The organism is Methylobacterium symbioticum (assembly GCF_902141845.1).
GTDB classification, from domain to species: Bacteria; Pseudomonadota; Alphaproteobacteria; order Rhizobiales; family Beijerinckiaceae; genus Methylobacterium; species Methylobacterium symbioticum.
The window spans coordinates 56,296-112,401 of record NZ_CABFPH010000004.1; the positions used below are offsets into that span (position 1 = coordinate 56,296).

General features: G+C 65.0%; 53 protein-coding genes and 2 pseudogenes (2 of these 55 cut by a window edge). 37 read left to right on the top strand and 18 right to left on the bottom strand.

All coding sequences use genetic code 11. The annotated features are described in order from the left end of the window. Together MET9862_RS02725 and MET9862_RS02730 are read left to right on the top strand one after the other, a co-directional pair. On the top strand, positions 1–2,280 hold the 3' portion of the coding sequence (locus MET9862_RS02725; RefSeq protein ID WP_142581578.1) for an NHLP bacteriocin export ABC transporter permease/ATPase subunit. Its footprint begins 564 nt before the window's first position; 2,280 of the gene's 2,844 nt are visible here — the last part of the coding sequence; its start codon lies off the left edge, out of view; the stop codon is at positions 2,278–2,280. Positions 2,281–2,660: 380 nt separating this feature from the next. Beyond that, positions 2,661–2,900: a hypothetical protein gene (locus MET9862_RS02730; RefSeq protein WP_142581579.1), complete on the top strand. Its 240-nt coding sequence runs from the start codon at positions 2,661–2,663 to the stop codon at positions 2,898–2,900. Between the two features lie 218 nt (positions 2,901–3,118). Here MET9862_RS02730 and MET9862_RS02735 read toward each other — a convergent pair whose 3' ends face one another. Next, the gene (locus MET9862_RS02735) at positions 3,119–4,009 is read right to left on the bottom strand and encodes a LysR family transcriptional regulator (RefSeq protein WP_142581580.1); all 891 of its coding nucleotides are present in this window, start codon (positions 4,007–4,009) and stop codon (positions 3,119–3,121) included. Between the two features lie 103 nt (positions 4,010–4,112). Here MET9862_RS02735 and MET9862_RS02740 point away from each other — a divergent pair, with 103 nt between their 5' ends. Next, positions 4,113–4,808 (top strand): type 1 glutamine amidotransferase domain-containing protein, encoded by a 696-nt coding sequence (locus MET9862_RS02740; RefSeq protein WP_438616590.1) that lies wholly within the window; start codon positions 4,113–4,115, stop codon positions 4,806–4,808. Between the two features lie 68 nt (positions 4,809–4,876). After that, positions 4,877–5,080 carry a hypothetical protein gene (locus MET9862_RS29135; protein ID WP_185156728.1) on the top strand — a complete coding sequence of 68 codons (204 nt, stop codon included), beginning with the start codon at positions 4,877–4,879 and terminating at the stop codon, positions 5,078–5,080. A 117-nt stretch (positions 5,081–5,197) separates the two neighbouring features. On the opposite strand, the gene MET9862_RS02750 is transcribed toward MET9862_RS29135, so the two are convergent. Continuing rightward, on the bottom strand, positions 5,198–5,560 hold the full coding sequence (locus MET9862_RS02750) for an ArsR/SmtB family transcription factor (protein ID WP_185156729.1): 363 nt from the start codon (positions 5,558–5,560) through the stop codon (positions 5,198–5,200). 182 nt (positions 5,561–5,742) lie between these two features. Here MET9862_RS02750 and MET9862_RS02755 point away from each other — a divergent pair, with 182 nt between their 5' ends. Beyond that, positions 5,743–6,891, top strand: a complete 1,149-nt coding sequence (locus MET9862_RS02755; protein WP_244612530.1) for an MFS transporter — start codon at positions 5,743–5,745, stop codon at positions 6,889–6,891. Between the two features lie 83 nt (positions 6,892–6,974). Here the strand turns inward: MET9862_RS02755 and MET9862_RS02760 are convergent, their stop codons facing one another. From MET9862_RS02760 to MET9862_RS02795, 8 genes are all read right to left on the bottom strand, one after another. Next, complete coding sequence (locus MET9862_RS02760; RefSeq protein WP_142581582.1) at positions 6,975–7,571, bottom strand: hypothetical protein; 597 nt, start codon at positions 7,569–7,571, stop codon at positions 6,975–6,977. A 159-nt stretch (positions 7,572–7,730) separates the two neighbouring features. Continuing rightward, positions 7,731–8,942, bottom strand: coding sequence for an amidohydrolase family protein (locus MET9862_RS02765; RefSeq protein WP_142581583.1), 1,212 nt, complete (start codon positions 8,940–8,942; stop codon positions 7,731–7,733). Positions 8,943–9,030: 88 nt separating this feature from the next. Then, complete coding sequence (locus MET9862_RS02770) at positions 9,031–9,567, bottom strand: MarR family winged helix-turn-helix transcriptional regulator (protein ID WP_142581584.1); 537 nt, start codon at positions 9,565–9,567, stop codon at positions 9,031–9,033. 1 nt (position 9,568) lies between these two features. Continuing rightward, positions 9,569–10,255: a cysteine hydrolase family protein gene (locus tag MET9862_RS02775; RefSeq protein ID WP_142581642.1), complete on the bottom strand. Its 687-nt coding sequence runs from the start codon at positions 10,253–10,255 to the stop codon at positions 9,569–9,571. 204 nt (positions 10,256–10,459) lie between these two features. Beyond that, positions 10,460–11,368: a SphA family protein gene (locus tag MET9862_RS02780; protein ID WP_185156730.1), complete on the bottom strand. Its 909-nt coding sequence runs from the start codon at positions 11,366–11,368 to the stop codon at positions 10,460–10,462. Between the two features lie 868 nt (positions 11,369–12,236). Beyond that, positions 12,237–13,670, bottom strand: a complete 1,434-nt coding sequence (locus tag MET9862_RS02785) for an NAD-dependent succinate-semialdehyde dehydrogenase (protein ID WP_142581586.1) — start codon at positions 13,668–13,670, stop codon at positions 12,237–12,239. A gap of 86 nt (positions 13,671–13,756) precedes the next feature. Beyond that, complete coding sequence (locus tag MET9862_RS02790; RefSeq protein WP_142581587.1) at positions 13,757–14,341, bottom strand: amino acid synthesis family protein; 585 nt, start codon at positions 14,339–14,341, stop codon at positions 13,757–13,759. After that, the gene (locus MET9862_RS02795; protein ID WP_142581588.1) at positions 14,338–14,922 is read right to left on the bottom strand and encodes an amino acid synthesis family protein; all 585 of its coding nucleotides are present in this window, start codon (positions 14,920–14,922) and stop codon (positions 14,338–14,340) included. The genes MET9862_RS02790 and MET9862_RS02795 overlap by 4 nt, the downstream gene beginning before the upstream one ends. A 341-nt stretch (positions 14,923–15,263) precedes the next feature. On the opposite strand from MET9862_RS02795, the gene MET9862_RS02800 reads away from it, so the two are divergent. The 7 genes from MET9862_RS02800 (at position 15,264) to MET9862_RS02830 (ending at position 22,327) form a co-directional block, all read left to right on the top strand. Further along, positions 15,264–16,454, top strand: a complete 1,191-nt coding sequence (locus tag MET9862_RS02800) for a substrate-binding protein (RefSeq protein ID WP_142581589.1) — start codon at positions 15,264–15,266, stop codon at positions 16,452–16,454. A 22-nt stretch (positions 16,455–16,476) separates the two neighbouring features. Continuing rightward, positions 16,477–17,247 (top strand): ABC transporter ATP-binding protein, encoded by a 771-nt coding sequence (locus tag MET9862_RS02805; protein ID WP_142581590.1) that lies wholly within the window; start codon positions 16,477–16,479, stop codon positions 17,245–17,247. After that, the gene (locus MET9862_RS02810) at positions 17,244–17,954 is read left to right on the top strand and encodes an ABC transporter ATP-binding protein (protein WP_244612531.1); all 711 of its coding nucleotides are present in this window, start codon (positions 17,244–17,246) and stop codon (positions 17,952–17,954) included. Before MET9862_RS02805 ends, MET9862_RS02810 begins: the two co-directional genes overlap by 4 nt. Positions 17,955–17,961: 7 nt before the next feature. After that, positions 17,962–18,816 (top strand): branched-chain amino acid ABC transporter permease, encoded by an 855-nt coding sequence (locus tag MET9862_RS02815; RefSeq protein WP_142581591.1) that lies wholly within the window; start codon positions 17,962–17,964, stop codon positions 18,814–18,816. Continuing rightward, the gene (locus tag MET9862_RS02820; RefSeq protein WP_142581592.1) at positions 18,816–19,859 is read left to right on the top strand and encodes a branched-chain amino acid ABC transporter permease; all 1,044 of its coding nucleotides are present in this window, start codon (positions 18,816–18,818) and stop codon (positions 19,857–19,859) included. The genes MET9862_RS02815 and MET9862_RS02820 overlap by 1 nt, the downstream gene beginning before the upstream one ends. 87 nt (positions 19,860–19,946) lie before the next feature. Beyond that, on the top strand, positions 19,947–21,167 hold the full coding sequence (locus tag MET9862_RS02825) for an acyl-CoA dehydrogenase (RefSeq protein WP_142581593.1): 1,221 nt from the start codon (positions 19,947–19,949) through the stop codon (positions 21,165–21,167). Then, the gene (locus tag MET9862_RS02830; protein ID WP_142581644.1) at positions 21,167–22,327 is read left to right on the top strand and encodes a CaiB/BaiF CoA transferase family protein; all 1,161 of its coding nucleotides are present in this window, start codon (positions 21,167–21,169) and stop codon (positions 22,325–22,327) included. The genes MET9862_RS02825 and MET9862_RS02830 overlap by 1 nt, the downstream gene beginning before the upstream one ends. Positions 22,328–22,620: 293 nt before the next feature. Here MET9862_RS02830 and MET9862_RS02835 read toward each other — a convergent pair whose 3' ends face one another. Then, positions 22,621–23,355, bottom strand: coding sequence for a maleate cis-trans isomerase family protein (locus MET9862_RS02835; RefSeq protein WP_142581645.1), 735 nt, complete (start codon positions 23,353–23,355; stop codon positions 22,621–22,623). A gap of 179 nt (positions 23,356–23,534) precedes the next feature. Between MET9862_RS02835 and MET9862_RS02840 the strand changes: the two genes are divergently transcribed. The 7 genes from MET9862_RS02840 (at position 23,535) to MET9862_RS02870 (ending at position 32,161) form a co-directional block, all read left to right on the top strand. Further along, positions 23,535–24,299, top strand: coding sequence for a GntR family transcriptional regulator (locus tag MET9862_RS02840; RefSeq protein ID WP_142581594.1), 765 nt, complete (start codon positions 23,535–23,537; stop codon positions 24,297–24,299). 787 nt (positions 24,300–25,086) lie between these two features. Further along, the gene (locus tag MET9862_RS02845; RefSeq protein WP_142581595.1) at positions 25,087–26,721 is read left to right on the top strand and encodes an ABC transporter substrate-binding protein; all 1,635 of its coding nucleotides are present in this window, start codon (positions 25,087–25,089) and stop codon (positions 26,719–26,721) included. Next, positions 26,718–27,701, top strand: coding sequence for an ABC transporter permease (locus MET9862_RS02850; protein ID WP_142581646.1), 984 nt, complete (start codon positions 26,718–26,720; stop codon positions 27,699–27,701). Before MET9862_RS02845 ends, MET9862_RS02850 begins: the two co-directional genes overlap by 4 nt. Further along, complete coding sequence (locus tag MET9862_RS02855) at positions 27,698–28,633, top strand: ABC transporter permease (protein ID WP_142581596.1); 936 nt, start codon at positions 27,698–27,700, stop codon at positions 28,631–28,633. The genes MET9862_RS02850 and MET9862_RS02855 overlap by 4 nt, the downstream gene beginning before the upstream one ends. After that, positions 28,630–29,613, top strand: a complete 984-nt coding sequence (locus MET9862_RS02860) for an ABC transporter ATP-binding protein (RefSeq protein WP_142581597.1) — start codon at positions 28,630–28,632, stop codon at positions 29,611–29,613. The genes MET9862_RS02855 and MET9862_RS02860 overlap by 4 nt, the downstream gene beginning before the upstream one ends. Then, complete coding sequence (locus MET9862_RS02865) at positions 29,610–30,665, top strand: ABC transporter ATP-binding protein (protein WP_142581598.1); 1,056 nt, start codon at positions 29,610–29,612, stop codon at positions 30,663–30,665. Before MET9862_RS02860 ends, MET9862_RS02865 begins: the two co-directional genes overlap by 4 nt. Further along, on the top strand, positions 30,662–32,161 hold the full coding sequence (locus MET9862_RS02870; RefSeq protein ID WP_142581599.1) for an amidohydrolase family protein: 1,500 nt from the start codon (positions 30,662–30,664) through the stop codon (positions 32,159–32,161). Before MET9862_RS02865 ends, MET9862_RS02870 begins: the two co-directional genes overlap by 4 nt. A 994-nt stretch (positions 32,162–33,155) precedes the next feature. Here MET9862_RS02870 and MET9862_RS02875 read toward each other — a convergent pair. Next, entirely contained in the window at positions 33,156–33,404 is a 249-nt protein-coding gene (locus MET9862_RS02875; protein WP_244612533.1) for a DUF6894 family protein, read from the bottom strand. A 312-nt stretch (positions 33,405–33,716) separates the two neighbouring features. On the opposite strand from MET9862_RS02875, the pseudogene MET9862_RS02880 reads away from it, so the two are divergent. From MET9862_RS02880 to MET9862_RS02895, 4 genes and pseudogenes are all read left to right on the top strand, one after another. Then, positions 33,717–34,281: pseudogene (locus MET9862_RS02880) on the top strand (recombinase family protein). A 769-nt stretch (positions 34,282–35,050) separates the two neighbouring features. Continuing rightward, on the top strand, positions 35,051–35,257 hold the full coding sequence (locus MET9862_RS02890) for a hypothetical protein (protein ID WP_185156732.1): 207 nt from the start codon (positions 35,051–35,053) through the stop codon (positions 35,255–35,257). A 39-nt stretch (positions 35,258–35,296) separates the two neighbouring features. After that, positions 35,297–35,512 (top strand): annotated as a pseudogene (locus MET9862_RS29925) (hypothetical protein); the annotation flags it as partial. A gap of 650 nt (positions 35,513–36,162) precedes the next feature. Then, positions 36,163–37,707, top strand: coding sequence for a serine protease (locus tag MET9862_RS02895; protein ID WP_142581602.1), 1,545 nt, complete (start codon positions 36,163–36,165; stop codon positions 37,705–37,707). Positions 37,708–37,836: 129 nt separating this feature from the next. Here the strand turns inward: MET9862_RS02895 and MET9862_RS02900 are convergent, their stop codons facing one another. Continuing rightward, positions 37,837–38,175, bottom strand: a complete 339-nt coding sequence (locus tag MET9862_RS02900; RefSeq protein ID WP_142581603.1) for a hypothetical protein — start codon at positions 38,173–38,175, stop codon at positions 37,837–37,839. A 268-nt stretch (positions 38,176–38,443) separates the two neighbouring features. Beyond that, positions 38,444–38,701, bottom strand: a complete 258-nt coding sequence (locus MET9862_RS02905; protein ID WP_142581604.1) for a hypothetical protein — start codon at positions 38,699–38,701, stop codon at positions 38,444–38,446. 147 nt (positions 38,702–38,848) lie between these two features. On the opposite strand from MET9862_RS02905, the gene MET9862_RS02910 reads away from it, so the two are divergent. The 6 genes from MET9862_RS02910 (at position 38,849) to MET9862_RS02935 (ending at position 41,273) form a co-directional block, all read left to right on the top strand. After that, positions 38,849–39,046, top strand: a complete 198-nt coding sequence (locus tag MET9862_RS02910; protein WP_142581605.1) for a helix-turn-helix transcriptional regulator — start codon at positions 38,849–38,851, stop codon at positions 39,044–39,046. Between the two features lie 55 nt (positions 39,047–39,101). Continuing rightward, a complete protein-coding gene (locus MET9862_RS02915; protein ID WP_142581606.1) occupies positions 39,102–39,443 on the top strand; it encodes a hypothetical protein in 342 nt (113 codons plus the stop codon). Between the two features lie 70 nt (positions 39,444–39,513). Continuing rightward, complete coding sequence (locus tag MET9862_RS02920; protein WP_142581607.1) at positions 39,514–39,714, top strand: hypothetical protein; 201 nt, start codon at positions 39,514–39,516, stop codon at positions 39,712–39,714. A 385-nt stretch (positions 39,715–40,099) separates the two neighbouring features. Beyond that, positions 40,100–40,291, top strand: coding sequence for a hypothetical protein (locus MET9862_RS02925; protein ID WP_142581608.1), 192 nt, complete (start codon positions 40,100–40,102; stop codon positions 40,289–40,291). After that, positions 40,288–40,743, top strand: coding sequence for a hypothetical protein (locus MET9862_RS02930; RefSeq protein WP_142581609.1), 456 nt, complete (start codon positions 40,288–40,290; stop codon positions 40,741–40,743). Before MET9862_RS02925 ends, MET9862_RS02930 begins: the two co-directional genes overlap by 4 nt. Next, positions 40,743–41,273 carry a hypothetical protein gene (locus tag MET9862_RS02935; protein ID WP_142581610.1) on the top strand — a complete coding sequence of 177 codons (531 nt, stop codon included), beginning with the start codon at positions 40,743–40,745 and terminating at the stop codon, positions 41,271–41,273. The genes MET9862_RS02930 and MET9862_RS02935 overlap by 1 nt, the downstream gene beginning before the upstream one ends. Before the next feature lie 472 nt (positions 41,274–41,745). Here the strand turns inward: MET9862_RS02935 and MET9862_RS02940 are convergent, their stop codons facing one another. Then, positions 41,746–42,423 carry a recombinase family protein gene (locus MET9862_RS02940; protein WP_142581611.1) on the bottom strand — a complete coding sequence of 226 codons (678 nt, stop codon included), beginning with the start codon at positions 42,421–42,423 and terminating at the stop codon, positions 41,746–41,748. A 375-nt stretch (positions 42,424–42,798) separates the two neighbouring features. Here MET9862_RS02940 and MET9862_RS02945 point away from each other — a divergent pair, with 375 nt between their 5' ends. The 8 genes from MET9862_RS02945 to MET9862_RS02980 all read left to right on the top strand — a co-directional run bounded on the left by MET9862_RS02945 (position 42,799) and on the right by MET9862_RS02980 (position 52,835). Next, positions 42,799–46,593 (top strand): phage tail tape measure protein, encoded by a 3,795-nt coding sequence (locus MET9862_RS02945; protein WP_142581612.1) that lies wholly within the window; start codon positions 42,799–42,801, stop codon positions 46,591–46,593. A gap of 79 nt (positions 46,594–46,672) precedes the next feature. Further along, the gene (locus MET9862_RS02950) at positions 46,673–47,845 is read left to right on the top strand and encodes a phage late control D family protein (RefSeq protein ID WP_142581613.1); all 1,173 of its coding nucleotides are present in this window, start codon (positions 46,673–46,675) and stop codon (positions 47,843–47,845) included. Between the two features lie 302 nt (positions 47,846–48,147). Further along, entirely contained in the window at positions 48,148–49,467 is a 1,320-nt protein-coding gene (locus MET9862_RS02955) for a hypothetical protein (protein ID WP_142581614.1), read from the top strand. After that, the gene (locus MET9862_RS02960; RefSeq protein WP_142581615.1) at positions 49,454–49,687 is read left to right on the top strand and encodes a hypothetical protein; all 234 of its coding nucleotides are present in this window, start codon (positions 49,454–49,456) and stop codon (positions 49,685–49,687) included. Before MET9862_RS02955 ends, MET9862_RS02960 begins: the two co-directional genes overlap by 14 nt. 589 nt (positions 49,688–50,276) lie before the next feature. After that, complete coding sequence (locus tag MET9862_RS02965) at positions 50,277–50,732, top strand: hypothetical protein (RefSeq protein WP_142581616.1); 456 nt, start codon at positions 50,277–50,279, stop codon at positions 50,730–50,732. A gap of 38 nt (positions 50,733–50,770) precedes the next feature. Continuing rightward, a complete protein-coding gene (locus tag MET9862_RS02970) occupies positions 50,771–51,241 on the top strand; it encodes a hypothetical protein (RefSeq protein ID WP_142581617.1) in 471 nt (156 codons plus the stop codon). A gap of 548 nt (positions 51,242–51,789) precedes the next feature. Then, entirely contained in the window at positions 51,790–52,020 is a 231-nt protein-coding gene (locus tag MET9862_RS02975; RefSeq protein WP_142581618.1) for a hypothetical protein, read from the top strand. A gap of 566 nt (positions 52,021–52,586) precedes the next feature. Then, on the top strand, positions 52,587–52,835 hold the full coding sequence (locus MET9862_RS02980) for a hypothetical protein (protein WP_142581619.1): 249 nt from the start codon (positions 52,587–52,589) through the stop codon (positions 52,833–52,835). Between the two features lie 87 nt (positions 52,836–52,922). On the opposite strand, the gene MET9862_RS02985 is transcribed toward MET9862_RS02980, so the two are convergent. The 3 genes from MET9862_RS02985 to MET9862_RS02995 form a co-directional block, all read right to left on the bottom strand. Beyond that, a complete protein-coding gene (locus MET9862_RS02985) occupies positions 52,923–53,363 on the bottom strand; it encodes a hypothetical protein (protein WP_142581620.1) in 441 nt (146 codons plus the stop codon). Position 53,364: 1 nt separating this feature from the next. Continuing rightward, positions 53,365–53,775 carry a hypothetical protein gene (locus tag MET9862_RS02990; RefSeq protein WP_210248083.1) on the bottom strand — a complete coding sequence of 137 codons (411 nt, stop codon included), beginning with the start codon at positions 53,773–53,775 and terminating at the stop codon, positions 53,365–53,367. A gap of 525 nt (positions 53,776–54,300) precedes the next feature. Continuing rightward, positions 54,301–56,106, bottom strand: the 3' portion of a protein-coding gene (locus tag MET9862_RS02995) for a DEAD/DEAH box helicase (RefSeq protein WP_142581622.1). It continues 348 nt past the right edge of the window; the window shows 1,806 of its 2,154 coding nt (coding positions 349–2,154); its start codon lies off the right edge, out of view; the stop codon is at positions 54,301–54,303.

The window sequence follows — 56,106 nt, forward strand, 5'->3', positions numbered from 1 at the left end:
CTTGCCCGGTCGAGCGCGACGCTCGCCAGCGCGGGCCGACTGGCGGACGCCGTCCGCGCTCATCAGGCGCGGCTCGCCCAGGCGCTGACGGCGTTCGACTCTGCGGACGACGCGGCCGAGGCTGCGGCGCTCGGCGGCAAGGCAGACCGCGACCGTTCGATCCTGGCCGGTGCCGTCGCACCGCTGATCGCCCCCTCCGGTGCGGGCATCCTGGAGGAGACCTCCCTCGCCGCAGCCTTCCGGGCCGTCGCCGAGGCGAGCGCGGTGACGTGGCCCGGTGGCCCGCTGCCGGACAACGCGGATGAGGCGGAGCCGTTCGAGCGCCGTCTCGCCGGCCTCGCGGCCTGGGCCGGGGTGCATGTGCGCCGGATCCGGCTCAGGCCGGGCTGGTGGCGGACGGGGGGGCAACCGGTGCTCGGCTTCCGCCGTGACGGCACGCCCGTCGCGCTGATCGCCGGCACGGGCTGGCGCGGCGGCTACCGCATGCGGACGGCCGGACACCTCCGCAGCGTCGGGGCGCGGGAGGCCGCCGATCTGGCCGATCGCGGCTACGTGCTGCAGCGCCGCCTGCCCGACCACCCCATCGACGGCCGCGGCCTGCTCCGCTTCGCCCTCCCGCTCGCCCTCCCGGCTCTCCTCGCCGTGCTGGGGATCGGGCTCGCCGGAGGCCTGCTCGGCCTCGCGATGCCGGTGGCCACGGGCATCCTGTTCGAGACGGTGATCCCCGCGGCCTCGCGGTCGGACCTCCTGCACCTCGTCGCCGGCATCGCCGCACTCGGGCTCGGCGGGCTCGTGTTCGAGCTCGCGCGGGGCTTCCTGCTCCTGCGGGTCGCCACGCTGCTCAACACGGATCTCGAGGGTGCGGTGTGGGATCGGCTGCTCCGGTTGCCCGCCGGATTCTTCCGCGGTCACGCGACAGGCGATCTCGCCCTCCGGGCGGCGGCCATCAATCAGATGCGCGACGCGGTCGGGGGCACGGTGATCGGCACCCTGTTGTCGGCGGTGTTCTCGCTCTCCAGCCTGGCTCTGATCCTGTACTACGAGTGGCGCCTCGCGCTGGTGGCCGTGGCACTGGCACTCTGCGAGATCGCCGTGATGCTGGGCGTGAACCTGCGCCTGCTGGATTGGCGGCGGCGCATGCTGGACACCGAGGGGCGGCTCCAGGCCCTGTCGCTTCAGCTCATCCAGGGGATCGCCAAGCTCAAGGTCGCGGGGGCGGAGGCGCGCGGCTTCGGCCGCTGGGCACCGCTCTTCATCGAGCGGCGTGACCTGGACCTGCGGCAGCACCTGCTCTCGGCCCGTTTCTCGGCCTTCGGCACCGCCTTCGGGATTGCCGGGACCGGCCTGATGATCGGCATCGTGGGTCTGGGCGGCCTCGATATCGGAACCGGCCGCTTCATCGCCTTCAACGCGGCCTACGGCCAGTTCATGGCGGCGACGCTCGCTCTCGGCGGTGCCCTGCCGGCCCTTCTCTCGCTGCGTCCGCTCTACGAGCGCGCCAAACCGGTCCTGGCGGCCACGCCGGAAAATCTCGGGCCCCGCGGGGCGGCTCACGATCTCAGAGGCGCCGTCGAGTTGGCCGACGTCGTCTTCCGCTATCAGGCTGACGGGCCGGCGGTGCTCGACGGCGTGTCGATCCACGCACGGCCCGGCGAATTCATCGGCATCGTCGGCACGTCCGGCTCGGGCAAATCGACCCTGATGCGCATCCTGCTGGGCTTCGAGCAGCCGAGATCCGGCTCGGTGTTCTTCGACGACCAGGATCAGACCGGCCTCGACCTGCGGTCGGTGCGCCGGCAGATGGGCGTCGTGCTCCAGTCGAGCCGCACGACGGGCGGCACCGTGATGGAGAACGTCCTCAACGGCGCGGCGCTGACCGAGGCCGATGCCTGGGAGGCCCTGCGCCTGGCTGCGCTCGACGGCGATGTCCGGGCCATGCCCATGGGCCTCTACACCTATGTCGGCGAGGATGGCGGCCTGCTCTCGGGCGGCCAGCGCCAGCGCCTCCTGATCGCGCGGGCAGTGGTGCGACGCCCGCGCATCCTGCTGCTGGACGAAGCCACCAGCGCCCTCGACAACGGCACGCAGCAGGCCGTCTCGCAGGGGCTGAGACAGCTCGACGCCACCCGCATCGTCGTGGCGCACCGGCTCTCGACCGTGCAGCACGCAGACCGCATCTACGTCCTCGATGCCGGTCGCGTCGCCGAGCAGGGGAGCTATCGGGAGTTGCTGGAGCGCGGCGGCCTGTTCGCCACCCTGGCCTACCGGCAGATCGCCTGAAGCGCGCCCAGGCCGATCCGGCCCGAACGCATCCCGCAAGCGGAAGGGATCGCTCACGGATCGCCTCCGCACAGCCTTAGAGCCGTTCCCGGTCACGTTGCGACCGGGAACGGCTCTAATCCCTTGTTGTGACGCGCTCTCTTGCGCCGAACCGGCATCCACTTCGGCGGAGAGCGCTCTAGTGCGAGCAGCGCTTGCGGAAGGATGGGAACCGGCTCCGGATCCGTGGCATTCGATCCGGAGAATTGTGTTTGAATTAAACATCGGGCGACTGACTGAGATCCCGGACCCGACGGACGAAGCCCAGGAAAGATCTGGGTAGTATCTTCGTCCTAGACAGGGTCGGCGACGCTTCGAGAGCGTCCGAACGGGAGCCTTTCATGAGCACTGTCGACAAGGAACTCGACGACACCGTCCTCGACGCCGTGCAGGGCGGGAGCGGTGATGGCGGTCACTGGGACCACAGCGGCAAGGTCTCGATGTGGCTCACGCCGGTTCCGGGAAATGCCATCACGCCGCCCACCTGGAACAAGAGTTCGGTCCGGAAGAATGAGGCGGGCGTCTACGTGAAGTGGGATCGTGCATCCGGGCACGAAATCGTGGCGCCCAAGCTTCGCTGAACGCCCGCATTCCGAAGAGCGCGTGCTCGATCCGCGAGCACGCATCGTCCGAACGCGGCGCGTCCGGACATGTCGGCCGCTGGTGTCAGGGTCATTGCGACACCATCGCCAACCGGCACGGGCGGGATCATGCACCCGGTTGGGTCTCGCACGGTCATAGGCGACGGTATCCCTGTCGGATCGTGCTCACCCCCCCCAAAGGGGCGTCCGCAGGTCGATCACGCCGGGATCGCAGCCCGCAGCAGACCATCCCGCACATGCACCACGCGCGGATGGCGAAGGGCGGCCTTGTTCCACGCCAGGAACAGGCCGTTGTCCGGCCCCGGTCTCACGGTCGGCAACTCGGCCAGGCGCGCGGCCGCCAGCGCGTCGGCGCAGAGATAATCCGGCAGGACGGTCCAGCCTGCGCCGGCTTCCGCCATGCCGATCAGGATCCGCAGATCCGGCGCCGTCACCACGGCCCGCATATCGGCCACCGCGCCGAAGACATGGGTGAAGAACGACTGGATGAGACCGAGATCTTCGTCATAGGCGAGGCAGGGGACGTCGCAGAGGAAGGCGGCGGAGACAGTGCGGGCCTTGGCCCGTTCGGCGAGCGCCGGGGCGGCCACCAGCAGCAGCCGCTCCCGGCCGAGATCCGCAAAGCCGATGCCTGTCCCCTCCGGCTTCGAGGCCGTGACGGCGAGGTCGGCATGGCCCTCGGCGAGCGCCGCATAGATGCGCGCGCGATTGCCGGTCTGGATGCGCAGGCGCAGACCCTCCGCGAGCAGCGGCGCCAGCGCCGGACCGATGCGGGCGGACAGATATTCGGCCGGCCCGACCAGATGGACCGTGCCGGCGAGTTGGCTCGAGCGGGCTCGGGCCGAGGCCATCGCGGCCTCGATGCCGTCGAGGTTCGCGGCCACCTGCCGGGCGAGATCGTCGGCCGCCGGTGTCGGAGAGACGCCGCGCGCCTGGCGCCGGAACAACGGCTTGCCCAGGGTGGCTTCCAACGCGGCGAGATGGGCGGAGGCGGCGGGCTGGGTGATGCCGAGCCTCTCGGCGGCGCGGGTCAGCGATCCGGCACGATAGGCTTCGAGGAAGGTACGCAGATGGATGAGATGGTTCATCGCCGCATCGAGCCATCAGAAATCCTATGCCTCCTACCGCGAGGAATGATTTCTGTCGCCTGACGTGACGCGGCAAGCTCCGGTGCGAGCAAGAAGCGATGCGGTGGCCCAATCCAACATTCTGATGATCACCACCTCGGCCGCGACGCTACGCGGCCCGGACAAGCCGACCGGTCTCTGGTTCGAGGAACTGGCGTCGCCCTATTACGCCTTCGTGGAGGCGGGCGCGTCGGTGACGCTGGCGTCGATCGCCGGCGGCCCGGTGCCGATCGATCCGCGCTCGGTCAAGCCGAAGGGCGAGAACGAGGCGAGCGTCGATCGCTTCCTGGACGATGCAGCGGCATCCTGCGCGCTGGCCGCGACGCCCGCCGTGGCCGGCATCGACGTCACGGCCTACGACGCGGTGTTTCTGCCGGGCGGCCATGGCACGATGGTCGACCTGCCGGAGAGCGCGGAACTGGCCGCGCTGCTCGGCACCGCATGGGCTGAGGGCAAGGTGGTCGCCGCCGTCTGCCACGGGCCCGCCGGGCTGGTGAACGTCAAGGACCAAGCCGGCGCCCCGCTGGTGAAGGGCCGCCGCGTGACTGGCTTCTCCGACAGCGAGGAGCGCGCGGTGGGTTTGGACGCGTCCGTGCCGTTCCTGCTCGAAACTCGGCTACGCGAACTCGGTGGACTCTACGACAGCGCCGCCGACTTCCACCCCTTCGCCGTCGCCGATGGCCGGCTCGTCACCGGCCAGAATCCCGCCTCCTCGGCGCTGACCGCCAAGCTGGTGCTCGAAGCGCTCGCCGGGCGTTGAGCGGCCGCGAGCGCGTCGACCGCCAGACGCACCCGGAGCGGCAGGTGTGGCGTCTGAGGCCGGAGCGCATGGCTGTCGAAGACATGAGCGGGCAGATGATCGAGAATCGTCGCGGGCCGCCCTGCCGCGGGGACAGCGAGGTGGTCCGCGCCGTGGACGCCGACCGGATCGAGCCGGTGATCGACCGGCGCTCCCCGCTCGACAGGCTGCCGGTGGCGCTCGACCCCCTCGACCGCGGTCCCTTCGGCAACATCGAGATCGAGGTCCGCTGACGGGCGACCAGCTTTGGAAACGGATCCGTGGACATGCGCGAGCACGTCGGCGGCATGGCCCATGCGACCGATGCGGAACGGCCGTGGCAACTGTCGCCCGGTCTCGCCCGGATCGGGTCATGACGACAGGTCCGGCCGCCACGCCCTCACCAGATCGAGCAGGCCGGGGAAGCGGGCATCGAGGTCTTCGGTGCGCACGCGGCTGCGCCGCTCCAGGCCGTATTGCCGCTGCCGGATCAGGCCCGCCTCGCGCAGCGCCTTGAAGTGGTGCGTCAGCGAGGATTTCGGGCGCTCGAAGCCGAACCAGCCGCAGGGGTGGTCGTAAGCCTCAGACTCCAGAAGCAGCTTGCGGATGATGGTCAGCCGCAGCGGATCGGCCAGCGCCGCCAGGACGATCTCCAGGCGCAGCTCTCCCGCATCCGGCTCGGCCAGCGGCAGTGGCAGGTCGGCAGGCACGGACGCGATGCTGGGTGCGAGCATGGCAGCCGTCATAGCATGCCTGTACGATTTTTGTCGAACATAGCTGTACGAGTCTCATCGAACCTTCTAAGTACGAATCAACTCGTACAGCCATGCGGAGGTTGCCCGTGTCGTCTCCCGGTTCGGCCTTTGCCGCCCGTCCTCTCTCCTGTTCGGTCACCGATCCGCCGTGGCGGATGTGGATGGCTGCCTGGATCGTCACCGCAGTCTTCGTTCTCTCCAATTCCGCGACGCCGCTCTATGTGCGCTGGCAGGACGCGATCGGGTTCTCGTCGGCCACGCTGACCGCCATCTTCGCCTCCTATATTCTGGGCCTGCTGCTGACCCTGTTGGTCGCGGGGCAACTCTCCGATCGCTACGGGCGGCGGCCTGTCCTCATCCCGGGCCTCGCGGCGGCGATCGTCGCCTGTCTGCTCTTCGCCGGCGCGCATTCCGTGCCCATGCTGATCGCTGCGCGTTTCCTGTCGGGCGTCGCCGTCGGCGTCGTGGTGTCGGCGGGCATGGCAGCGGTCGTCGATCTCGGCGGCCCGGATCGCAAGCGGCAAGCCGCTCTGGTCGCGTCCATCGCGATGGTCCTCGGGGCCGGCCTGGGACCGCTGATCGCCGGCAGCCTCGCCCTGGCGATGGAACGGCCGGTGGTTCCGACCTTCGCGGTCGAACTCGTCGTGCTGCTGACCGCGCTCGTCGCGGTCCTCATCCTGCCGCTGAAGCATCGCGGCGCGCGTACCGATGCCGGCTGGCACCCTCATCTGCCGGCCGTCCCGCGCGCCAATCACCGGCATCTGCATCTCGGCATCGCCGTCTTCGGGCCTGGTATCACGGCGACCTCCTTCGTGTTGGCACTCGGCCCGTCGCTGCTGTCGCGCCTGCTCGGCGTCACCAGCCCGCTGATCGCCGGAGGGATGGCCTGCGCCATGTTCCTGACGGCGACCGGCGTCCAGTTCGCCGCCCGCCAACTCTCCGTGCGCACCATCTTCCTCTGCGGGGCGACGGCGACGATCCTCTCCATGGGCGGGATCACCCTGGCCGTGGCATCATCCAATGCCGCCGTCCTGATCGTTGCGGCCCTTCTCGCCGGCTCCGGCCAGGGCCTCGGCCAACTCGGCGGCCTGACGCTGATCGGCCTTCATGTGCCCGGCAACCATCGCGCCGAAGCCAACGCGGTCCTCAATATCGGCGGCTACGTCCCCGCCGGGCTGATGCCGGTCGGGACCGGCATCGCCATCGACCAAGCCGGCCTCTCCCTCGGCGCGACGCTGTTTGCGGCCGCGCTCGCCTGTATCGCCGGCCTCGGCGGCCTGACCGTCATCCGCAATCTCGGGACCGATTGAGGGGCAGATGCGCCGAAGCGCAGGCGCATCCCGCGGCTCGTCAAGCGGCAGGCCGTGCGGGAGGCCGCTGTCGGCGGCAATCGCTACATCGCCGACGCGCTCGCGCGCGTCGAGGGCTGACCGGGACGGTCTTCGGCCTCCGCGCGCGCCGCCTCCACCTGCCGTTTGACGAGCCGCAGGATGCGCCTGCGGATCAGGCCGCTCGCTGGGCGGATGGCGATCCAATAGGCCAGCAGCTTGAGCCGCGTGGCACGGTCGGGGGCATGGATGCGGGTCCGGGTTGTCAGCCGCGTCCGTCCGTCGGGGAGCGCCTCCGTCTCGAAGCTCATCGCGAGCTTGGCGATGCCCGGCGTGTCGAACCGGACAAAGGCCGCGCCGTCATCGACCGGCACCAAGCCGAAATCGAGCCGCCAGAACCGGCCGACCAGGCCGTACACGGTCTCGCTCGCCGAGCGTTCGAGCAGCGTGAAAGTCTGCAGCCCGAAGCGCGCCGGCCCCACGCGTCGATCCGTCAGCCGTCCGGGAAGTTCGCGCAGGGCGATCAGGCCCGCGATGAACCGGTCGTCCCGCGGCTCCAGCCTCGCCAGGACGGCGTGGATGGCGGCGGCCGTGCCCGCGACCACGGTCACGTGCCGCTCGGCGAACTGGTGCCGCGGCAGGTACTTGGACAGCAGCGACACGTTCGCTTCCTCCCGCGGATGCCCCATGGCGCGGATTGCCCCTCGGCATTCCACAGATGGGCTTACGATTCCATGCCGGCGAGCACGTCCTTCAGGTCTGTGGAAAGAGCCCGAACGCTTCAGACTCGATCCGTCCCACCCCATTCCGGGACCAAACACCTAAACTGTCTGGGCCAGCATTGCGGTCGATGGCGTCCTTTCGGCTGGGGGGGTGTTGCGGCTTCGCGTGGTTCGCGTCACGCCGTCGATCAACACCATGCTGATGCCCGGGATGTTCCCGAGCGCCACGCTGTCCCGGAAGGTCGTGCCGGCGCCGCCCGCGGCGCGATCCATGACGATCAGGTCGGCGGCACGGCCGGGCTCGATCAGGCCGCGGTCGGACAGCTTGCGCACGCGGGCGACGTTGCCGGTCGCGAAGCAGACGATCGTCTCCACGGGGATGTCGCTCAGCGAGGCCAGCATGGTGATCATCCGCAGGATGCCGAGCGGCTGCGCGCCCGAGCCCGCCGGGCCGTCCGTGCCGAGGAGGATGCGGTCGAGCGCGCCGCGCCGGGCGGCCCGTTCGAGCACGTGGAGACCGGCGCGCAGATTGCCGTTGTGGACGATCTCGAGGGCCTGATCGCTCTCGTCGACGATGCGGTCGAGCTCCGCGAAGGGCAGCGCGGTCGGGCCGCCATTGATGTGGGCCGCGATGTCGGCATCCACCGCGATCACCGTATCGGCCCCGATCCGGCTGGAGCCGGGAATGGACGGGCCGCCCGTATGCGTCATGGAGGTCATCCCCTGGGCGCGGGCCCAGGCGATCATCTGCCGCCCGCGCGGGCCGTCGTTGATGCCGCCGAGGCCGATCTCGCCGATGATCGAGACCCCCGCCGCGGCCAATTCGCGGAAATCCTCTTCCGTGAAGCCCGGCTCGAGGACCGGCGCGCCCGCGATGACCTTCACGCCGCCCGGCCGGAAGTTGGCGTAGCTGCGCTGCGCGGCGATCGCCAGGGCCTTGATGCCCACGCGGTCGCGCGGCCGGCCCGGATAATGCGCCTCTCCGGCCGAGATCATGGTGGTCACGCCGCCATGCATGCTCGCCTCGATCCAGCCGAGCTGATTCTGGCGCGGCGTCCAGTCCCCCGCGGTCGTGTGGACGTGGTTGTCGATGAGGCCCGGCGCGACGACCATGCCGCAGGCATCGGTCACCGTGTGGACGCCGCCCAGATCGACAGTGTCGGCCGTGCCGACCGCCTTGATGAGGCCGTCCTCGATCAGGATCGTATCGGCGTCGAGAACCGGCCGCGCGATGTCGCCGCTGAGAAGCAGGCCGATATTGCGGATCGCGATCCGGCCCTGTTGCCGGATCTCCGCGCTGGGCGCAGCCATGGCTCGTCCTTCAGGTCGTCGAGAGGGGGGGCGGGGACGCATGCGCGAGATCCGCCGGGGAGGATATCGGTCGGGCGCGGGCGCGCCGCTAAAGAGGAGTCTCGTCGCTCGCGATGCGCTCGAGCAGCGCGAGGAAGACCTTCTGCTCGCTCGGCTTGAGCGGGCTGAGCAGCCGTCGGCCGACCTCCAGGCTGCGCTCCAGGCGCTCGGCGGTGTAGCGCAGCCCCGCATCGGTCAGCCGGATGATCGCGAGCCGCTGATCCGACTTGGAGGCGCTGCGCGAGATCAGGCCGTCCTTGACGAGCTTGCGCACCACGAGGCTGGTGGTCGACGGGTCCATCGCGGTCAGCCGGCCGAGATGGTTCTGGGAGATCTCGCCGTGCTTCAGGATGGTGGCGAGCGCGGCGAACTGCGTCGGGGACAACGTCTCCCCCGCCATCACCTGCTGGAAGCAGGATGTCGCACGCTGATGGACGCGGCGCACCACATGGGCGGGATGGCGCTCCAGGTCGTAGCCGACCTTCGCGAAGACCGCCAAGGCCTCCTCGCGCTGGCTGGGCTCCGCCGGCTCCGGGGCGCGCGGAGCGTTCACGGACGGCCCGTCCGCCTTGGAATCGGCGGGCATGTCAGGCCGCCAGATCGGTGCGGTTGCCGATCTCGGCCCCGCTCACCAGGGCCTGCGCGACGGTGGCGGCGTCGCTCACCACGCCGAAGTGGGTCGCGATGTCGTAGAGGGAGCTCGCCTGCTCGCGCGGCCCGGTCGCCGCGCAGGCATCCTCGGGCACGACGATCTCGTAGCCGAGAAAGAACGCGTCATGGACGGTCGAGCGGACGCAGATATTGGTCACGACCCCCATCACGATCAATTGGTCGACGAGCATGTCCTTCATCGTCACGTCGAGGTCGGTGCCGAAGAAGGCCGAGTAGCGGTGCTTGACGACGTGGATCTCGTCGTCGCGCGCCTCCAGATCCGCGATGATCTCGACGCCCCAGGTGCCCTCGACGCAGTGCGGCGTGCGCTTCAGCCACTCGCGGTCGCGGCGCAGGTTGCGGCGATGGGAATCGTGCACCCAGACCACCGGCGCGCCGACGGAGCGGGCCGCCGCGATGATCGCGCGCTGAGGCCCGAGGAGGCGCTCGTAGCCCGGCAGGACCATCGCGCCGCCCGGCTTGCAGAAGTCGTTGCACATATCGACCACGACCACCGCCGTCCGGGCCGCGTCGAGGCGGACGGTCTCCCGCAGACGGTTGGCGGAGAACACGTCGTCCTGGGAGGGCCCGGCCCGGTCCGGCAGCGGCTCGGCATCTCGCATCTCGACCAAGGCGGCCTCCCTTACGCGGCTTGAGATCGTTCGTACACATACAAACTCGATCGGCCGGAAGTCAAGGATCGCTGTCCCAATCCTCGCAGCGGCCCTGCCTCCCGCGAGCCGGCGACGCGCCCTTAGCGGGCTCGGCCTCCGCCCGCGGCCCCGCGGGATCCGGCACGGCCCCCGCGGGGCCGCGCCGGATGGCCGTTAGGGAACCTTGCGGTCCGGCAGGGTGACCGGCGGAGCCTGGGGCGCCGCCGAGAAGGGGTTGCCGAGCGGCACGGAGACCCGCAGCCAGGCGATGTTGGCGGCCGCCCCGTTCCGCGTCCGGATATTGTGGTCGTACCAGGCCGAGAGCGCGAAGCTTCCGAAATCGTAGGCGATGTAGGGACCGAGGGCGAACTGCTCGATCTTCTTGCCGCGTCCGTTATAGAGCGAGGCCGGCACCACGGCGCCGTTGAGGCGGTCGGGCCCGAACTGGTTGACGTAGTATCCCTGCATCCCGACCGTCCAGGGGCCGAACGACTTCGTCGCGGTGAAGTCGACCCCGTAGACGTCGCCGGACTGGTAGTTCGTCGCGTCGTTCTTGGTGTTCAGGTTGAGTTCCAGCCGCGCCGTGAGGTTCCAGCCGTCGCGCAGATAGCTGGCGGCGATGGTGGGAGCCCAGGAATAGAACCCGTTACCGCTCGAGGTTCCGTTGAGGCGGAAGGTCCCGGTCGGCAGGTAGACGGACAGGCCGGTGCTGACGAAAAAGCTGTCCGTCAGAGCCCAGGACAGGTTGAGCGGGCTGAGGAAGGTGTTGAACGCGCCGACCGCGCCGGTCTTGCGCCCGAAGATGTTGTTCGAGCTGGTGCTGACGCCCTGCGAGACCAGGAAGCTGTAATCGGCTCCGAGCAGCTTCACGCCGGGGACGACGAGGAAGGTGGGAATGGTCTCGAAGACGTTGACCCGCAGCGGGTTATCCTGCCCGGCATTGTTGGTCAGCCGGGATTGCCAGTAGTAGTTCGTCAGCGAGACGTAGATGCCCGCCGGGGCAGCCGCGCCGACCGGGATGCCGCTGGTCGCGCCGGGGAGAACCGGGGTGGCGAACTCAGCCGCCGAAGCCGCGGTCGACAACAGACCGGCCGCAATCGTAAGCGACCGAACAACAGATTTCCAACGCGCCCCCATTCTGCCCTCCTCTATGTCCATGGAACATCGTGTCCGCACGTGCGCATACGCACCTGCAGCCTGATCCCGGCTGGGATTTCGTCTTTGAATACTGATTTCGGCTTGAGGCTTGATCAGTTCAAAGCGGATACCGAGCGAGCCGATCGGAAGTGATCGGGGCTCTGCGCCGCGGGGCTCGCACCGAGGATCGGATCCCGTCGCGATCGGTTCCCAGCGTGCCGGGCGCCTCTCGGCTCGGCCACGCTCGCACTGATCGCCGAGCCTCCCCGTAGATTAAGAGCGTATCCGTTGCGGAGTCAATCGCGAATTGACTATTCATTGTGCGTCGCGTGCCCAAATTGAAGGTTTGGCATAGATTTCGTGATATGGAAACCGATTTCGGTGCGCCCGAAAAAAGCTCAAACGGGAAGAGGGGCGGCGCCGCCCCGCAAGCTTGCGTACCGGGCCCGGACGAATACGTCCGGCTTACTGATCTTGTGCGGCGTCCGAGCGGCGACGACAGCCGCCATCCCGAAGGGACCGAGCGGATGCCGACGAGGCTCGACCGGCCCGGACCGGTGTCGTGACGCGCCCGCCCCCGCGCCGGGGCAGGGTTCGAGGACGGGCGCCCTAGGGCCGGCCTCGGTCGCGCTGGATCGCGGCCGGCCCTAAGCTGTTGTCTTTGGTGCTCTTGCTTTCGCCGAACCGGTCTTCATTCCGGCAGAAAGCGTTCTGAGAGCGCCCTCCGCCGACGTGAAGACCGGTTCGGCGAAGGAGAGCGCGGCAAAACAAGGACTGAGAGCCGTTCCCGGTTGCGACGCGATCGGGAACGGCTCTACGTCGCCGTGGTGACGAACCGGGTGGTGAGGTAGCCTTCGAGGGCTTCCGGCCCGCCCTCGCTGCCATGGCCCGAATCGCCCACGCCACCGAAGGGCGTCTCGGGCAGACCCAGTCCGTGGTGGTTGATGCCGAGCATCCCGCAGGCGAGGTCGGCGCCCAGGCGGGCCGCGCTCCGCGCGGAGCGGGTATAGGCATAGGCCGCGAGGCCATAGGGCAGCCGGTTGGCCTCGCTCAAAGCCTCGTCCAGATCGGAGAAGGGCGCGACCGTCGCGACCGGGCCGAACGGCTCCTCGTTGAGGATGCGGGCGTGCGTCGGCACCTCGGTGAGGACGGTCGGCGCCAGGAAGCTGCCCCGGCCCGGCGGACGGGTCCCGCCCGTCACGATCCGGCCCCCGGCGGCCTCGGCATCGGCGATCAGCTCTTCCACCGCGAGACGGCGGCGCTCATGGATCAGCGGCCCCATCTGCGTGGCCTCGTCGAGCCCGTCGCCGAGCGTGATCGCGGCGGCCCGGGCGGCGAAGCGCTCGACGAACGCGGTATAGACCGGGCGTTCCACGAGGATGCGCGTCGGCGCCACGCAGACCTGGCCGGCATTGCGGAACTTGTTGGCGGCGAGGATCTCGACCGCCCGCTCCAGATCCGCATCGGCGCAGACGATCGCCGGCGCGTGCCCGCCGAGCTCCATCGTCGCCCGCTTCATGTGGGTGCCGGCCAGCGTGGCGAGCAGCTTGCCGACCGAGGTCGAGCCGGTGAACGAGATCTTCGCGATCTCGGGCGCAGCGATCAGATGGGCCGAGATCGGGGGCGGATCGCCGTAGAGCAGGCCGAGCGCGTCGCCCGGCACGCCCGCGTCGAGCAGCGCCCGCACGAGTTCGGCACAGCTCGCCGGCGTCTCCTCGGGCCCCTTGAGGATCACCGTGCAGCCGACGCACAGGGCGGCCGCGACCTTGCGCACCGCCTGGTTGATCGGGAAGTTCCAGGGCGTGAAGGCGGCGACCGGCCCGACCGGGTGGCGGGTGACGACCTGCACCACGCCGTCCGTGCGGGCCGGGATCACGCGGCCATAGGCGCGCCGCCCCTCCTCGGCGAACCAGTCGAGGATATCCGCCGCCGCCAGGGTCTCGATCCGAGCCTCGCGCAGGGGCTTGCCCTGCTCCAGGGTCATCAGGCGGGCGATCGGGCCGACGCGGTCGCGCAGGAGCTCGGCCGCCCGGCGCAGGCGGCGCCCGCGCTCCAGGGCCGGGACGGCCCGCCAGGCCGGGAAGCCCCGCGCCGCGGCCTCCAGCGCCCGGTCGATATCGTCCAGCGTGGCCTTGGCCACCTCGCCGATCACCACCCCGGTCGCCGGGTTGACGACCGGGATCCCCTCGCGGCTCTCCGCCGGGATCCAGGTGCCGCCGATCTGCAAGCCCGTATTCGGATAGGCCATGGCCGTCATCGTCCTGCCCGCACCCCTCGGGTGGGTGGGCGTGTTGCGGGAGAGGGACGGCCTGCCGCAGGTCGTCCCGATCCTGTTCAGGTCAGGCCGTCGGCGCCCGTGACCTGATCGGTCCGCAGGCCGCCCACGCGCGGATGCGGCCGGCCGCCATCGGTGACGGCGACGGCGACCACGATCTCGTCCTCGCGCGGGGCGTCGGGCACGAGGACCTCCATGCCGTCGAAATGGCTGCGGACCTTGGCCGCCTCCGTGTGGCCGAGCGGGATGTCGAAGGCCGCGCCGGGCCGGCCCCGCTTCTTCGAGGACGGGATCAGGGCCGCCCCCTTGCCGAGCACCTGGCGGAACGGGGTGCCGAGCGTCGAATGCAGCAGGGCGGCCGCGTGTTCCAGCTCGCCCTCGGCGCCGACGAGGGCGGCCTTGCCGAAGCTCTGCACCGCCGAGGCAGGCAGGCCGAGGGCAGCGACCGCCCGTTCCGGCAGGAGGCGGCCGAGCTCCGTCCCGAGCGCCATCAGATCGGAGAGATCCTCGACGTAGCGTCCCGCATGCGGGTTGCGGATCACCGCCAGCGCGGCGCAGCGCCGGGAGGGCGTCTCGACCGGGCGGCCGCCCTCCAGCAGCGTCTCCTCGACGATGGTGACGAGGCGGCGAAGGGGCCCGCTCATCGCAGGCCGTCCTTGCCCTCGACGGCGGAGGCCGCCAGCCCCCCGGCCCGGTTGTGGATGCGGGCCCCCGTCGTCATGGCGAGGACCACCACCAGCTCGTTCGCCCGGGGCGCATCGTTGATGCCGACCTCCATGGCGTCGAAATGGCTGCGGACGTAGGAGGCATCCTTGTGCGCGATCGGGATGTCGATGCGCGTCCCCGGGGCACCGACCTTCTTGGCGGAGGGGACGATCGCCTTGGCGCCGCCGAGCGCCTCCCGCATGGCGTAGCCTCCGGGGGCGTGCCAGAGGGCCGCGTGCTCGACCTCGCCGGCCGCGCCGACGATGGCGCCCTTGCCATAGGCCTCGATGCGTTCGGGCGCCCCGCCGAGGGCCTCGATCAGCCGCTCCGCCATCGCGAGGCCGAGCGGCTCCAAGTCCGTCATGAAGGGTGCGATCTCGTCCACGTAGCGGCCCGCGAACGGGTTCTCGATGACCGCCAGGATCGCGCCGCGGCGATGGGGCGTGGCGGCGGGAGGCCCGTTCTCGTGGAACACCTCGTCCACGATGGTCACGAACTTGCGAACGCTCGGCGCTGCCATGTCACTGCCTTCCGTCGGCGATTCATTCGTGTACCAACAAAATCCCTTGTCAGAAATCTGTCAAGCCGGCCGCCGCGGATGAGCCTTAGGTCCTCCGTGGTAAGGCGGCTTTCGGCCGGTTGACAGATTGTTTGACCACTCATAATCTCGTTCGAGCATCAACGAGTTTGGTGCGCCGGATCCGGGCTGCGGGGCACATCGCGGACCGGTTGCGGGAGCGACGATCGAACCGACGTCGCCGGGCTGGGCGGGATGGGTCGCCGAGAGCGTCGCGCCTCAGGCGCGGTCGCGGCCGAACCGCCCGAGCCCCGCGCGTCTGTCAGGCACCAGGGGGACGGACAATGAGCATTCTCTCTTCCGCGCGTCGGCCGTTATCCCGGCGCGGCTTCCTGGCCGGGGGTGCCGGCGCAGTCGCTCTCGGTCTCGGCCGGCCTCATCTGGCGCGTGCGGCCGAGCCGATCCGGGTCGGCATCCTGCAGCCCCTCTCCGGCGGACTCGAGGTCCTCGGCACGCAGGGCGCGCAAGGGGCCGAGCTCGCGCTCCTGGAGGCCAACGAGGCGGGCGGCGTGCTGGGCGGCCGTCCCTTCGAGATCGTCCGGGCCGACGACCGGACCGATCCGAAGACGGCGGTGGAGCGGACGCTCGAGCTGATCCGCCGGAACGAGGTGGCCGCCATCGTCGGGCCGGTGACCAGCGCCAACCGCGACGCGATCCTGCCCACGGTGCGGCGCTTCCAGTCCCTTCTCCTCTACGCGACCGATTACGAGGGCGGCGTCTGCGACCCGCGCGTGTTCTGCTACAGCGCCCTGCCGGCGCATTGGGTCAACCCGCTGGTGCCCTACGCCCTCTCCAATCTCGGCAAGGCCTTCTATCTGCTCGGGTCCGACTACGTCTGGCCGCAGAAGATGAACGCCGCCTTCCGGGCTGAGGCCGAGAAGGCCGGCGGCCGCATCCTCGGCGAGGAATACGCGCCCTGGGGCGCGAAGGACTACGCGGCGACGCTGCGCAAGATCGAAAGCTCCGGTGCGGAGGTCGTGGTCGTCTCCATCGTCGGGGCGGACGCGGTCACCTTCGTCAAGCAGTTCGCGGCCGCGGGGCTCAACAAGCGGATCCGGATGATCTTCTTCGGATTCGGCGAGAACTACATGGCCGGCCTGTCCGCTGCGGAATCGGAGGGCATCGTCGCCCCGTCCGACTTCGTGCAGACGCTCGACAAGCCGGAGGCGCGGGCCTTCGTCGCCAAGGTGCGGGCGCGCTACGGGGCGGGGACCGTCGTCTCCAACACCGTGGACGCGCACTACACGCTGACGCGCTTCTTCATCGAGGGCGTGAAGCGGGCCGGCAGCGTCGACCGTCAGGCTGTCGCGAAGGCGATGGTCGGCCACCCGCTCACATCGGGCAACGGCGAGGTGGTGCTGCGCGAATCCGACCGGCACGCGGACCTCAACGTCCTGATCGTGCTGGCGCAGGCCGGAACGCTCAAGGTCGTCAAGGATCTAGGCCGCATCCAAGCCCCCAGCCAGTGCGGCTGAGGGGCCGCGGTGGAGGCGAGTCATGAACGAGCCCGGCATCCCGCCCGCCCTCGAACTCGCGGGCGTTTCAAAACGCTTCGGCGGGCTGACCGTGCTCGACCGGCTGGACCTCCGGCTTGAGCTCAGTGGCATGGCCTGCATCCTGGGGCCGAACGGTTGCGGAAAGACGACCCTGTTCAACCTCATCACCGGCGCCCTCAAGCCTGACGAGGGCACGATCCGGGTCTACGGCGCGCGCGTCGGCGGCCTCCCGCCTTTCGAGATCTCGCGCAAGGGAGTCGGGCGCAAGTTCCAGGTGCCGGGCATCTATCCCGAACTGACGGTCGCGGAGAATATCGAGGTTCCGCTCGTAGCCGGCGGGACCGGTAACGGCCCCCTCGCGCTGCTGCGTCGCGGCGGGGCGGCGGCGAGCCATGCCCGCCGCGATGAGCTGCTCGACCTGTGCGGCCTCGCTGCCAAGGCAGAGCACGCAGTCGCCACCATCTCACATGGCGAGCGTCAGCGCCTGGAGATCGCGATGCTGCTGGCTCGCGGCTCCCGGATCCTGCTGCTCGACGAGCCGACGGCCGGCATGACCGCCCTCGAGACACAGGCGATCTGCGAGCTTGTGATCGAACTCCAGCGCAAGCACGGCCGGGCGGTGCTGCTCATTGAGCACGACATGGGTTTTGTCCGCGCCCTCGGATGCCCGATCGTGGTCATGGTCCGCGGCAAGATGATTGCCCACGGCAACTATGATGAGGTCAGTCGCGATCCGGCAGTCATCCAGTCTTATCTTGGACGCGCCCGATGATGCTGTATGTCGAGGGCCTCGTGGCCGGCTATCCGTCCGGGGGGCGCATCCTGGACGGTGTCTCCTTCGATCTGAAGGAGGGCGAGGTCGTTGCCCTCCTCGGCCGCAACGGCATGGGCAAGACGACGCTGATGCGTGCCCTGTGCGGACAGCTCCCGCTCCAGGCCGGCACGATCCGCTGCGGAGGGCAGAGCCTCGGCGGCCAACCAACCTTCCAGTTCGCCCGGGCCGGCATCGGCTACGTCCCGCAGGGCCGCGAGATCTTCGCGAACTTCACGGTCGAGGAGAATCTGATGCTCGGCGCGCTCGGCAAGCCGAGCCTGCCTCGGAGCCTGCCTGCCGAGACCTTCGAGATCTTCCCCATCCTCGGCGAGCGCCGCGCCCAGAGAGCGGGAACGTTGTCGGGCGGCCAGCAGCAACAGCTCGCCATCATGCGGGCGCTGGTCGGCCAGCCGCGACTCCTCCTTCTCGACGAGCCCTCGGAAGGGATCCAGCCTTCGATCGTCGACGAGATCGCGGTCACGCTCGGCCGCATCGCTCGCGAGCGCGGGCTGACCGTGCTGATCGTCGAGCAGAATCTCGACTTCGTGGAGCAGCTCGCGAGCCGGATCCTTTTCATGGAGAACGGCCGGATCGCGGCCCGGCAAGCCGAGGTCGGGGAACTCCGTTCCGACTCCGACCTCATCCATCGCTTCCTTTCGATCTGAGGCGTCCATGGCCACCGCGATTGCCCTCTCGATCGACATGCTCTCGTTCACGCTGACCTTGCTACTGGTGACGCTCGGTCTGGTGGTGATCTTCGGCATGATGAACGTCATCAACATGGCGCACGGCGAGTTCTTTCTGATCGGCGCCTATGCCGTGGTGGCGGTCACGCGCGCCGGCGGCTCGTTCTGGCTCGGCCTGGTGCTCGCGCCCTGTCTGCTCGCCCTCATCGGTTTCGCGGTCGAGTGGCTGGTGATACGCCACATCTACCGCCGGTTCATCGACACGATCCTGGCAACCTGGGGCCTCTCGCTGGCGCTCAAGCAGGGCGTGATCCTGCTGTTCGGGCCGGGATCGCAGAGCATGCTCAATCCGATCCCCGGCACGGTAGAGGTGCTCGGCGTCTCCTATCCGGCCTATCGCCTCTTCATCATGGGCATGGGCCTCGCCCTGGCACTCGGCACCTACTGGCTCTTCTTCCGCACCGCACTCGGCCTGCAGGCGCGTGGTGTGATCGCGAACCGCGCCATGGCAGCCTCGCTCGGAATCAACACCCGCCGCATGGACTGGGCGACCTTCGCAACCGGCGCGGCGCTCGCCGGCTTCGCGGGCGCCGTGATGTCGCCGATCATGAGCGTCGATCCGCAGATGGGGATGGGCTTCTTGGTGCCCTCGTTCCTGGCCGTGCTCGTCGGCGGCGTGAACTCCCTTGTCGGCGCGGCGCTCGGCTCGGGCGTGATCGGCGGAACGACTACGATGCTGTCGGCCCGGCTCGATCAAGCCGATGCGCAGATCGTGGTCTTCCTACTGGCCATCATGGTGATCCGCTTCTTCCCCCAAGGCCTGACCGGAGATCGGCGCTGATGCGCGTGGCTCGTGGTACCTTCCTGACGCTCCTGTGCTGGGTAGTGCTGGCACTCCTGCCGCCGGTGCTGGGCGACTGGAACGCGAGTCTCCTCGCCCAATACGTGATCTACGGTATCTTCGCCCTCAGCCTCGGCCTCCTCTGGGGCACAGCTGGCATCCTGTGCTTCGGGCAGGCGATCTTCTTCGGGATGGGTGCCTACAGCATGGCCGTGGTCACGCTTGGCAAGCTGCCGGCCTTGGGCAGCAGCCAGTGGGCTGGCTTTGCCCTCGCCCTCGTGCTGCCGGCGGTGGCGGCGGCACTCATCGGCTGGCTGCTCTTCCGCGGCCGCGCGCTGGCGGGCGCGCAACTCGGCATCGTCACCCTCTGCGCGGCCGTGGTCGCGGAAACAGCGGCGCGGCGCTGGGACTTCATCGGGGGATTCAACGGTCTGTTCGGCGTGCCCTCGCTGGCCTTCCCCTTCGAGAGCGACGCGCTCTCCGGCATCGGAACGGCCTACGCCACGCTCGGGGCGGCGCTTGCCGCCTATCTTGTCGGCCTCGCCATCACCCGCTCGCCGCTGGGCACGGTGCTCGCGGCCATCCGCAACGACGAGAACCGCACGATCCATCTCGGATACAACGTCCGCAACCATAAGATCTTCGTCTTCACCGTCTCCGGCGGGATCGCGGGTCTGGCCGGGGCGCTCTTCGCCCTTCAGTTCGGCTTCGTCTCGCCGAGCCTCGTCGGCTTCGCGCTCTCGACCGAGGTGCTGATCTGGGTGGCGGTCGGGGGAAGGGCCGTCCTGATGGCGGCATTCCTCGGCGCCCTCCTCGTGCGCTCGGCCGAGACCGTCATGTCGGCGACGCTGGCCGATTACTGGCTGCTGGTGCTCGGCATCCTGTTCGCGGCGACCGTGGTTCTCGCGCCCCAGGGCCTGCTGGCCAGCGTCCTGCGCCTTCCGCCGGCAAGGCGGCTGCGCCGCCGCAGCCGCCCGACGTCCACGGACACGGCTGCCCTCGCCCCTCGGGCGGCCGAGGAGGCCTCGGCCGGCGCGTCTTAGGACGCGGATCGTCGGCAAAAGCTTCCGGGGCGCTGCATCCGGCACGCAAGAACCAACACGCCATACCCTGCACAGGACAGGAACGCCATGAGCGACACCCGACTCGACGCCGGCTCGGCCGGGCCCAGGACCGGCGCCTTCGCCTGGGCCGACCCCTTCCTGCTCGATGATCAGCTCACCGAAGACGAGCGGATGATCCGCGAGACGGCCGCCGCCTTCGCCGCCGCCGAGCTCGCCCCCCGCGTTCAGGATGCCTATCTCGAGGAGCGGACCGATACCGGCCTCTTCCGCCTGATGGGGCGGGCCGGCCTCCTCGGCATTACCCTGCCCGAGGCATACGGTGCGGCGAACGCCTCGTACATCGCCTATGGCCTCGTCGCCCGCGAGGTCGAGCGCGTCGATTCCGGCTACCGCTCCATGATGAGCGTGCAGTCCTCGCTCGTCATCCATCCGATCTTCGCCTACGGCTCCGACGAGCAGCGCCAGCGCTATCTGCCCGGCCTCGTCTCCGGCGAACTGGTCGGCTGCTTCGGCCTCACTGAACCGGATGCGGGCTCGGATCCCGGCTCAATGACGACGCGGGCAGAGAAGATCGCGGGCGGCTATCGCCTGCGCGGCGCCAAGACCTGGATCTCCAACGCGCCAATCGCCGACGTCTTCGTCGTCTGGGCGAAATCCGAGGCCCATGGCGGCGAAATCCGCGGCTTCGTGCTGGAGAAGGGCATGAAGGGCCTCTCGGCCCCGAAGATCGGCGGGAAGCTCAGCTTGCGCGCCTCGATTACCGGCGAGATCGTGTTGGACGGCGTGGAGGTCGGCGAGGAGGCGCTGCTGCCGAACGTCTCTGGGCTCAAAGGTCCGTTCGGCTGCCTGAACCGCGCCCGCTACGGCATCTCCTGGGGCGTGATGGGGGCTGCGGAGGATTGCTGGCACCGCGCCCGCCAATATGGCCTCGACCGCCGGCAGTTCGGGCGTCCCCTCGCACAGACGCAGCTCTTCCAGAAGAAGCTCGCCGACATGCAGACCGAGATCGCCCTCGGCCTTCAGGCGTCGCTACGCGTCGGAGAGCTGATGAACAAGGATCGGTTTGAGCCCGAGATGATCTCGCTCATCAAGCGCAACAATTGCGGCAAGGCGCTTGAGATCGCGCGCACCGCCCGCGACATGCACGGCGGCAATGGCATCCAGATCGAATATCATGTCATGCGCCACGCGCAGAACCTGGAGACGGTGAACACCTACGAGGGTACGCACGACATCCATGCCCTGATCCTCGGCCGCGCCCAGACCGGTCTCCAGGCCTTCGGATGATGCCGGTCCGTGGCGCGCCGCCCCTGAAGGGGCTGAAGGTCGTGGAATTGGCCCGCATCCTGGCGGGCCCTTGGATCGGCCAGACGCTGGCCGATCTCGGTGCCGAGGTTGTCAAGGTCGAAAGCCCGGAGGGTGACGACACTCGTAGCTGGGGCCCGCCCTTCGTCGAGCGTCCGGACGGACGCGGCGGCACGGAGCGGACCGCCGCCTATTTCCTCGCAGCGAACCGCGGCAAGCGCTCCGTCACCTGCGATTTCGACGATCCGGCCGATCTTGCCCGGCTGAAGGACCTGATCGCGCAGGCCGATGTGGTCATCGAGAACTTCAAGGTCGGAAGCCTCAAGCGGTTCGGCCTCGATTTCGACAGCCTATCGAAGACTCATCCGCGTCTCGTCTATTGCTCAGTCACCGGCTTCGGACAGAACGGGCCGCGCGCAAAGCAGCCGGGCTACGACTTCCTGATCCAGGGCATGTGCGGGATCATGGATCTCACCGGCGAGCCGGACGGCGAACCTCAGAAGGTCGGCGTCGCCTGGATCGACATCTTCACGGGGCTCTATGGCGTGGTCGGCATTCAGGCCGCGCTCGCCGAGCGGCAACTGTCCGGCCTTGGCCAGCACGTCGATCTGTCGCTCTTGGATGTCGGGGTGGCGGTCCTCGCGAACCAAGCGATGAACTATCTGGCCGATGGCGTGGTGCCGCGGCGGATGGGAAACGCCCACCCCAATATCGTGCCCTATCAGGTCTTTCCCGTGCGCGATGGTCATCTCATCGTCGCCTGCGGTAACGACCGCCAGTTCGCCGCACTCTGCACCTTGCTCGATCGCCCCCAGATCGCGTTGGATCCGCTCTACGCCAGCAACGAGGCGCGCGTCGCCAACCGCGCTGCGCTGGCCGACCTCATCGCGGGCCGAACACGCGCTTGGCGCAAGGCGGACCTGATCCTGGCCCTGGAAGGGGCGGGAGTTCCGGCCGGACCGATCAACACCGTGGCGGAGGCGCTGGCCGATCCGCAGGTTTTGGCCCGCGCCTTGCGGATCGAACCCGAGGGACAGCCCGGCCTGCGCACGCCGATCGCTCTGTCGCGTAGTGCGTTGGACGATCGGCGAACGGCCCCCATCCTGGGAGCGGGGCATTGGGGGTTCAACGCAGCCACGTAACATCGCGCCCCGATCTCCCACGGACGCGCGGGCCGACGGAGCACGGTTCGAGCCGAACCCCTCATTTCGTGTCGGTTGGACGCAGATCGGAGGTGATCCGTCCTTACCACCGATCGGATGCCTACCGAGGGGCATGGTAAAATGCCGAGCTAGATTCTGACGCTCGCGCCAAGCCCCCTGCGGCGACCGCCCGGGCTCGAATCGGGCTGCGAGCCTTCTCAAAATGAAGTCGCCACCCCGGCAAAGCCGAGGCATTGATCATCGGAAATCATTCATTTTTCTAAACATGATTCTTAATCATGAATTAGTATTTTGCTCATCTTGGCGAGGTCGTCCATTCTGCGACCAGCCAGTCTGAGCCCTTTCCAGAGTGTCACGGCGACCGAATCCACAACTGGGATATTCAGTTCTGCCTCGAGTTCCAGAGCGAGCGGGGCGCCGGCAAGATTCGTGCACACGATCGCCACAGCGTCGACCCCCTCGGCCGCGACAGCCCGAACCATGCCGGATATCGACGCGCTATCGACCTCCGCGAACGCGAAATTCTCTGACAGGCCGAGATGGCGCTCGGCTGTGCAGGCAAACCCGGCGGCCCGCCACGTCGCCTGGATCCGCCGCTGGACGTCCGCGGTGTAGGGTGTGACGAGCCCGATCCGGCTGAAACCCTTGGCCTGGAACAGGTCTCGGAAGGCGAGGGTCGAGGTCGAGGCCGGCCGCGCCGTGCGTCCTTCGATCTCTCTGCAGAGGCGCTCGTCCGCATCGAAGCCAAGCCACGAGCCGGATGTGCCGTTCCAGAGGATCGCAGCGACGCGAGCGTCTGCGAGCAGGTCGGCCGCCGTGAGGATCGGTTCGAGATCGAACTGCCCGAGGGCCGCCTGGGAGAGGCCGATCTCGGTGACGCGGAAGCGCGAGAAATGCGCCGTCACGTCGGCGCACCCCTCGAGCAAGGCACCGGTTACCGGTTCCAGCACGCTGTTCGAGGAGGGCGTGAGCATGCCGAGCCGCGTTGTGCCATTCGTTCCTGTCATTGCCCGCCTCATCGTGGAAGCCGGACGATCCAACACCATCGGCGAAAGGCAAAGCTATTTTTTGCATGTTGCATACAATTTGCGCAAATGCGCTGATTTCAGCCGGCGCGACCGGAACAGCGCCCTACCGTCACCCCTCCCGCCGCGGTAGGTAGTCCCCTGTCCAGACGAGGGAACGCATGGAAGACGCACCGCGGCGCCGAGGGCGCCCCCGCAAGGTCCTGGTCGTTCCGACCGAGCACCTGCCGCGGATCGGCCTTCATGAGCAGGCCGCGTCCCGCATCAAGGGCATGATCGTCGGAGGCCAGTTGCCCGCCGGCGCGACACTTGTGGAGAAGGATCTCTGCATCGCCCTCGGAGTGTCGCGCACGCCCCTGCGCGAGGCCCTGAAGCTCCTCGCCTCGGAAGGCCTCGTCGAGCTGAGGCAGAACCGCAGCGCCCGCGTGCCGGATTGGGAGCCCGAAGAGGTTCTGGAACTCTTCGAAGCCCTCGCTGGCATCGAACGGTTGACGGCGGAGCTCGCGGCGTCCCGGATCCCTGAAGGCTTGATGGATGACTTGCGCGCGCGGCAGGCGGAACTCGAACGCATGCATCGCGACAGGACGCTCGACCGCTATTTCGCCCTGAACCAAGAAATCCATCGGACGATCGTGACCGCGGCCCGAAACCGTCCCCTCGCGGAAGCGCATGCCCCGCTCCAGGCGCGAGCCCAATGGGCGCGGCTGCGGGCCCTCTCGAGCGGGAGCCGCTGGGAGGAATCGGCCCGGGAACATCGCAACCTGTTCGGCGCCCTCGAAGCCCGCGACGCCGCCGCGGCGGGAGAGATCGCGTTCCACCACGTGCTGCGCACCGGCGTGGTCGTCGCCGAGAACCTGCGGACGCAGCGCGCAGATCGCGCGGTGATCCGTGCCTCGGAAGAAGCCGCTCTAGCGACGGGCGAATGATCAGGTCGGCCCCCGCCGCCGAGCCGCGCCCGCTGCCGCGAGGGCCGCTCCGCCCGGATGGAGCTTCTGAGTTCCAGATCTCCCGCCGCGCATAGCAGCACACAGGCGGCCGGGTTCATTCGGTATGCCGCTGCCGGGAGCGGGCCCACGACGGGCGGCCAGACGGTGATGAGTCCGGTTCACACAGGACACGATACAGAGGGCATCAGGGCGGTATTCCCATCCCCGATCTCATCTCAAGGTAACCGCGTCAGCGGTTCTCGCAGGATGTGTTCAGGGATCTCGGTGCGGTCTGGAGACCTCCTTCAAGGCCTCCGCTTCGCTGCAGCGCCTCAGGATGAGGCGCCTGAATGGATCGGCAGATCTGGAGACCGATCTGTTGTGTACCGTGATGTGTTTATCGTCGTCTGGTAGAAATCTCTGTTCCGATACGCAGTCTATTGTAAATCCGACGCCCATTTTTCCAGGACACATGCTCGGTGGCTTCCGCGCCCGCGCGGCTGGATTGCCTCCACCACCGGCCGACCGCGATCGCGCGGGCTGAGCCCGTGTTCCGCAAGCCGCGACATAGGGCGGTTTGGCGGTCGCCGAGCGCAGGAATGGCATCGTCGCAACAGCTATCGAGGACCGGCTGCCTGCCTCTTCACAGCCCTGAGCCGCTCGCCCTGCGGGCATTTTGTTGAAATTGCATGCAACATGCAGAAAATATCTTGCAGATCCGATATCCGTCGCCGATCCTGGCCCTGCAGGTCTCGATTCCCATTCCATGCAGCGGCGGAACCCTCCCATGCGGCTCGCAAACCTCCTCACCGCGTCGCTGGCCACGATCCTGGCCATGACGATGCCGTCCGCGGGGCAGGCGCCCGCGCCAAGCGCGACGGCTGAAGGCAGCACGTTCCGCTATGCCTACCGCGTCGACCCCGCCTCCCTCGACCCGCATGCCCTGGCGGAAACCTTCACCCTGTCGTTCCTGGGGCAGATCTACGAGCCCCTCGTGGGCCGCGGGAAGAACCTGGAACTCGTGCCTGCCCTGGCGACGCGGTGGGAGCAGCCGGATCCGCGGACCTGGCGCTTCCACCTGCGCCGGGATGCGGCGTTCTCAGACGGGACGCCCTTCACGGCGGACGACGTCGTCTTCTCGCTGCGGCGGGCGAAGATGGACGGGGCGGACGTCGCCTACACGATCACATCCGTGACCGAGATCCGGAAGGTCGACGACCACACGGTCGACCTCGTCACGGCGCAGCCGAACCCGATCCTGCCGCTCCAGATCACCTCGACCTACATCATGAGCCGCGCCTGGGCCGAGCGCCATGGCGCCACCGCGCCGGCCAGCGTCAAGGCGAGGGTCGAGAACTACGCCTCGAACAACGCCAACGGCACAGGCCCGTTCATGATCGAGTCGCGGCAGGCGGGCGTGCGCACCGTCCTCGTCCGCAACCCGAACTGGCGGGGCGATAATGCGTCGAACCTCGGGAAGGTCGTCTTCACGCCGATCCAGTCGGATGCGACGCGTGTCGCCGCCCTTCTCTCGGGCGAGGTCGACATGGCCTATCCCGTCCCCCAGCAGGACGTTCCGCGCATCGAGGCGAATGCGGGCACCCGGGTGCTCAAGGGCTTCGAGCTGCGGACCATCTTCCTGAACATGGACCAGAAGCGCGACGAGCTTCTCGGGTCCGACGTCAAGGGCAAGAACCCGTTCAAGGACAGGCGCGTGCGCCAGGCCATCTACCAGGCGATCAACATCGATGCGATCCGGGACCGCATCATGGGCGGCTCGTCGCATGTGGCGGGAACCATGATCGCGCCTGGGATCAACGGCTACGATCCGCGGCTCGACGTCCGCGCCGCCCCCTACGACCCGGAGGCCGCCAAGCGGCTGCTGGCGGAGGCCGGCTACCCGCAGGGCTTCTCTTTCCCGATGGATTGCTCGAACGACCGCTACGTGAATGACGAGCGGATCTGCCAGGCCGTCGTGGGCATGCTCGGCCGGGTCGGGCTGAAGGTATCGCTCAATGCTCAGACGCGTACGAAGTTCTTCGAGAAGGTGCTCGGTCGCGACACGGCGTTCGCGATGATCGGCTGGCAGCCGCTCAGCTACGACGCCCATTCCACGCTGCAGGATACGATGAGCACGCCCGCCGACAAGATCGGCACCTACAACATCGGCGGCTATTCGAACCCGAAGGTCGACGAACTCACGCGGCTTATCGAGACCGAGGTCGATCCCGCCCGTAGAGCCGCCCTGATCGTCGAGGCCATGGATATCGACAAGCAGGATTACGGGCACATCCCCCTGCATCAGGCGGGCCTCGCCTGGGGTCTGCGCGCGGGCGTGGACGTGGTGCTGCGCTCCGACGACAGCCTCGAGCTGAGATGGGTCCGGGTCGAGCCGCGCACGGCGGCGGCCGCGCCGCGATGATCTTCGTCCTCGGACGCCTCGGCCAGGCCTTCCTCGTCCTCCTGGCCGCGGCCCTCGTGAGCTTCTGCCTGTTCCGGTTCGTCGGCGACCCGGTCAACAACATGACGGGACAGGCGGCGAGCCTCGCCGAGCGCGAGGCGATGCGGGCGGCTCTGGGCCTCGCCGATCCGGTCGTCCTGCAATTCGTACGGTTCGTCGGGAAGGCGGTCCACGGCGATTTCGGGATGTCGTACCGCTTCGGGCAGCCGGTCGCGGGGCTCGTCCTCGAGCGCCTGCCGGCGACGCTCGAACTGTCGGTGGTCTCGATGCTGATTGCCACGGGGCTGGGGCTGCCCCTCGGGGTCTGGACCGCGCTCCACCGCGGCAGCCGGCTGGCGCAGGCTGTTCTGGCCGTCTCTCTGGTCGGCATCGCGCTGCCGACCTTCCTGATCGGCATCGTTCTGATCCTGGTGTTCTCGGTACGGCTGGGCTGGCTGCCCTCCTTCGGCCGTGGCGACACCATCCAGCTCGGACCCTGGAGCACCGGCCTGCTGACCGGGAGCGGATTGCGGTCCCTGGTCCTGCCGAGCGTCACCCTGGCCGTCTTTCAGCTGGCCCTGATCCTCCGGCTCACGCGGGCGGAGATGCTTGAGGTGATGCGCACCGACTTCATCCGCTTCGCCCGTGCGCGCGGGCTGCATCGCGGCGCGATCCAGTACCGCCACGGGCTGCGCAACACGCTGGTCCCCGTCGTGACCATCGTCGGCCTCCAGTTCGGCAACGTGTTCGCGTTCTCCATCATCGTCGAGACCGTCTTCCAGTGGCCGGGCCTCGGCCTGCTCGTCATCCAGGCGATCCAGTTCGGCGACATCCCCGTGCTGGCCGCCTATCTGGTCCTGGTCGCGCTGTGCTTCGCGGTCATCAACATCGCGGTCGACCTGTTCCACCTCGCCATCGATCCCCGCATTCGCATCTCCGGCGGGGCAAGGGGTGCCGCATGAGCGTGTCCTCGGTCATTCGCCGTGTCGCCGGAGCTTGGCTCGACGGCGATCTCCTGTACCGCTTCCGCCGGTCTCCCGTCGCCGTCGCCGCCGCGGCATTGGGCGCCCTGCTCGTCCTCGCCGCCCTGGGGGCCGATCTCCTCGCGCCCTACGACGCCTTCGACCCGGCCTCCGCCAACGCGGCCGACGCCCGCCTACCGCCGGGCAGCCAAGGCCTGTTCGGCGAGACCTACGCGTTGGGCACCGATCCGCAGGGGCGCGACATGCTCTCGGCGATGCTCTACGGCCTGCGCACGTCACTCGTGGTCGGGGTGGCGAGCGTCGGCCTCGCGGCCGTGATGGGCGTTCTGCTCGGCCTCGTGGCCGGCTATTGCGGCGGCCTGATCGACGCGATCATCATGCGGACCGCCGATGTCCAGCTCGGTTTCCCGGCGATCCTGATCGCCCTCCTCATCGACGGCGTGACTCGCGCCGTGCTGCCCCGTGAGGTCCACGAACGCTTCGCGATGCCCGTCCTGATCGTGGCGATCGCCGCCTCGTACTGGGTCCAATACGCCCGCACGGTGCGCGGCCTGGTCCTCGTGGAACGCCGGCGGGACTATGTCCTGGCCGCGCGCGTCACCGGTGTCTCCACGCCGCGCACCCTCTTCGCCCATATCCTGCCCAACGTGCTGGGACCGATCCTCGTCATCGCGACCATCAACCTCGCCCTGGCGATCCTGACCGAGTCGACGCTCTCCTTCCTCGGCGTCGGCCTGCCGGCGACCCAGCCGTCCCTCGGCTCCCTCGTGCGCATCGGCAACGAGTTCGTCTTCTCCGGCGACTGGTGGATCAGCACGCTGCCCGGCCTTCTTCTGGTCCTGCTCTCGCTGTCGGTGAACATCTTCGGCGACTGGCTGCGGGACGCCCTGAACCCGAAGCTCGCCCAATGAGCGCCTTGCTGTCGGTCGAGAACCTGCGCGTCGAGATCGCGGCGCGCGATCGGAGGCTGACCGCGATCGACGACATCTCCTTCACGATCGGTGCGGGGGAAATCCTCGGCGTGGTCGGGGAATCCGGCGCCGGTAAGTCGGTCACCGGGACCGCAATCCTCGGCTTGCTCGAGCCGCCCGCCGCGTTAGCCGGGGGGCGGATCGCGTTCGCGGGCCGGCGCATCGATACCCTCGACGAGGAATCCATGCGGAGGCTGCGCGGCAAGGAGATCGCGGCGGTCTTCCAGGATCCGCTCACCAGCCTCGATCCTCTCATGACCGTGGGCGAGCAACTCGTCGAGACGATGCTCACCCACCTGCCCATCAAGCGGAAGGAGGCATTCGCGCGGGCGGAGGATCTTCTGCGCATGGTCGGGCTTCCGGCGCCGAGGGAGCGGCTTCAGGCCTATCCGCACGCGCTCTCGGGGGGCATGCGGCAGCGCGTCGTCCTGGCCCTGGCCTTCTGCTGCAATCCCCGCCTGATCATCGCCGACGAGCCGACGACGGCGCTCGACGTGTCGGTCCAGGCGCAGATCCTCGATGTGCTGCGCCGGATGTGCCGGGAGAACGGCACAGCGGTGATGCTGGTGACCCACGACATGGGCGTGATCGCGGAGGCGACCGACCGCGTCGCCGTGATGTATGCGGGGCGCCTCGCCGAGATCGGACCGACTCGCGCCCTCGTCGAGGAAGCGTCCCATCCCTATACACGCGGGCTGATGGCCTCGATCCCGAGCCTGACGCGGCGCCGGGATACGCTGGTTCAGATCCCCGGCGCGATGCCACGGCCCGACGCTCCCGTCTCCGGCTGCGCCTTCCATCCGCGCTGCCCCTCGGCCGAGGCGCGGTGCCGGAGCGAGCGCCCGCCCGCCTTCGCCGTCGAGGCCTCGCAGGTCGCCTGCTGGCTGGCCGACCCCGCCCGCCGGAGCGTCTCCGCATGAGCGGCCGTCCCACCATCCTCTCGGTCGACAACCTGACCGTCCGCTTCGACGCCTCGCCCCCGTTTCTCAGGCGCGTGCTGACCGGTGCCCGCCGACGCACCGTCCACGCCGTCGAGGAGGTCGACTTCGCGGTGACGGAAGGTTCGACCTTCGCCCTCGTCGGGGAATCGGGCTGCGGCAAGTCCACGGTCGCGCGTACGATCGCCGGCATCCAGGCGCCGACCGCGGGCGGGGTTTCCTTCATGGGAGTCGACATCGCCGCGTTCCGAACGCGGCACGCGGCGATGCCCTATCGGCGCAACCTGCAGATGATCTTCCAGGACCCCTATGCGAGCCTGAACCCGCGCTGGCGCGTCGGCCGCATCGTCGCGGAACCGATGGTGACGCACGGCCTCGCAGCGCCGGGACCGGCCCTCCGGGGCAAGGTCTCCGAGCTGCTCGAGACCGTGGGGCTCTCGACCGACGACGCGCGCAAATTTCCGCATCAATTCTCCGGCGGCCAGCGGCAGCGCATCTCTATCGCGCGCGCCCTCGCCTCGAATCCCGCGTTCATCATCTGCGACGAGCCGACTTCGGCGCTGGACGTCTCGGTTCAGGCCCAGATCCTCAACCTGATGAAGCGCCTCCAGAAGGAGCTCGGCCTCACCTACCTGCTGATCTCCCACAATCTGGCCGTCGTGGCCCACATGGCCCAGTCTCTGGGTGTGATGTATCTCGGACGCCTCGTGGAGCGGGGCGATGCCGACCAGATCCTGACGCGGCCACGCCACCCCTACACACGCCTCCTGCTCGATACGGTGCCGGATCCGCACGCGCCCGACCGCGGCAGGACCCGGCTCCAGGGCGAGGTGCCGAGCCCGCTTTCCCCGCCCGCAGGTTGCGCCTTCCATCCACGCTGCCCTTTCGCGGAGGAACGCTGCACCCGCGAGCTGCCGAGCCCCGTCAAGGTCGGGGGCGCCTGGGTCGCCTGCCACGCGGTGCAGGAGGATCGGCTGCCGCATCATCTACCCGGCCGGTCACAGGGAGAGATCGTTTCCGGAGGGGCCACATGAAGTCCACGATCGTCGGGTGCTGCGCCCTTCTGGACGAGGCCGGATCGGCCTGGGGCCGAGTCGATATCGAGATCGACGGCCGTCTGGTGTCCGACATCCGCCCGGCGGGGATGACCGAACCGGCCGCCGGAACCGTCATCGACGGTTCGCAGCTGTTCGTGACGGCGGGGCTGATCAACGGGCATCACCACAGCCACGAGGGGTTCTACAAGGGCCGCCGGGACAACCTTCCGCTCGAACTCTGGATGAACTACGTCCGGCCGCTGCGCCCGATCGCGATGAGCCCCCGCGACGTCTACCTGCGGACCATGATCGGCGCCATCGAGGCGGTCCGCAGCGGCACCACCACCTTGTGCGACGATACCAACCAGAGCCCGGCGATCCGGGCCGACCACGTCGCGCAGATCTTCCAGGCCTATGAGGATATCGGCGTCCGCGCCAATGTCGGCATAACCCTGTTCGACCGACCGTTCTTCCGCGCGGTGCCCTTTGTCGACGAGGAGTTTCCGCGCGCCCTCCTCGACGAGCTCGATGCCGTCCGGATGTATTCCGGGTCGGAGCTCTTGGATTTCGCGCGCGGGCTCGCCCGCGCCCGCCATCCCTCGACGCACCGGGTCGCCTACATGGCGACGCCCTCCGCCCCGCAGCGCTGCAGCGAGGACTTTTTGCGGGCCGTGCGGCGGATGGCCGACGAGTTCGACCTCCCCCTGATGATCCACGTCCAGGAGACACGGATGCAGGTCGTCACCGGGCAGCTGTTCTACGGCTCGACGATGATCGAGTACCTGGAGCGGATCGGTTTCTTGAAACCGAAGACGGCGCTGATCCATGCGGTCTGGCTGACTCCGCGGGAGATCGAACTCCTGGCGCGCCGCGGCGTCACGGTGCAGCACAACCCGACCTCGAATCTCAAGCTCGGCTCCGGCCTCCTGCCGATGCGGGCGCTGCTGGATGCCGGCGTCAATGTCAGCCTGGGGACAGACGGCTGCGGCTCGATCGAGAGCACCGACATGCAGGGCGCCCTGTCCTTCGCGGCGCTTCTGCACAAGCTCCGCGGTGCGCATGCGGGTTGGATCGGCGCCCGGGAAGCCTTCCATGCGGCCACGATGGGGGGCGCAGTCGCCCTCGGTCGCGCGCGCGACCTCGGGGCCCTGACGATCGGCAGGGTCGCCGATCTGGTGGGCTACCGGATGGACCGCATCCCCTTCGTACCGCTGAACGCCCCGCTGAATCAGCTCGTCTACGCGGCAGGTCGGTCCGAGGTCGACCTCGTCATGGTCGATGGTGAGATCATCCTGCGCGATGGCCGCCTGACCCGGATCGACGAGGGAGCCATCCTCGACGAGATCGCCGAGGCTCACGCACGCATCGAGCCACAGCTCGCGGCCTCGGAGGCCGACGTCGCCCGCATCGCCCCGCATTACGAGCGGATCCATCGGCGCTGCGCCTGTATCGGTATCGCCGAGGACACCTACGCGGCACGGTTCGAGAACTGAAGCCGAAGAGCCGCGACGTGCTGAAGGTGGCGCCGCTGCGCAAGCCGCATCGCCACACGCCGGATTTCTTGGATGGACCACGGCACCTGCGAGCTTGGCGATGAGCGTCGTTTTTTTTGGGGGGGGCGGCCCGGAGGCCGTGAAGCTGACCGACGATTGATTGAGCTGTTCATACGCCCTCTTACGATTGCCCGATATATTTTCCCGGAACGAGAAGGCTTAATATAAGCAAGGCTGATTGCGCGTTCTACATCGGAACACAGCCGCAGATGCATCGCTTTCTGTTGCGACATACATCTCCGAGCATAGCCGTCTCAAGGTTGTGGCTGTAAAAACACTTCAGCCGCCTACTCAGAGAGGCGGATGTGGACGACAAATGAACCTCGCCCTGAATTTCAACCTCGGCTTCGAGATCAACGGGCGCGATAACTATGTTCGGCTGTATCGCGCGGACTGTGAGCTGTGGCCTGGCCGAACCACTGCAACCGTGATGTGGGGCTAGTCAGCGCTCCTGCTCGGCTTTCACCTCGAAAGGCACGAGACCGACCGTCACTGGTTCTGGAATGAGGTGCGAGAGGCCATCGTGAAGCGGCTGGCATTCTGGCGCCGCTAAGGGCCGCCAGCCGCTGCAAAGCGTTTGCCACTACTCTGTCCAGGAGGCCCTAGCGGGTCTCCTGGCGCATCCGATTACGGCAGAGCGTCCGGAGGGGAGGAATATTGAGCACAAGAATATGAGCCGACATCGACAGGCAATCGAGGCCGGGTTCCCCCCTCGCCCACTCAGTTCGCCTATGGTGCCGCGCCCGGTATCCCGCGCGGCATCGCGCCCAGGCGCACGAAGGAAGCACGCGCGCGCCCGGAGACGAACCTTGCACGGGGTCAACTCAGGGTGCCGCTGTCCTCGCCAGGCTCCGCCACAGCTCGGCCTCCAGCGCCTCGCCGTGCGCGACGAGGCGGTCGGCCTGAGCCAGGAAATCCACCTGCACGCGCATACTCACAATCGCTGGCCGTTCAGCACCAGCCGAGCGCGGTAGACGATGTCTCCGCTTTCGTCTCGGACCTGTAGGTTGAACGTGTGCTGGTCTCTGACCGGCCGGAGCGCGTCCCCGGCATAGTGAGGGAGAAACTGAAGGGCTGCCCGCCGCGCCGCCTCCACATCCGGGAACTCGGTCCCGGTCAGGTCGGTGAACGCCGTGTGTCCAGCCATGTCGGGTGCGTCGAGGTCAAAGAAGTAACGGGGCATACCTGTGTCCGGCTGACGGACCAGAGCTTGAGCCCCACCCGTATCTTACCCCCGCGACTGCTCTGGCCGATGTGCCCGGCCTTCACATTCACCCAGGTGGAAGCGGCATTGCGTCAGCCTGCCGCTATAGGGCTCTACTTCTTGTTCATGTGTCAGGCGCATTGGCTCGACCGCGTTCCAATAGGGCAAGCTCAAGCGGAACGTTCTTGAGGCATGCGGAGCTGTTCCACGAAAGTGCTCTTGGGTTTTGGAACGGGACGTGGCTTTATGTCGTAGAATCTAGTGGAACGCCTGAACCTGGAACGCCCCGTCATGCTCATCGGCTACGCTCGCACCTCGACCCTGGAGCAGGACGCTGGCCTGGACGCCCAGGTTCGAGATCTCACCGCCCTCGGATGCGAGAAGCTGTTCCGGGAGCAGGTCTCCTCGGTAGCCCCTCGCAGGCAGCTTGAGGCGGCCTTTGAGTTCGCCCGTCAGAGGTGACACGCTGGTCGTCACGAAGCTCGACCGGCTGGCCCGCAGCGTCACGCATCTGGGCAAGATCATCGAGGCGCTGGAGGCCAAGGGCGTGGCGCTCCGCATCGTGAACCTGGACGTGGACACCTCTACGCCCACCGGGCGGCTGATGCTGAACGTGCTCGCCGGCGTGGCCCAGTTCGAGCGGGAGATGATGCTGGAGCGGCAGCGTGAGGGCATCGCCAAGGCCAAGGCAGAGGGAGCCTACAAGGGCCGGAAGCCGACCGCGCGGGCCAAGTCGGAGGAGATCAAGGCGTTGGCCGAGAAGGGCCTCAGCATGGGCGCCATCGCGGCGCAGCTTGGGATTGGGAAAGGGTCCGTGCATCGGGCACTCAGCCCAGCGAAGGCTCCGGCCGCCTAGGGCTTCCACGCAGGTGAGCCGTAAGCCGGGCTTCACGCGGGCCCAGTCCGATGCCGTGTGGGACGCGCTGGGCAGCCAGAGAGCGCTACCTAGCGGAACTGTCTGGCGCCTTCCATGAACCTGACCTTGTAACCCTCGGGAGTGAGCAGATTGCCCTGAGGATCTGTCACGTGCACATCGGCATGGCCAGCAGCCAACCAAGACCGAGCAAGCACGAGAGCACTCGCGGCCATCGTTCGGGTTTCCTGAACAATGCCGCACTGCGTCTTGGCAGTGATCACGTATTGCGGCGCGTGTGAGTTAACATGTGCCATAACGGCAGACTGTAAGCCTCTGCTTCTCCGCCGCACTGACGCAAGTTAGAAGATACGACGGAAATGCCTCTTTTGAGCGTTCGGTGTGGAATCGAACAATACCTTCGCACTGCCTAGCCCGCTTTCTGCGGAGGCGGCGGTCCTGGTGACCTCGTGCACGCTGCCGCGGTCTGGGTGACGGACGCGCGCGAGCCAGCCGAGACCAAGGCTTTCTGCGCGGGGCTGGCTGGTCAGGGCAGTCCACACACTCCCGACGTGGACGCGGAGCCCTGTCGAGTCTGCCACGAAGATTATCTGGGGAGGCTCGGGAAGGGTGCCTTGCCCTCAAGCTGGAGCCGCGCACCGATCACATAATCGGAATTTGCTTCGGCCCGGAACTGAATGCAAATGCGCCTATCCTCCATTCGGGCTGCACGAATACGGAACGGGACGGTATGTCGGACGGCCCTGAAAGCATGCAAGAATTGCTCTGCCGCATCGCTACCCTGCTCGGCATGAATGTGGATCAGTTTTACGGCATGGAGCAGCCTGAGCCCACTCTCGTTTGCAAGTGCCTGGAGCGTTTGCAACAGATCCGGACCGACGTGGGGATGAGGCGGGCCCTCGATTGCCTCGACCGCATCGCGCGAGAGGAGCAGGTGGACAGCGCCGAAGGGCTCTGAGGTGAACCGTTTAGGTACCCTCTCGCCAACTGCCTCCGCGAGGTCCGCAAATTGGTGCGCTTCCTTAGCCCTGAAAATTCAAGGCAATGGCTCACCCCCTCCGCGTGCCAAGCGAAGGTTGGCTACGGCCTTCGGACTATGCCTGCCTTCAACATGACCAAGGACGGCTTCGCGCTCCTCGTCATGGGGTTCACCGGCAAGGAGGCCCTCGGATCCCCCAGGTTGCCCGTCAGCGCCCGCTTCCGCCAAGCGTGACTTCTCTCCCCTCCGCGCAGCCTCGACGCCCTCCCAGGCGACTCGAATTGCGTCGAGTCACGGCCACGCTTGCAGGGCGCGTGAAGATTCACGTCGAGGGCTCCCCTGATGCACGGCCGGTCGCTGCCCCCTGTCGACATCTCCGAGTTCGCTGTGGAGGTGCTGGAGGAGGCGATTGAGCACCAGATCGGCCGACTGAAGCGGACCATGAACGAGAAACGCGACAAAGCTGATAGAATGGCTTGAGCTCTGGCGCAGCATCGCCGCAGCGCCTCGCATTCGATCTGGCACAATCTGCGCCTCCAGCGTGACCTGATGGGGCCGATGCTGTCAGAGGATCAGGAATTGCTGGAGAGCCATCTTCGATCCACAGCCACCGAGATGCCCCGCTCCAAAGCCAACGCTCTAATCTGGAAGGCCGACCGTGAGGCAAGCGTTGCAGTGAAGCAAGCTCGTAAGGCTGCGCTTCGGTAGGAGCGGAAGCGGTACAAGAGGTTCACGGGCATCGGGCCGGAGGAGTAACCTTCGCGGCGGTAAATTCGGGATAGACACAGATCATCGAAGCGCAGCCAGCATGGCCCCTCTAGCCAACCTCATGCCGCCAGCCATAAACGTAAGCGTGCACTGGCCCTCTGAGGATTGACTCTGTCATGCGTCGCGTTGCGCTTGCCTTGGTCTATGGACTCTTGGCCTTTCCTGTGAGCGCGCAGGTACGCACCCCTGAGTTCACGCTCGCCGAGACCGTCTTTAATGAGCGCAACGACCTCCGCTCACGCGTAGTTGCGCAGATCTTACTCATCGCGACTGGCTACCAGAACTCCGTTCCTACAGAGCAGTTCGGCCTCAGAACGTACAACGCGATCAGACGTTTTCAGGAGGAGCGAGGGTTGCGGCCCGATGGAGTCCTTACCGCGACCACCTCAGACAGGCTGATTTCCGCTGGCTCATCCATGTTGAGCATGTGGAACTTCAAGCTCATCTCACATCCATTCCGGGGACGTCCGATCTGGATACCTCAGGGCTTGGCGATGCGCCCAATGCCCAACAAAAACGGGCTGACGTATCAGGACATGGGCAATCGCCTTAAAGTGTCCTACAGTTTCTTCTCCGCGGTCAGTATCGGCCCCTTTTATGAGGCAGTTCTAGAGAAACGTCGATCAGCAGGACACGCCATCCATTACAGCATCATCAAGGATGGATGGTTCGTGGTCTCGGCTACCTCTCCGACCGGGGAGGATGAATACCTCCGTTATCATCAGGACGGGGATGGCGTTCTTGGATTCTCACTCTTCTGGAACAACACCAACGGCAACGTGAGCGGAGAGCGTGTGGCCATCTTGATGTCGTCCTCCCTCGGTTCGGTGATGAATGGGCGACCGATGGTAGAGCCTCCGAATTTTTCGCAGCCTGCGCCTCAGGTGGCCGCGACGGCTCCGCTTAATGTTCCTGTTCCCGTTCAGCCCGCCATGAGGGAGAGCCCACCGGCTGCGCCCTCAACACCTCCGACCGCAAATGCTGCGCCTCCTGCGCCCGTGGCCCCCGTCACGCCAAAGGCTGAGGAGAAAGGAATGTCGATGGGCACGGGCTTCTTCGTAGACGGTAAGGGGAACTTGGTCACGAACGCCCACGTCGTGAAGGATTGCAAGGCTGTCGTCGTAAAGCTCAACGACAGTAAGCCTCCCCATAAGGCACGCATCGTAGCAACCGACACCAACAATGATCTAGCCCTGCTGGCAGTCGAGGACGCACAGGGAAGCAAATTTGCCTCGTTGAGGTCGGGAGTTCGATTGGGCGAGTCAATCGCGGTATTTGGCTATCCACATGCTGACATCCTCGCCAGCTCGGGGAATTTTACCATCGGCAACGTGACCGCCCTCTCTGGCTTGGCCGACGACAGCCGGTACTATCAAATCTCAGCTCCGGTTCAGCAAGGAAACTCGGGCGGCCCCCTGCTGGACACCTACGGAAACGCTGTTGGCGTTGTTGCCGCGAAGCTGAATGTCCTTCGGGTAGCGCTTGCTTCGGGAGATTTTCCCCAGAACATCAATTTCGCGATCAAGACCAACATGTTGGGGACCTTCTTGGAGTCCAATCAGATTGCCATCCAGCAGGGTGCGACGATAGGCGCGAAGCTTGACCCCGCAGACTTGGCGGACGCTGCTAAGGCAATGGCTGGCTTTGTTGCATGTCAGTGATCTATCGCTCTAAACAAGACGCTTGTGTCCGATTGCTGAGCTTGCACATCTCAACGCTTGGCTCTGGCAGCGCCTTCGAGTAATTAAAATTTTATTTCCTGTCGGACGGCGCACATGTCTCCAGAAATATCACAATTCTCTTACGGGTTTGCACTTACAAACGAGATCAAAGTGACCTGCCCGCACCGAGTGGTTTGAGTTCAAAGTTCGCGCAGGATCACTGGCCCGAAAGCCATACCTCAGGGCGGACCACTTCATTGGGGACGGATCAGTGGCGTAGAGCCGTTCCAGATGCTCCAGAACCCGCAGGCGCCGCGCCGTGGCAACCGTCTTGTCCCGCGTGAAAAGGCTGCCCTTCACCTTTTCGCCGAGCTTGAGCGAGATTCGCGCTTCGGGCTCTGCGCCCATGGCCGGACACTCGACAACGACGAAGCTGCCACGCAACCGCTCGACGAGGTCGGCGGGCACGCGTGCCTGGATCTGAGGGAAGTGGGAATCTGTGCAGGACGCGTGTCGCGCCATCTTCTGAATCATTAGGTCCGTACCACGGTTTTGTACCCCGGTCTGACCTAAAAAACCTAATGATTTCAGCGGGACAACGACTTAGCGGGCGGTGGTGCCCAGGAAAGGACTCGCCGGTCCACCCTCTAAGTCATTGATTTCATTGAGTCTGGTCGGCTCCAAACCGCCGGATTGTGACCCGGTCCCGTGACCCTCTCCGAATCGGTCGAGACCGTCAACCCTCGCCCTCGTCCCGTCGCGTCGCCACCCGGTGCCCGTGCGTCGTCGGCGCCTTCAGGTGAAAGAGCTTGCGGTCCCCGGTGACCGCTTCGGCGAGACCATCGATCGCGTCGAGGACGCCCCCTAGCGCTTGGTAGTACGGTCCCCCGATTGGTGCGCTGCGCATCTGCTCGATCGCGTCCAGGCGCCACCGCCTCGATTTCTCGACCAGGGTAAGAGCCTCGTCCCGGTGGAAGTAGCGTCGCCTCGCCATGCCGATTCCCCGCGTGTCCAAGCTCGGCCGTGATGTAGAACATTCCGCGAACACGGCAAGCCGTCGCACCGTCTCGGCTTGGTTGACCGCAGTCCGGATCGGCTTGAGTTGGGGAAGCTCCTGAAGCCCACGGAGCCCGATTCATCCATGACCAGCACGCAGCCCCCGCCTCTGATCCGGCCCGCCGAGTTCGCCCGCCTGCTCGGCATCTCGACCGCGACGCTCGCGCGTATGTCCGCGTCCGGTCGCGCACCGATGCCTATCCGTGTCTCCACGCGTCGTCTTGGCTACCGGCGCGACGAGGTCGATGCCTTCCTGACCCGGACCACGGCCAGCACCGCGTAGCCGTCGCGCCCGCCGCGTCCACACCGACCATCCCCCACATCAGCGAGACCCTCCAATGCCGCGCAACGCCTCGCGCCATGCCACCGCCTTGTCCGATTGGCTCGCCGCAACCGATGAGAGCGCACTTTATGCGGACCTTGATCGGCCTACCGGCGACCTCGTGACCGGTTACGCCGAGACCGTCACCCGCTTCACGCCTCACGGCATCGACTCCGAGGGCGGCGATGGCTCGTTCAGTGTGAAAACCACTCCGGGCGGCGTCGTTATCGAAGCGTGGGTCTTCCCGGACGGCACTTCGGGGCCGATCCGTGTCCGATCGGCTCCGATCCCCGCAAGCCTGTTTCGTACGATGATCGTTCGGCCGGATATCGACTTGCCTGACGACATCCCGTTCTGAGCCCAACGTGGCGGGCGGCCTGAGCGCCGCCCTGTCATCCGCGAGACCTTTCCCCCCCAGGATAAGCACAATGCCCGACCGACCCGACGCGCCCCTGTGCGTGGATGATGACGCTTGCCTCGAACTCCTGTGCGCCGCGCTCGACGGGAGCGACTCTGCCCGTGTCGATTGGCTGATGCGCCTCTGCCTCCTGGACTCCGACGCCTCGCGCCGTGCCGGTCTCGCCCGTCTTGCCGAGACCGCCGACCCGCTGCGCGTAGTCCTCCTGTAATTGATTCGATTTTCTTCTGATTTATTGGCCCGATCTCGCCCAATTTCATCAGCAACCACGAGTCTTCATGTCCGACCCTGTCGCCTGATCCGGGTCACGAGACTGTGCCGAGTTGACAAATCACGGTATTTGTGCTAGTATTCGGATACAATGGAAATTTTACGTGCTGCCGAACGCCGCTCAGTCCGAGTTGGCGATTTTCCGGCTATTTTCCGAGGCAATATGAAGAGCGTTCACGTCCGACTACCGCCCGACCTGATCCGGGAATTGCACGATCAGGCGAGCCGTCGCGGGCTTGATTTCTCATCCTATGTTCGCACGCAACTTCTCGCTCTGGCGGGCAAGCCGGCCAACATCTTCCGAACCCCAAAGTCCCGAGCGAGCGATGTCCACGAAGCATAAAGACGACCGCGGCACGTCCCGCTTGAAGGTTTACGTGGAGATCGATCGCGAGATCTACACGATCCTGCGCGACGTTTCGAAGTCCTGCGGGCTCAACATGAGCGGCTACATTCGCTCTCTTCTCTATACGCACCTCGCCAGCCGGCGCGACAACACAGAAACGAATAACCGATGACGACAGAGACCACCACCGCCGCCGCGCCCGCAGCGTCTGAGATCGACTACAAGCACGCCGTCGAGGCCATGAAGGCCCGCGCGATCCGTGCCGAGCTTGAGCGGCAGGGCGCGAAAGATCCCGAGTCCCTCGAAGCGCTCATCGCCAAGCAAACAACTGTGAACGAGCGGGGGGAAATCCTCGCCGTGACGGGACATGGCGCGATCCGCGTCGGCAACGGTCCCGATTACAACATGGGCTGCGCCGAACTGATTGCCGAGTTCGCGAAGGAACGGCCCGGCTTGTTCGTGTCCAAGGCCGAACCCGCCGAGACGAAGGGCCGCCCGCAGCGGAACCCGTTCCAGGCAGGGCCGGGCTTTTCCATGACTGAACAGATGGTTCTCATCAAGTCGAACCCTAAGCTCGCCGAACAACTCGCGTTCGAGGCTGGCCTCAACCTTGGGGTGCTGTAATGACTCTGCAACGAGGCTGGAAGAAGAAACAGGCAGATGCCCTGGCCAAGCATGATGATTACTATGGCACAAAGGCCGAAATCCGTGCCGCCCGCGCTGCCGCCTATGCGGAGGAAGTCGAGCGCGCCCGCGTCGAGGCCGAAGCCGCAGAGCGCGCCCGTGCCAGTGCACAAGTGTTCTGCCCCTGTTGCGGGGGAGAAGGCCGCGTGACGCTGGATCGCGCCGAGATCACCTATAGAGCGTTCGAGCGGTTGCCTTCGGACTCAAAAGCCGACCCGGAGGTTATTCGCATCCTCCATGGTGTGGCGACCCACACGGAAGTTCATTCGCGCGCCATGCTGCCGGTGAAGCGCGGACTCCACTATCCCCGACCGGTCGCCGAGACAGGACCGGTGCCGGAAGCCGCCAACGTGACACCGCGAGACGAGCCGGTCGCCGCACCCTCGAAGCCGAAGAAGCCGGCCAAGGCCGAACCGCCTGCACCGCCGTGGATGGATGCGGGCCTTCGCCTAGAGGAAGACGAGGGCTGACCATGGGTTGGCTCGCCCTCCACCTCACGATCAGCGCTTGCAGTTTCGGACTCGGCTACCGGCTCGGACAGCGCATGCCGGAAGGATGGCCCCGGACCACGGTCTGATCGTGGGGATGTCGGAGGCCGCCGATCCCGCTGTGCCTCATACTTGGCAGGGGGGTTAGACACCCTCCGCAATCAGTCCTGGCCAGGATGGGCATGAAGCCGGGTCCCGTCTCCGATCGACAGGCGACCTCGATCTCGACAACGATCCGACGCGGTGCCTCACGGTCAACGACCTCGAAATCCTGCCGCTCCGATCGATCCCAAGCACAAAAAGAGAATTACGAATTTTCCCAAGGTCTTAGCGCCTTCGGACACGAAAAAGCCCCGGTCCAGCTCTGGCCGAGGCTTAGGCGCGCCTGTCGATTGTAGCCAAGGGGTAATCGACGGGCGCGCTTTCCTACAGATGTGCGCGAGGCGGGTTCGGTTCAAGCGGCTCGCTTCAGAATGCGGCTCACTTGCATCGCCTCCCAGCGGCCACCGCGAGCCGTCTGGACGTTCCGTGCGTTCAACTCGGCAGCAATCCCGCCTAGCGTCGAGATCCCCGAACGCTTGATCGACTCGATGACGGGCAGGACGTTCCGAGCGAAAGCATCGGCCCCGGCCTTGTTGCTCGCCGCGCCCTTCGCGGTCGCCTCAGACAGATTCGTCCGGTTACCCAGGACACCCTTGCCGACCTTCCCGGCCAGCGCAGCCCGCGTCCGTTGCGAGATCAGGGCGCGTTCCTTCTCGGCCAACGCCGCGTAGATGTGGAGCATGAACGGGTCGGCGTCGGTCCCGAGTTCGGTGACGATGAACGGCACCCGCTGAGCCATGAGTCCAGCGATGAACGCCACGTCGCGGCTCAGTCGGTCGAGCTTAGAGACGACGACGGCGCACTTCAGCTTGCGGGCACGCGTGAGAGCAGCGGCCAGTTGCGGCCTGCGTTCCAGAGCGTCCGTCCCCTTGGCGGTCTCTACCTCCTGATACTCCCCAACGACGTCGTACCCGTTGGCCAGGGCAAACGCCTCGATGGCCTGACGCTGCGCCGCGAGACCAAGACCTGAACGTCCCTGCTTGTCGGTGCTCACCCGGAGATACGCGACCAGGGGGCGAAGGGTGCTCATGGCGGGCTCCGGAACGTCTCGATGCTTCGTCGTAACACCTACATACGACCGTTTGCAGTTGTTACGCAAGCCCAGGCGAAGCCTCCCCGCAAGTATATTTCGCACTCTCCACAAGCTCACACCGCTTGTCGGACACCTCCGCGACGGCATGAACATGCTCGCGCGCCGAAAAACGAGAGGGGGGGTCTTTTTGTAGAGAACAGGGCCCCCGGTGTGCTGATGGGCATATGTTATATACCATTTTTCGCTCGGATTTACCGCCCGCACCGTGACGCCAGGGCGACGAACATTTCCGAGAACTTCACAACCTCCCAACAGTCTAGCGAGTAGGCCGCCACGCGCAGGACGCTCGCACCCAAACCATGAAACGAGAAGATGTCCGACGAACAGATGAAGCTGAACCTCGACCTTGAGGTAAGAACACGCGGCGAAGAGGAAATCCAGCGCCTAGACGCCAAGCTGCGAAAGCTTGAAGCCCGCGCAAAGGCTGTTGCCGAAAGCTTCCGTAAAGCCACCACAGTTGCCCAATCCTCTGGAAGGGGGAAGGTGCCTGATGCGGTGAAATCGATCCGCGCCGAGCAGGCCGAGCAGCGCCGCGCGTTTCAGAGCTTGATGAGCTTCAAGGTGCGGATGGCGAAACAGGCGGAAGCCGAGGCCCGCCGTCAGTCGCAGGGCGATGATCGCGCCTTCAGAATGCGCATGGCCTTCAATGACCGCCTTTTCCGCCAGCGTGAGAAGGAACAGCGTCAAGCTGAGCGCGCCGAGACCGCAGCACGTGCCCGCCAGGATCGCGGGACTGAGAGATCGTTCCGCCGGTCCCTGTCCTTCAACACGCGGATGGCCGCTCAGCGCGCTGCCGAGGATCGTGCCGCCGACCGTGAGCGCGACAAGGCCGACCGCCAACGCATCCGTTTAGAGAACTACCGGGCCGCCCTCCGCCTGAAGGAAGATCGACGCGTTGAGCGCGAGGAAGCCGGGAACCGCCGTGATGCCGTTCGGCATGGTCGGTCAACCGTCCAGCACTCCACGGATGCTTATCACCGGATCGCGAGACCCATTGCGACGGGTGGTGCCATTGCCGCTGGTGCTGGCGCTCTCGCTGCTCGTACGGGTATCAGCGCCCGCATGGCCGTGGACACGGCGGAGACAAACCTCCAGATTTTCAGTGGGTTGACTGCCGATCAGATCAAGGCGGCGCGGCGCGGCTGGCTGGACAAGGAGGCCATCAAGAACGGTCTCGGGATCGCAGGAGGTCTCGAAGCTTACAACGAGACCTTGAAGGCCGGCATCAAGGCTCCCGAGGAGGTCACGCGCACGATCATGGGGGCCGTGACGGCGCTAGAACTCGACCTGAAGGAAACTACGCGCCTCACTGGCCTGATCGATCGGAATTTCGGCGCGGCATCGACCCCGGCCAAGCTGAAGTCGGCGCTCAACGCCGTGGCCATCACGGCGAAGGAGGACCCGACCCAAGCCAACGAGATCGTGGAGGGCACCAAGCGGGCCTTCGGCGTCCTTAGCATGTCGAAGATCAGCCCCGAGCACCTTGTCGCGATGGTATCGGGTGGCCAGTCCGTGGGCATTCAGCCAGGGAAGGCCGGCACGTTCTTGGGCGCTCTGTTCCAGAGTGTTTCAGAGGCGGATTCTAAATTCCTCGACCCGAAGAAGCGCAAAGAAATGGGCTTCGTCGCCCTCTCGCTCGGCTTCGGATCGGCGAAGAACATGGCCGTCGCGATGCGTGCCGACGGTGCCGCCTTCTACCTCGACCTCATGAAGAAGCTGAACGGCCTCGAAGCCGGGCAGCGGACTCAGGTCGCCCAGGCACTCGGCGGCCACCAGTGGGCTGACGAAATTGTCCAACAATCCGGCGGCGTGGCGGGTCTCGAGTCGACCATGAAGTCCGTGGACGACCCCGCGAACGCCAACTTCCTCGATGAAGCAGCTAAGAAGCGCCAGGAATCTTGGCTTGGCCAATGGAAATCGACCAAAGCCATCATCGATAAGTTCTGGGAATCTTTCGGCGCAGGCTTCGACGAAATTCTGACGGCCGTCAATTCGTTTTTCCTCGATGCTTCCGGCAAGTTCAACTTCGACTCGATTACCGATGTCGTGAAGCAGGGTCTCGAAGGCGTCAAGGAAGCCCTTGGCGTGAAGACATGGCGCGACCTGTTCCAAGGCGCGTTCGGTGGAGATCTCGCAGGAGTCGGGCGTCAGGTCCGAGAGTTTGCCCGAGGATTCACAGAAGGGATCTTGTCGGTCGCGCGTGCGATCCGCTCGATCCTCACCGTGTTCACCGGCACGAATGCGTCCCTTGAATCGATGGGGAAGTTCACGGCCGAGATCATCGCCCTGTCGGCTGCTCTTGTCGTTGCGGCTCCGGCCATCACCGTCCTCGCGGGTCTCGCTTCGGTTGTGGGCACGCTGGCCACTGCGGCACTAGGGGCTTGGTCGATCCTGAAGGCGGCCGGGGTCGTCGGTGCCACGGTGCCGAAGGTTCCAGGCGCGAGCGTCGGTGCCGGTGCGGCCGGTGGACTCTTGGGACGCCTGTTCGGACGGTTCGGGCTTGGCGCTGCCGCCACGGTCGGACCTTCTACATCGCTGTCGAAGGCGGAACAGGACCGCTTGCACGATAAGCTTGGGGCATGGGCGCAGGAACGCGAACGGCAGGCGCAAGGCAACAAACCGGCTGGCACGTGGGTAGACCCGCCTCTCCGCAAGTCTCTGGATGAATTGAAGGAATCCCTGGACCGCAATTCGCTCATCCAGAAGCAGTCGGCCGACGAAACATGGCGCGGCCTGATCCACCGGACCTCGATCTCTGGCACGGCCGGCACGCTGCGCAACGATCTCGCCGGCATCGGTTCGAGCTTTCGTCCTGCCCTAGATGGGAGCATTAATAACTTCAGCGGCGGCCCTCTCTCTCAATCTCAGGGTGGCTCGTTCATCGGTAACGGCGGTGGCCTGTCGCGTCGCGGCATCTTCGGCGGTGGCGGCGGCTCCAATCCTGGGGGAGCGGAAGCTTCGTCGGCTCCTGGCCGGGGTGCTGCGAACCACATGTCGGGACAGTACGGCCCGGCCGGCTCTAACCTGACCACGATCACCACGGCGAGCGGCAAGCGAGTCACCGTGCATCGTGCGGCGGCTGAGAACTTCCGTGGCTTCCTGAACGAACTCGAAGGTTCCGGCTACAAGATCAACAGTCTTGGCGGTCATAACCACCGCACGATCCGTGGCGGGTCTCGTCTCTCGCAGCATGCATACGGCAATGCGATCGACATCAACCCGGCCCAAAACCCGATGGGCTCTCGACTCGTCACCGACATGCCGAAGAACGTCAGCGACATGGCGGCGAAGTGGGGTTTGACATGGGGCGGGGATTGGAAGCGCCGTCCGGACGCCATGCATTTCGAGTGGAATGGGAGAACGCTAGAGCAGCTTCGATCCGGTAACGCTGGAACCTCACAGACCCCGACCAATGGGGCGACGGGCGGCCTTACCGATGTGATCAATCGAGCGGCGGCTGAGGCTCGCATCGATCCCCGCATTCTCCAGGGCATCCGTGCCGGCGAGAGCGGGCATCGGGCCGACTATGACAAAAACATCACAGCGCGTGAAGAGTCTTACGGTCCGTTTCAGCTTAACCGCAAGGGCGGTCTCGGCGCAGTCTTCGAGAAGCAAACCGGTCTCGATCTGAAGGACCCGCGCACGATCCAAGCGCAAGCCCAGTGGGTGGCGAGGCATATCGCCGAGAAGTTCCGCCGGAACCCGAACTATAACCCAGGCTCCGAGTGGTACGGCTATAAGGGATTACGCAACGCCGACCCGCGTTGGGGCGATTCCGGTCTCGTTGAGAGCATAAAGCGAGATCAACAGCGTGCGCAGGACATCGGGGACGGCTTCCGCTCGTCAGGCTGGAAACCGGCTCCGGCTGGTGCGGGTCTCGGCGCCAAGACACCGCTTGGGCAAGACGCCCCAATCCGCCCGCCGAATACTCAGCCCATCGGTGGCGCTGGTGCCGGTGGCGGCGGGTCGAGCACGTCATCGATCTCGGCGCCGATCACGATCAACGGCGCTGGTCAGGACGCGGAGTCCATCGCTAACGCAGTTCAGCGCAAGATCCAAGAGAGCATGAACCGCCGTACCCACGACATGTCGCCGACTGTCGCCTGATCGTACGAAACAGAGAAGAAGAACAGGCCGGCGATCTCACCCGAGGTTGCCGGCCTCTTCATTTCCAGAGCACGATAGAATGGCCACGAACTACATTCCAACGTTTGAGATCTTCAAAGGTGGCGAGAATATCACCGCGAGATTTCAGGATCGGGCACTGTCGATCACCGTGCGCCTCGCTGCCGGATCGGGCGATCAGGATTCGGTCGAGATCGTCCTCGATGATCGCGGGTGGCAGATCGCCTCGCCGCAAGTCGGAGATCGCCTGACCGTGAATCTCGGCTACACTGGCGTCGGGACCGCTTTTATGGGAAGTTTTGAAATCAACAAGGTGCGCTACCGGTTTCCCGCCAAGCAAATCAGCGTCATTGGCACGGCGGCCTCGTCTCTATCGGAGCTTAAATCGCAGAAGGTCACCCAATACGAGGGGAAGACCGTCGAACAGGTACTTGCGGAGTTCGGTTCGAAGATCGGCATGCGGGTGGATGTGCACCGCGAGATTGCCGATGAGAAGTTGCCATTTCTCAACAATATCGGCAGCTTTCAGGGTTTGGTGGCGAAACTTGAATCGAGATACAACGCCATTGCAAAGTTCACAGATGGGCGGCTGAGTCTCGTACCGCGTGGCGAGGGCAAGTCCGTCTCGGATTTCGCTATGCCGACCTATGTTCTGAGGCCGGAGCATCTCGCCGACGTCGAAGTCTTGGTGGACAGCGCACCGGCTTTCAAGGCCACCAAAGCTCGCTGGCGAGACAAGAAGACCCATGAATTGAAGGAAGTGCAGGCACCGACCAAGCTTGGCAACAACCAGTCCAGCGCGGAATACTCGATCAATGGGCGAGAGTTCCCATCGGAGAGCGAAGCCCAGGCCGCTGCCAACGCCACCCAAGCACAACTCGATCGCGCCACCGGCAAGATCTTCGGCACGCTGGCGTCAGGCGATCCGTGGTTCCGAGACGGCCAACGCGTCTTGATCACCAGTTCAAGGCCAGGGATCGATGGCTCATACCTCATCGACCTTGTGCAACACTCGTACTCAAAAGAAGCTGGACTCCGAACGTCTTTCTCGGGAACTGCGGGAGACGAGGGGTTGCCGGCCTCTTATTCATCCGGATCGAACGCGGGCGACTTCCTGACCCTTGATCCCACCATGTTCACTTTCGGCCAAGCGCTCCAACAGCCGAGCATGACTCTGAATCAACAGAACAGTTCGACCCCCTCCTTGGTGGGGCAACCGCCGCCGACGCCATAGCGTGCGCCCGACGCATAGAATCCTGCCCAAACCGCAATAGCCATGCGTTAGACGCAGATATATGCAATGGACGCATAGCAGGCATGCGCCAGACACGGTTGGCAAGTCGCCCTGATTCGCTGTTCCGCCTCGACTGTGGTATCGTTGCCGCAGAATCAGAAGAAAACCTGAACCGCTATCGTTTCGACAAATCGAAAGAACGAGACGACAGCCTATAGACCTCTAACCGCCCGAAAAGGGCACCCGCCACCGACCGAACCATTGGCACGGAGAAGTCGGTGACGGGCTGAAGACCAACGCTAATGAAGAATTATAGCGGAAAACATCGAGAATCACAAGTCCGTGGACGACCGACCCTTGGCCGGATCGAAGAACTGAGGCGATCCCGCCTTCATGCGGTGCTGCGCGACGTGCGGACCATCATCGAGTCTCACCCGGAGAGCGATCGGGACGCCCTGTCCGAGCACGTTGCGGAACTGGTCGCCCTGATCGTCACGGAGGTTGCAGTCTTAGACCGCGAGACCGACGCCGGAGCGGTCGCCCTGACATATGCTCCCCTGATCGCACAAGCTCTCGGATGGGAGGTGGAGCCGTGGCGAGCGCTTCACCTTTGGATGGGAACAGCCCCCGCACCGCTCGCAGCCTTTGGAGAAGCGTGGGCCCGGCACATGGAGCGGGCCGCGCGGCAGTCCGAGAGCCGGCACCGGCATGTTTATCTCGTTGACCTCGCGGTGCTGTCCGCCCGCCTGTCGCTCACGCGTCCGCGCATCAGGGCGATCTTCGCGAAGGAAAAGTGCGCCCTCGAACCCGTGCGGATGAGCGAGCCGAGCTTCACCCCTGTGGAGCGTCGCGAGATCCGCGAGCTTGCGCGTCGCATGGGGTACTCACGAGACCACGTCGCCAAGTTGGCTTGCGACCCGATCGGATTTTGCAACCTCGTCCTCGAATTCGAGATCGGCTTGCTCCCTGAGGCGCAGATCGCACCGCATCGGGGGCTCAAAGACAAATCCGATGCACAGGTCACGAAATCGCTGCGGGACCGCCGTTACCGCCTGAAGCGCACGCCCGGCCCGGCTGCATCCGAGGACGCCATCGCGCGGCGCGTCGAAGAGCTTGCACGCCAGAAGCGCGTTTCGGTCCGCACGGTCTGGAACTGGATCGAACGCGGCGCCAGCGCGGCGCCTCTCACCTCGGGAGATGTAGAAACAGACGGCCTGACCGAGACGGAGGCGCAGCTTGCACGCATCGCCATCGAGGTTCCGCGTCACAGCAAGCGTCAGACGGCGATCGACCCGGAGGTCTTGGACCTTCTGATGCGCTGGAAGACCGCGACGACGGGCAAGGCCCCGGCCTCAACCGCATGGATCCGCAAAACCAGGGAACGGCACGGACTCGACGGGCTTGTCGCAACGGCTCGGCAGTGGGAAGCCGACAACGAATTTCTGAAGCAAGAACAACGGCTTGATGCTATATGGGAGGCTCACGCGCTCCCCAGGGTTCGACACGATGACCACGACTCAGACCATGACGCAGCTCGACCTGTTCTCGGAGCCGATGACGATCGAGAGGCGGGCGCAGAAGCCGCGCCGCGAGGTGCGGAGGCTTCCCATGATCGAGGATGAACCTGCACCGCGCGCGAAGCCGATCGTGCCGGAGTCTGTCATGTACACCAACTCGCAAGCCGCCCGGGAGATCGAGGCAATCATGCTCGCCCGCTTCCGGCCGACCAAGGCATGCGCAAAGGAGATGATCCCCGTCGCCAAGGAGATCGCCGAGTTCGCTGCGAGACACTACCTCCAGTTGTATAATCTCATCCATCAGGAGGTGGATGGGCGAGCTTGATCCTGTCACACGCGGTCGAAAATCCCGGGATTTCGCTGTCACACTTGCAGTGAGATCCTGTCACACTTGCAGTAAGTTCCACGCTCTTGCATCCAGCGATTTCGGCAGTTTTTCATACCGAACGCACAGCACCTTCAATGCCTTTCTCGGAGGTGGGAACACTCCCACCGGAGAGACACCAAGCTCAACGTCTGAGCACAACCTGTGGATCAGCGGACTGAAGCGGAGCGCAAGGAAGCGTCGCACCTGAAGGCTTTTCCTTTCCAACCGAATGATTGGGGTAAGCGGAGTGCCCTACTCCCAAGCGCTGGCGCATGCCGCACCCTTCCTTTCCTGACCAGGAGGGAGAGGGGGCACAGCGTTGCGATTCACCGGCAACCGTTGGCGCGGCCACCACGATGCCAAGTTGAACTCGACGGCATACCAAGTCCTCGCCATTCCTTTGGAAAGGTCCATTACGCTCTTACTGCGGTGATGTGCATCAAACTGCGGACTTCGCATCACGCGAGGCCGGGCATCATTATGTGATAGTCTGGATTTGTGCTATACAGACGGCCTATCGCCTCACACGATCGGCCCGAATTCTGCGATGAGCACTGCGAAAATCCCGACTTCTACCGACGAAGAACTGTCGCCCGCCGACCGAGACCGCGCTCGCCGTGCCGCTCGGGCTCGCCTCCGCCGCGCGAAGGCTGGTGCCACGCCCAGGACTGAGAGCGTTGCCGCCGAACTCCGCTTCTATGGCGTCAGTCCGAACTCCTACTATTCCCGCCAGCGTCGCAAGCGTCTCCGGGAAGAACGCGATGGCGCGCACAGTAATACGTACCCTGTCGATGCCGCCGCGTCTCAGCCGTCACCGGATCAACTGCCACATGAACTGCACAGCAACACGTACCCTTCTGCGACCGGAGGGGATGCACAACAACTCGTAGCCTCGAACGCTGCCGAGTTTGAGGCTGTTCTCGCCCGGCTCCGTGCCGCCGCGCCCGCCGCCTTGCTGGAATTCGCCGAGATTGATCCGGCCTTCTCGCTGGTCAGGGACTGATCGGCCGCCGCCCCCTAACGCTTCAGGATCAAGAACCGATGTCACTATCGAAATCGACCATGCTGGCCGCTCTCCGTCTGTACGCGAAGGAACCGCCCCGGCGATCCGCCACGTTCGACCCTCCGGCTCGGAAGCCGGTCACGTTGCCCCCGATCACCTTGCACGAGATCACCGACGACGATGTCGGCTTGCCCGATAGCCCCGTCGATCAGGCCAGGGCGGAAGCTTACCTTCTCGCGGTGCGGGGCCGGCAAGCACACCTCGAAATGGAGCAGGCTCAGCGCGCCCGTCTCGCCGCTGCCGCGACGAGACCAACCGTCTCCGTGGAGCAGAAGCCTGCCCCCGCCATTGCCCTCGTAGAGAAGTCCGCGCCAGCGGTGCACGTGTCGGTCCCGGACGACACTGTTGTCCTGATTGACCCCACGGACACCCTGACGGAGCTTGAGCAGGAAATCTGCGCGCAGTTCCGCCGGCTGACAGAGCAGCCTAGGTCTCGATGGCTGGCATGAGAGTGTCAACTAGAGAGCAGATCAATAGTTGATAAATATTACACCTTCAGCCAGGGACGCCACTTGAACTACACGCTTCGCACCTGACAATCGCAAGATATAATTTTTCGGCGAATGATCATCCATCAATCCGCGAATATTAATCTTATCTACCCATTCGCTCTCTATATCCGCCTCATCTTGCGATTTTCTTCAATTCTCTCACAATATTTCGGGGATTGTCTTTTTGAACAATGGTTACTTTGATCCAGTGCGGCGCTGGCCCATGGCAGCAGGAATGGGCCACCTCGCCTGAGATGATATCTGTGCACCAGATGTACCCCATCATCATCAAGTAAGGGGATGAAGCACAAATTCCGCCACTATAATGGCTCCAATGCAGCCCTTTGATACAACGGAAGAGAACTACACCCTTCCGATAATCATTCCAGTGGCGCCGGATTACTACGCGAGTCTCAGGACCTAGAGGCGCATTTGTCGGTGGAGCATTTACTTGCTCCTGGCGAATACCGCGAGATCTCGGAACCTCAGCGAGATCAATTTCAGCAATGGCGACATCTTTGGCTGATTTAGACGGCATCGTAGACCCTCCTTATTTTGAATATTTGGCGGATATCCAGCCCTACATGACGATCTATAACCACTTGCCGCCCGAAGCCATTTTTTATGCTTATCTATCATTTCCCAATGCGCGGAAGACAACATCACGCACCATCTCGCACTGCTTCAAAAGCAGTGACGCGACGCCGACCCTGTTCAAATCAGCCCTAGGACTTTGAACAGACCATCTGGAAGCAGAATTTGTACGCAGTGAAGTCGGAGATTCGATGTATAGACCGCGGGAACTGCAATGCCTCACAGAATTGCCGTGCACCCGCTAGGTGTCATGGCGTTAGGAGGAGGCTAGCTGCATCGCGAAGCAAACTGCCGCTGCGCTGTTCCGGTGTATCTCCGGGGCCCGGTTCGGTGGGCTATCGTCGGGGGCTACCCCCCGGAATTTGGGGCCTCCTAGACACGTCTAGAGGGCCCGCGGAGTCGTACCCCGCGCCACACGGATCCGCCCCGTGCTGACCATGAACACGCCAGAACGGCTGAGGTTCCGGCACGCCGCGAGATTCTTCGCGGAAATCGAACCCTCTGCCTCGCGCACGCGCGCGCGTGCTTGATTGTCGCTCCAACTGCCTATTGTCGCTCCAACTGCCTGCCGGCCACTCTTAGCCGCCAGCGGGCATCCTAGGGCATTGCAGGGCCGATTCAGCGCATCGCCACGATGCCGGTCTTGCTCTGCCGTATCACCCCGCCTGTCCTCTTCCTGGAAAGGCCCAAATACTCACTGAGCTTTCACATGTCATCACCCAAGCCAACCAGCACCGCCCGCAGCATCGGAGTCACCTTCGATGAGTCCATGATTAATCTTCTCGACGCCCTGAGAGAAGAAGCCGGCCCGGAAGAGGACGGATCGACCATGAGTCGTTCAGAATTGATCCGCCGTCTGGTGTTCATGGGCATCGACCTGTTGCAGCGCAATCATCCTGTCCTGGCGCAATACCGAGATCCGGAGAAGGTTGCTGCAGAGAAAGCGGCCAAGCGATGACAGGCACCGTCACGGTTCTCGACCCCGTGACCGGCCGCATGGTGACGATCAGCGCGCCACGCCCGAAGCCTCGATAGCCGGAGCGTGTCAGTCCCGGTCTCGGAACATGAACGTGACCTGCTTACCTAGGATGGGCACGAAGGAGACGGCGGTAAGGACCCCGAAGAGGACAATCCCGATGATCAGGCCGGAAGCGCCGAGCAGGATTTTGTCGATCAGCCCGAAGGTGCCCGGCTTCCGAGGCTGCGGACCATGCTTGAGGTGAAGCAGGAAGCTCGCTGCGAACAGGAACGCGGCGAACCCTCCAATGGTCATCATCATGTAGATGAACGTCGCGACGCATCCTGAGAGTGAGTTCAGGACGAATCCAGCCCCGCCAATCCCCTGAGCCGCGAACATGAATCCGCCGATCAGGCACGCCGCAGGTATGAGGAATCTGAGGTAGGTGCGGAGCGGATCGGCCTTGTCCGGGATCGCACTGCGCATCTCGCGGACAGCGTTGGCGAACGCGGCTCCGACCCTGGACATCTCAGACCCGATCCCGTCCGGTCACGCGCCACCCCTCGGGAAAGGCATCAGCTTGGTAGCTCTCTGGCACAGTCTCGGGACCCGGCAGGACAGGTTCGATCCGGTCCGGGGGGATGTAGAGTCCGCTGCCACGCGACTCGGTCCGCACCGGCCAGATCGGGAGATCGATCAGCGCCGCGAGAACGAGCAGGCCGACGCCGAGCCAAAACGGCCAAGGCTGGTAGGGATGCGCTCCTGCCATCGCACCGGCACTGTAGGCGACTCCGCAGATGCCATCAGTCGAGTACAGGCATTGGTTCGGGAGAGGGCCGCGATAGCCGATGAGCCCCCCTGCCTTCGTGTAGAACGACTCGAACCACATCCACGCCCCTGCCAGGACGGCGACGCCAAGCCCGGCTACCACGATGCTCAAACGCCCCACGGTCGCGCCTTCCGCTTCTTCTCACCTCCCCTGCCGCTCGCATATGCTCGACGCCAAGTCGGGTCAGGAGATTCCAGTGCTTGTTGCTCAGCGTGTCAACGACTTCATCACGTCCCAAGCCCCAAGGCCTGTGTGCGACAGGTGCATCTGCGACGAATTGAAGTTCAACTCCCACGCACACGCTGCGCAGATAACAGGCGCGCTCGGAACCACGCGCGATTTCAACCGCGCCCCTGGAACGTGCTCACGCTGCAAGAACGAACGGATCGTCATAGCTGCCAATTACGCTGCGAGCTGAATACCGTCTTATCATCACTTCTTGCAAATTTATCTGCTACCATCGCAAATTCGCTCGCCTTCAACTCGCACACACGCCTTTCGATATACCTCCCAATCATTCGGCCTGTCGTAAAATGCACTTCCGTCTCCGGATGAGGTCTCCAACCGTAGCGGCAAATCCAAAGCCGATGGCCGCAGTCATCACTAGCTCCATGGCCGCCCATTGATCAAAATTTATCATTCCAGATTGGGCCGCACGTTCGAGCGAAAATTATCCAATAGAGTCTTCTCAAATGGATGGAAATCCATTCCCGCCACGTCAGCGGTCAAAATCAGATTTATTGCGTCATCCAGTTTATTGACTACTCGGTCTTTGCGCATAAAACGTTTTGTTAGTTCTGGAGGAATTCCATATTCGTCCAATGCGAACAGACCAGAGTCGATAAACAGTCCTTCGACCGAGGCGGCGTACATCTCGTAATTTGCAGTTTTTCTTGAACCAAATTGACGCGATACATCTCGATGTATACTATCGAGTGCCATGATCTGCTTCGGCAGCTTGTATCCGATGTATTTTCGTAATAATTTCAATGTATCTTCGACCGACTCACTTACCGTCGTCCCTCCTCTTTTGAAAATAAGTCTTTCTTCTATGAATTCACGAAGGGTATTGACATACTTCAGCTTAGTTAGACAAGCAGCAAGCTGCTCTCCCGAATGGATCTGATGCCCCTTCAAGGTAGCCGATGCGCCAAAATACTCGAATATAACCCCACACAAAGCGTTGAGCTGCGGCCCTTCGGGCACGCCGGTCCAGGCTAATGTATTGCGTAGCTGAGAATTCGTCTTGATAAGGTTCGCTACTTCGTTTTGTATTTCAACCGGAATATGCCTATTCGCCTTTATGGTGTCCAAATTCAACGGACTAACATCTACAATCCCTTGAATTCGCTCACGTGAGATCGGAGCAAGGTCTTCCTCTGGGAGATCAAGCAGCAATGGGAGAGGCGTATGTTCGGTTTGTTCCTCGATAGGCAGATTAATGGCATGAATATCTTCCGCCGGGGGCTCCTCTAAAATGAAGACCTTACCGACGAAATGAGATCCCATCCTTCCGGCTCGCCCAGCAATGTTTTTGAATGTGAAGTAATTTATATTCGATGTCTTAACTCTGCGGTCGTAGATTACGACGTTCTTAGCAACAGTATTAACCCCTTCAATGATCGTCGATGTACATATCAATATTTTTACTGTGTTTTCTTCAAAAGATCGAATAATGAATTGCTGAATGGCCCTTGGTACATTTGCGTGATGTATGCCTATGCCATATTGGAGCGCTCGGATAACCGTCCATTCTTTCGGGAAGTGCCGGCTAAGCCAATCTACGGCGGGCGCCATTTCCTTCACGGGCTTGAATTTATTTGAGCCGATCAAGGCCTCTGCAACCTCGGCTGCTTTGGAAGGAGACTGACAGTAAACAAGAGTTGGATCTTCCAATGATGTGCAAAGATCTACGGCCTTGTTTAATCTTTCTTCTCCCTTTTTAGGAAGATTGAATTGCACAACGTCTACTGCAACAGTGGAGTATTGCGATGGAATGAAATAGTGATTGTAACGCTCCGCCAACCCCCGCACTTCATGAACATGCGGCCCAATCAAGTAGAAAACAGCTCCCTGCATTGCCAGTTTGTGGAAGCATAAATTCAGATCAATAGCTCGCTCGTCGTAAACATCCCTGAGATCAAGTTTATAAAACTCATCGATCACAAAGAAATCGACATCAGTTAGATCTTTACGAGCAAGAACTCGCTCCTGCGTGAGGACATAGAGCACAGGCTTTCCTTGCACCCGCTCTTGGCTTTGATGGGTGATAATCGTGTGGGTTTCGCCAAATTTTCTAATCAAACGACGCCGCGTCTCGTCTATCAAAGCGATTGTAGGGACCACTATAACTATTTTTTTGAATTTGCTCGACGCAATGATCGAGTCAACTATCATGCTTTTACCGACACTCGTTGTTGCGCTCAACACAACGTTGATACC

Excerpts from the sequence above, each read along its gene's own strand:
- MET9862_RS02730 (WP_142581579.1), top strand. The coding sequence starts at position 2,661 with ATGAGCACTGTCGACAAGGAACTCGACGACACCGTCCTCGACGCCGTG.
- MET9862_RS02735 (WP_142581580.1), bottom strand. The coding sequence starts at position 4,009 with ATGAACCATCTCATCCATCTGCGTACCTTCCTCGAAGCCTATCGTGCC.
- MET9862_RS29135 (WP_185156728.1), top strand. The coding sequence starts at position 4,877 with ATGGCTGTCGAAGACATGAGCGGGCAGATGATCGAGAATCGTCGCGGG.
- MET9862_RS02750 (WP_185156729.1), bottom strand. The coding sequence starts at position 5,560 with ATGCTCGCACCCAGCATCGCGTCCGTGCCTGCCGACCTGCCACTGCCG.
- MET9862_RS02755 (WP_244612530.1), top strand. The coding sequence starts at position 5,743 with ATGGCTGCCTGGATCGTCACCGCAGTCTTCGTTCTCTCCAATTCCGCG.
- MET9862_RS02765 (WP_142581583.1), bottom strand. The coding sequence starts at position 8,942 with ATGGCTGCGCCCAGCGCGGAGATCCGGCAACAGGGCCGGATCGCGATC.
- MET9862_RS02770 (WP_142581584.1), bottom strand. The coding sequence starts at position 9,567 with ATGCCCGCCGATTCCAAGGCGGACGGGCCGTCCGTGAACGCTCCGCGC.
- MET9862_RS02775 (WP_142581642.1), bottom strand. The coding sequence starts at position 10,255 with ATGCGAGATGCCGAGCCGCTGCCGGACCGGGCCGGGCCCTCCCAGGAC.
- MET9862_RS02785 (WP_142581586.1), bottom strand. The coding sequence starts at position 13,670 with ATGGCCTATCCGAATACGGGCTTGCAGATCGGCGGCACCTGGATCCCG.
- MET9862_RS02790 (WP_142581587.1), bottom strand. The coding sequence starts at position 14,341 with ATGAGCGGGCCCCTTCGCCGCCTCGTCACCATCGTCGAGGAGACGCTG.
- MET9862_RS02795 (WP_142581588.1), bottom strand. The coding sequence starts at position 14,922 with ATGGCAGCGCCGAGCGTTCGCAAGTTCGTGACCATCGTGGACGAGGTG.
- MET9862_RS02800 (WP_142581589.1), top strand. The coding sequence starts at position 15,264 with ATGAGCATTCTCTCTTCCGCGCGTCGGCCGTTATCCCGGCGCGGCTTC.
- MET9862_RS02805 (WP_142581590.1), top strand. The coding sequence starts at position 16,477 with ATGAACGAGCCCGGCATCCCGCCCGCCCTCGAACTCGCGGGCGTTTCA.
- MET9862_RS02810 (WP_244612531.1), top strand. The coding sequence starts at position 17,244 with ATGATGCTGTATGTCGAGGGCCTCGTGGCCGGCTATCCGTCCGGGGGG.
- MET9862_RS02815 (WP_142581591.1), top strand. The coding sequence starts at position 17,962 with ATGGCCACCGCGATTGCCCTCTCGATCGACATGCTCTCGTTCACGCTG.
- MET9862_RS02820 (WP_142581592.1), top strand. The coding sequence starts at position 18,816 with ATGCGCGTGGCTCGTGGTACCTTCCTGACGCTCCTGTGCTGGGTAGTG.
- MET9862_RS02825 (WP_142581593.1), top strand. The coding sequence starts at position 19,947 with ATGAGCGACACCCGACTCGACGCCGGCTCGGCCGGGCCCAGGACCGGC.
- MET9862_RS02830 (WP_142581644.1), top strand. The coding sequence starts at position 21,167 with ATGCCGGTCCGTGGCGCGCCGCCCCTGAAGGGGCTGAAGGTCGTGGAA.
- MET9862_RS02835 (WP_142581645.1), bottom strand. The coding sequence starts at position 23,355 with ATGACAGGAACGAATGGCACAACGCGGCTCGGCATGCTCACGCCCTCC.
- MET9862_RS02840 (WP_142581594.1), top strand. The coding sequence starts at position 23,535 with ATGGAAGACGCACCGCGGCGCCGAGGGCGCCCCCGCAAGGTCCTGGTC.
- MET9862_RS02845 (WP_142581595.1), top strand. The coding sequence starts at position 25,087 with ATGCGGCTCGCAAACCTCCTCACCGCGTCGCTGGCCACGATCCTGGCC.
- MET9862_RS02850 (WP_142581646.1), top strand. The coding sequence starts at position 26,718 with ATGATCTTCGTCCTCGGACGCCTCGGCCAGGCCTTCCTCGTCCTCCTG.
- MET9862_RS02855 (WP_142581596.1), top strand. The coding sequence starts at position 27,698 with ATGAGCGTGTCCTCGGTCATTCGCCGTGTCGCCGGAGCTTGGCTCGAC.
- MET9862_RS02860 (WP_142581597.1), top strand. The coding sequence starts at position 28,630 with ATGAGCGCCTTGCTGTCGGTCGAGAACCTGCGCGTCGAGATCGCGGCG.
- MET9862_RS02865 (WP_142581598.1), top strand. The coding sequence starts at position 29,610 with ATGAGCGGCCGTCCCACCATCCTCTCGGTCGACAACCTGACCGTCCGC.
- MET9862_RS02870 (WP_142581599.1), top strand. The coding sequence starts at position 30,662 with ATGAAGTCCACGATCGTCGGGTGCTGCGCCCTTCTGGACGAGGCCGGA.
- MET9862_RS02875 (WP_244612533.1), bottom strand. The coding sequence starts at position 33,404 with ATGCCCCGTTACTTCTTTGACCTCGACGCACCCGACATGGCTGGACAC.
- MET9862_RS02890 (WP_185156732.1), top strand. The coding sequence starts at position 35,051 with ATGCAAGAATTGCTCTGCCGCATCGCTACCCTGCTCGGCATGAATGTG.
- MET9862_RS02895 (WP_142581602.1), top strand. The coding sequence starts at position 36,163 with ATGCGTCGCGTTGCGCTTGCCTTGGTCTATGGACTCTTGGCCTTTCCT.
- MET9862_RS02905 (WP_142581604.1), bottom strand. The coding sequence starts at position 38,701 with ATGGCGAGGCGACGCTACTTCCACCGGGACGAGGCTCTTACCCTGGTC.
- MET9862_RS02910 (WP_142581605.1), top strand. The coding sequence starts at position 38,849 with ATGACCAGCACGCAGCCCCCGCCTCTGATCCGGCCCGCCGAGTTCGCC.
- MET9862_RS02915 (WP_142581606.1), top strand. The coding sequence starts at position 39,102 with ATGCCGCGCAACGCCTCGCGCCATGCCACCGCCTTGTCCGATTGGCTC.
- MET9862_RS02920 (WP_142581607.1), top strand. The coding sequence starts at position 39,514 with ATGCCCGACCGACCCGACGCGCCCCTGTGCGTGGATGATGACGCTTGC.
- MET9862_RS02925 (WP_142581608.1), top strand. The coding sequence starts at position 40,100 with ATGTCCACGAAGCATAAAGACGACCGCGGCACGTCCCGCTTGAAGGTT.
- MET9862_RS02930 (WP_142581609.1), top strand. The coding sequence starts at position 40,288 with ATGACGACAGAGACCACCACCGCCGCCGCGCCCGCAGCGTCTGAGATC.
- MET9862_RS02935 (WP_142581610.1), top strand. The coding sequence starts at position 40,743 with ATGACTCTGCAACGAGGCTGGAAGAAGAAACAGGCAGATGCCCTGGCC.
- MET9862_RS02940 (WP_142581611.1), bottom strand. The coding sequence starts at position 42,423 with ATGAGCACCCTTCGCCCCCTGGTCGCGTATCTCCGGGTGAGCACCGAC.
- MET9862_RS02945 (WP_142581612.1), top strand. The coding sequence starts at position 42,799 with ATGTCCGACGAACAGATGAAGCTGAACCTCGACCTTGAGGTAAGAACA.
- MET9862_RS02950 (WP_142581613.1), top strand. The coding sequence starts at position 46,673 with ATGGCCACGAACTACATTCCAACGTTTGAGATCTTCAAAGGTGGCGAG.
- MET9862_RS02955 (WP_142581614.1), top strand. The coding sequence starts at position 48,148 with ATGAAGAATTATAGCGGAAAACATCGAGAATCACAAGTCCGTGGACGA.
- MET9862_RS02960 (WP_142581615.1), top strand. The coding sequence starts at position 49,454 with ATGATCGAGGATGAACCTGCACCGCGCGCGAAGCCGATCGTGCCGGAG.
- MET9862_RS02965 (WP_142581616.1), top strand. The coding sequence starts at position 50,277 with ATGAGCACTGCGAAAATCCCGACTTCTACCGACGAAGAACTGTCGCCC.
- MET9862_RS02970 (WP_142581617.1), top strand. The coding sequence starts at position 50,771 with ATGTCACTATCGAAATCGACCATGCTGGCCGCTCTCCGTCTGTACGCG.
- MET9862_RS02975 (WP_142581618.1), top strand. The coding sequence starts at position 51,790 with ATGGCGACATCTTTGGCTGATTTAGACGGCATCGTAGACCCTCCTTAT.
- MET9862_RS02980 (WP_142581619.1), top strand. The coding sequence starts at position 52,587 with ATGTCATCACCCAAGCCAACCAGCACCGCCCGCAGCATCGGAGTCACC.
- MET9862_RS02985 (WP_142581620.1), bottom strand. The coding sequence starts at position 53,363 with ATGTCCAGGGTCGGAGCCGCGTTCGCCAACGCTGTCCGCGAGATGCGC.